The organism is Winogradskyella endarachnes, assembly GCF_009741275.1.
GTDB lineage: Bacteria > Bacteroidota > Bacteroidia > Flavobacteriales > Flavobacteriaceae > Winogradskyella > Winogradskyella endarachnes.
On the sequence record NZ_WOWS01000002.1, the window covers coordinates 576,716 to 634,386 of the forward strand.

Annotated in this window: 58 protein-coding genes and 1 riboswitch (1 of these 59 cut by a window edge); of the genes, 28 read left to right on the top strand and 30 right to left on the bottom strand. The window is 31.1% G+C overall.

The window, feature by feature from the left end; genetic code table 11:
- The 10 genes from GN138_RS07190 to GN138_RS07235 form a co-directional block, all read left to right on the top strand.
- Positions 1 to 71, top strand: partial view of a hypothetical protein gene (locus tag GN138_RS07190; protein WP_157363116.1) — the 3' end only. 679 nt of this gene lie to the left of the window's left edge; the window shows 71 of its 750 coding nt (coding positions 680–750); its start codon lies beyond the left edge, outside the window; it ends in the stop codon at positions 69 to 71.
- A gap of 237 nt (positions 72 to 308) precedes the next feature.
- Positions 309 to 1,541 carry an Lcl C-terminal domain-containing protein gene (locus GN138_RS07195; RefSeq protein ID WP_157363117.1) on the top strand — a complete coding sequence of 411 codons (1,233 nt, stop codon included), beginning with the start codon at positions 309 to 311 and terminating at the stop codon, positions 1,539 to 1,541.
- A 6-nt stretch (positions 1,542 to 1,547) separates the two neighbouring features.
- Positions 1,548 to 2,816 carry an Lcl C-terminal domain-containing protein gene (locus GN138_RS07200; protein ID WP_157363118.1) on the top strand — a complete coding sequence of 423 codons (1,269 nt, stop codon included), beginning with the start codon at positions 1,548 to 1,550 and terminating at the stop codon, positions 2,814 to 2,816.
- 245 nt (positions 2,817 to 3,061) lie between these two features.
- Positions 3,062 to 4,660, top strand: a complete 1,599-nt coding sequence (locus GN138_RS07205) for a carbohydrate-binding domain-containing protein (RefSeq protein WP_157363119.1) — start codon at positions 3,062 to 3,064, stop codon at positions 4,658 to 4,660.
- Between the two features lie 17 nt (positions 4,661 to 4,677).
- Complete coding sequence (locus GN138_RS07210; RefSeq protein WP_157363120.1) at positions 4,678 to 5,208, top strand: EF-hand domain-containing protein; 531 nt, start codon at positions 4,678 to 4,680, stop codon at positions 5,206 to 5,208.
- Between the two features lie 53 nt (positions 5,209 to 5,261).
- Positions 5,262 to 6,464, top strand: coding sequence for a YHYH protein (locus GN138_RS16155; protein ID WP_157363121.1), 1,203 nt, complete (start codon positions 5,262 to 5,264; stop codon positions 6,462 to 6,464).
- A gap of 211 nt (positions 6,465 to 6,675) precedes the next feature.
- Entirely contained in the window at positions 6,676 to 7,419 is a 744-nt protein-coding gene (locus tag GN138_RS07220; protein ID WP_231743050.1) for a YHYH protein, read from the top strand.
- Positions 7,420 to 7,430: 11 nt separating this feature from the next.
- Positions 7,431 to 8,054 carry a toxin-antitoxin system YwqK family antitoxin gene (locus tag GN138_RS07225; RefSeq protein ID WP_157363123.1) on the top strand — a complete coding sequence of 208 codons (624 nt, stop codon included), beginning with the start codon at positions 7,431 to 7,433 and terminating at the stop codon, positions 8,052 to 8,054.
- Entirely contained in the window at positions 8,023 to 8,730 is a 708-nt protein-coding gene (locus GN138_RS07230; protein ID WP_157363124.1) for an SCO family protein, read from the top strand. The genes GN138_RS07225 and GN138_RS07230 overlap by 32 nt, the downstream gene beginning before the upstream one ends.
- 81 nt (positions 8,731 to 8,811) lie before the next feature.
- Positions 8,812 to 9,888, top strand: coding sequence for a WD40/YVTN/BNR-like repeat-containing protein (locus GN138_RS07235; protein WP_157363125.1), 1,077 nt, complete (start codon positions 8,812 to 8,814; stop codon positions 9,886 to 9,888).
- A gap of 30 nt (positions 9,889 to 9,918) precedes the next feature.
- Here GN138_RS07235 and GN138_RS07240 read toward each other — a convergent pair whose 3' ends face one another.
- The 7 genes from GN138_RS07240 to GN138_RS07270 all read right to left on the bottom strand — a co-directional run bounded on the left by GN138_RS07240 (position 9,919) and on the right by GN138_RS07270 (position 17,039).
- On the bottom strand, positions 9,919 to 10,368 hold the full coding sequence (locus tag GN138_RS07240; RefSeq protein WP_157363126.1) for a hypothetical protein: 450 nt from the start codon (positions 10,366 to 10,368) through the stop codon (positions 9,919 to 9,921).
- Positions 10,369 to 10,424: 56 nt separating this feature from the next.
- Entirely contained in the window at positions 10,425 to 10,928 is a 504-nt protein-coding gene (locus GN138_RS07245) for a hypothetical protein (protein WP_157363127.1), read from the bottom strand.
- Positions 10,929 to 10,997: 69 nt separating this feature from the next.
- Positions 10,998 to 11,540: an RNA polymerase sigma factor gene (locus tag GN138_RS07250; protein WP_157363128.1), complete on the bottom strand. Its 543-nt coding sequence runs from the start codon at positions 11,538 to 11,540 to the stop codon at positions 10,998 to 11,000.
- 321 nt (positions 11,541 to 11,861) lie between these two features.
- Positions 11,862 to 13,688 (bottom strand): ABC transporter ATP-binding protein, encoded by a 1,827-nt coding sequence (locus tag GN138_RS07255; RefSeq protein ID WP_157363129.1) that lies wholly within the window; start codon positions 13,686 to 13,688, stop codon positions 11,862 to 11,864.
- 3 nt (positions 13,689 to 13,691) lie between these two features.
- Positions 13,692 to 15,419, bottom strand: a complete 1,728-nt coding sequence (locus GN138_RS07260; protein ID WP_157363130.1) for a phospho-sugar mutase — start codon at positions 15,417 to 15,419, stop codon at positions 13,692 to 13,694.
- 94 nt (positions 15,420 to 15,513) lie between these two features.
- The gene (locus GN138_RS07265; RefSeq protein WP_157363131.1) at positions 15,514 to 16,464 is read right to left on the bottom strand and encodes a glycosyltransferase family 2 protein; all 951 of its coding nucleotides are present in this window, start codon (positions 16,462 to 16,464) and stop codon (positions 15,514 to 15,516) included.
- A gap of 44 nt (positions 16,465 to 16,508) precedes the next feature.
- A complete protein-coding gene (locus GN138_RS07270; RefSeq protein ID WP_157363132.1) occupies positions 16,509 to 17,039 on the bottom strand; it encodes a DUF4199 domain-containing protein in 531 nt (176 codons plus the stop codon).
- A 158-nt stretch (positions 17,040 to 17,197) separates the two neighbouring features.
- Between GN138_RS07270 and GN138_RS07275 the strand changes: the two genes are divergently transcribed.
- The 3 genes from GN138_RS07275 to GN138_RS07285 all read left to right on the top strand — a co-directional run bounded on the left by GN138_RS07275 (position 17,198) and on the right by GN138_RS07285 (position 19,688).
- Complete coding sequence (locus GN138_RS07275; protein WP_157363133.1) at positions 17,198 to 17,449, top strand: type B 50S ribosomal protein L31; 252 nt, start codon at positions 17,198 to 17,200, stop codon at positions 17,447 to 17,449.
- Between the two features lie 141 nt (positions 17,450 to 17,590).
- A complete protein-coding gene (locus tag GN138_RS07280) occupies positions 17,591 to 18,766 on the top strand; it encodes a GlmU family protein (protein ID WP_157363134.1) in 1,176 nt (391 codons plus the stop codon).
- Positions 18,735 to 19,688 carry a TolB family protein gene (locus GN138_RS07285; RefSeq protein ID WP_197429325.1) on the top strand — a complete coding sequence of 318 codons (954 nt, stop codon included), beginning with the start codon at positions 18,735 to 18,737 and terminating at the stop codon, positions 19,686 to 19,688. The genes GN138_RS07280 and GN138_RS07285 overlap by 32 nt, the downstream gene beginning before the upstream one ends.
- A gap of 10 nt (positions 19,689 to 19,698) precedes the next feature.
- On the opposite strand, the gene GN138_RS07290 is transcribed toward GN138_RS07285, so the two are convergent.
- From GN138_RS07290 to GN138_RS07300, 3 genes are read right to left on the bottom strand one after another with little or no spacing between them, the layout of a single operon-like run.
- Positions 19,699 to 21,273 (bottom strand): ABC transporter substrate-binding protein, encoded by a 1,575-nt coding sequence (locus tag GN138_RS07290; RefSeq protein WP_231743051.1) that lies wholly within the window; start codon positions 21,271 to 21,273, stop codon positions 19,699 to 19,701.
- 59 nt (positions 21,274 to 21,332) lie between these two features.
- On the bottom strand, positions 21,333 to 23,132 hold the full coding sequence (locus GN138_RS07295; protein ID WP_157363137.1) for a hypothetical protein: 1,800 nt from the start codon (positions 23,130 to 23,132) through the stop codon (positions 21,333 to 21,335).
- A gap of 12 nt (positions 23,133 to 23,144) precedes the next feature.
- Positions 23,145 to 24,296, bottom strand: a complete 1,152-nt coding sequence (locus tag GN138_RS07300; RefSeq protein ID WP_157363138.1) for an ATP-binding cassette domain-containing protein — start codon at positions 24,294 to 24,296, stop codon at positions 23,145 to 23,147.
- 144 nt (positions 24,297 to 24,440) lie between these two features.
- Between GN138_RS07300 and mtaB the strand changes: the two genes are divergently transcribed.
- Positions 24,441 to 25,769: a tRNA (N(6)-L-threonylcarbamoyladenosine(37)-C(2))-methylthiotransferase MtaB gene (mtaB, locus tag GN138_RS07305; RefSeq protein WP_157363139.1), complete on the top strand. Its 1,329-nt coding sequence runs from the start codon at positions 24,441 to 24,443 to the stop codon at positions 25,767 to 25,769.
- Between the two features lie 63 nt (positions 25,770 to 25,832).
- On the opposite strand, the gene GN138_RS07310 is transcribed toward mtaB, so the two are convergent.
- The gene (locus tag GN138_RS07310) at positions 25,833 to 26,129 is read right to left on the bottom strand and encodes an N-acetyltransferase (protein WP_157363140.1); all 297 of its coding nucleotides are present in this window, start codon (positions 26,127 to 26,129) and stop codon (positions 25,833 to 25,835) included.
- A gap of 159 nt (positions 26,130 to 26,288) precedes the next feature.
- On the opposite strand from GN138_RS07310, the gene GN138_RS07315 reads away from it, so the two are divergent.
- Genes GN138_RS07315 through cls form a run of 3 tightly spaced genes read left to right on the top strand, consistent with a single transcriptional unit; the run spans position 26,289 to position 29,415 of the window.
- Complete coding sequence (locus tag GN138_RS07315) at positions 26,289 to 26,951, top strand: alpha/beta hydrolase (RefSeq protein ID WP_157363141.1); 663 nt, start codon at positions 26,289 to 26,291, stop codon at positions 26,949 to 26,951.
- Between the two features lie 58 nt (positions 26,952 to 27,009).
- Positions 27,010 to 27,963: a lytic transglycosylase domain-containing protein gene (locus tag GN138_RS07320; RefSeq protein WP_157363142.1), complete on the top strand. Its 954-nt coding sequence runs from the start codon at positions 27,010 to 27,012 to the stop codon at positions 27,961 to 27,963.
- A gap of 3 nt (positions 27,964 to 27,966) precedes the next feature.
- Positions 27,967 to 29,415, top strand: a complete 1,449-nt coding sequence (gene cls, locus GN138_RS07325; protein ID WP_317162713.1) for a cardiolipin synthase — start codon at positions 27,967 to 27,969, stop codon at positions 29,413 to 29,415.
- Between the two features lie 114 nt (positions 29,416 to 29,529).
- Here the strand turns inward: cls and GN138_RS07330 are convergent, their stop codons facing one another.
- A complete protein-coding gene (locus GN138_RS07330) occupies positions 29,530 to 30,108 on the bottom strand; it encodes a DUF2892 domain-containing protein (RefSeq protein ID WP_157363143.1) in 579 nt (192 codons plus the stop codon).
- A 175-nt stretch (positions 30,109 to 30,283) separates the two neighbouring features.
- Between GN138_RS07330 and rpmH the strand changes: the two genes are divergently transcribed.
- The 3 genes from rpmH to GN138_RS07345 all read left to right on the top strand — a co-directional run bounded on the left by rpmH (position 30,284) and on the right by GN138_RS07345 (position 33,899).
- Positions 30,284 to 30,445 carry a 50S ribosomal protein L34 gene (gene rpmH, locus GN138_RS07335; protein ID WP_115818167.1) on the top strand — a complete coding sequence of 54 codons (162 nt, stop codon included), beginning with the start codon at positions 30,284 to 30,286 and terminating at the stop codon, positions 30,443 to 30,445.
- 126 nt (positions 30,446 to 30,571) lie between these two features.
- Positions 30,572 to 33,427 carry a carbamoyl-phosphate synthase large subunit gene (gene carB / locus GN138_RS07340; protein ID WP_157363144.1) on the top strand — a complete coding sequence of 952 codons (2,856 nt, stop codon included), beginning with the start codon at positions 30,572 to 30,574 and terminating at the stop codon, positions 33,425 to 33,427.
- A gap of 94 nt (positions 33,428 to 33,521) precedes the next feature.
- Positions 33,522 to 33,899, top strand: a complete 378-nt coding sequence (locus GN138_RS07345) for a T9SS type A sorting domain-containing protein (RefSeq protein WP_157363145.1) — start codon at positions 33,522 to 33,524, stop codon at positions 33,897 to 33,899.
- A gap of 147 nt (positions 33,900 to 34,046) precedes the next feature.
- On the opposite strand, the gene GN138_RS07350 is transcribed toward GN138_RS07345, so the two are convergent.
- The 8 genes from GN138_RS07350 to GN138_RS07385 form a co-directional block, all read right to left on the bottom strand.
- Entirely contained in the window at positions 34,047 to 34,592 is a 546-nt protein-coding gene (locus GN138_RS07350; RefSeq protein WP_157363146.1) for an acyl-CoA thioesterase, read from the bottom strand.
- 199 nt (positions 34,593 to 34,791) lie between these two features.
- Positions 34,792 to 35,139 (bottom strand): 6-phosphogluconate dehydrogenase, encoded by a 348-nt coding sequence (locus GN138_RS07355; protein ID WP_157363147.1) that lies wholly within the window; start codon positions 35,137 to 35,139, stop codon positions 34,792 to 34,794.
- Between the two features lie 59 nt (positions 35,140 to 35,198).
- The gene (gene rmuC, locus GN138_RS07360) at positions 35,199 to 36,590 is read right to left on the bottom strand and encodes a DNA recombination protein RmuC (RefSeq protein WP_157363148.1); all 1,392 of its coding nucleotides are present in this window, start codon (positions 36,588 to 36,590) and stop codon (positions 35,199 to 35,201) included.
- A 107-nt stretch (positions 36,591 to 36,697) separates the two neighbouring features.
- Positions 36,698 to 37,492, bottom strand: coding sequence for an ABC transporter ATP-binding protein (locus GN138_RS07365; RefSeq protein WP_317162714.1), 795 nt, complete (start codon positions 37,490 to 37,492; stop codon positions 36,698 to 36,700).
- Positions 37,492 to 38,124, bottom strand: a complete 633-nt coding sequence (locus GN138_RS07370; protein WP_157363149.1) for a hypothetical protein — start codon at positions 38,122 to 38,124, stop codon at positions 37,492 to 37,494. The genes GN138_RS07365 and GN138_RS07370 overlap by 1 nt, the downstream gene beginning before the upstream one ends.
- Positions 38,125 to 38,593: 469 nt before the next feature.
- Positions 38,594 to 39,202: a hypothetical protein gene (locus GN138_RS07375; RefSeq protein ID WP_157363150.1), complete on the bottom strand. Its 609-nt coding sequence runs from the start codon at positions 39,200 to 39,202 to the stop codon at positions 38,594 to 38,596.
- A 3-nt stretch (positions 39,203 to 39,205) separates the two neighbouring features.
- Positions 39,206 to 40,228 (bottom strand): FecCD family ABC transporter permease, encoded by a 1,023-nt coding sequence (locus tag GN138_RS07380; RefSeq protein WP_157363151.1) that lies wholly within the window; start codon positions 40,226 to 40,228, stop codon positions 39,206 to 39,208.
- Positions 40,229 to 40,323: 95 nt separating this feature from the next.
- Positions 40,324 to 41,466 (bottom strand): ABC transporter substrate-binding protein, encoded by a 1,143-nt coding sequence (locus tag GN138_RS07385; protein WP_157363152.1) that lies wholly within the window; start codon positions 41,464 to 41,466, stop codon positions 40,324 to 40,326.
- Positions 41,467 to 41,667: 201 nt separating this feature from the next.
- Positions 41,668 to 41,902: riboswitch (cobalamin riboswitch) on the top strand.
- 28 nt (positions 41,903 to 41,930) lie between these two features.
- On the opposite strand from GN138_RS07385, the gene GN138_RS07390 reads away from it, so the two are divergent.
- Positions 41,931 to 43,766, top strand: a complete 1,836-nt coding sequence (locus GN138_RS07390) for a TonB-dependent receptor plug domain-containing protein (protein WP_157363153.1) — start codon at positions 41,931 to 41,933, stop codon at positions 43,764 to 43,766.
- Between the two features lie 6 nt (positions 43,767 to 43,772).
- Positions 43,773 to 44,798, top strand: coding sequence for a YncE family protein (locus tag GN138_RS07395; protein WP_157363154.1), 1,026 nt, complete (start codon positions 43,773 to 43,775; stop codon positions 44,796 to 44,798).
- A 75-nt stretch (positions 44,799 to 44,873) separates the two neighbouring features.
- Here GN138_RS07395 and GN138_RS07400 read toward each other — a convergent pair whose 3' ends face one another.
- Positions 44,874 to 46,304, bottom strand: coding sequence for a S41 family peptidase (locus GN138_RS07400; RefSeq protein WP_157363155.1), 1,431 nt, complete (start codon positions 46,302 to 46,304; stop codon positions 44,874 to 44,876).
- Between the two features lie 167 nt (positions 46,305 to 46,471).
- On the opposite strand from GN138_RS07400, the gene GN138_RS07405 reads away from it, so the two are divergent.
- From GN138_RS07405 to GN138_RS07420, 4 genes are all read left to right on the top strand, one after another.
- Positions 46,472 to 46,981, top strand: a complete 510-nt coding sequence (locus GN138_RS07405) for an RNA polymerase sigma factor (protein WP_157363156.1) — start codon at positions 46,472 to 46,474, stop codon at positions 46,979 to 46,981.
- Entirely contained in the window at positions 46,962 to 47,462 is a 501-nt protein-coding gene (locus GN138_RS07410) for a hypothetical protein (RefSeq protein ID WP_197429326.1), read from the top strand. The genes GN138_RS07405 and GN138_RS07410 overlap by 20 nt, the downstream gene beginning before the upstream one ends.
- A gap of 67 nt (positions 47,463 to 47,529) precedes the next feature.
- Positions 47,530 to 48,105 (top strand): DUF4252 domain-containing protein, encoded by a 576-nt coding sequence (locus GN138_RS07415; protein ID WP_157363157.1) that lies wholly within the window; start codon positions 47,530 to 47,532, stop codon positions 48,103 to 48,105.
- A gap of 4 nt (positions 48,106 to 48,109) precedes the next feature.
- Positions 48,110 to 48,655, top strand: coding sequence for a DUF4252 domain-containing protein (locus GN138_RS07420; RefSeq protein WP_157363158.1), 546 nt, complete (start codon positions 48,110 to 48,112; stop codon positions 48,653 to 48,655).
- A gap of 19 nt (positions 48,656 to 48,674) precedes the next feature.
- On the opposite strand, the gene GN138_RS07425 is transcribed toward GN138_RS07420, so the two are convergent.
- The 3 genes from GN138_RS07425 to GN138_RS07435 all read right to left on the bottom strand — a co-directional run bounded on the left by GN138_RS07425 (position 48,675) and on the right by GN138_RS07435 (position 50,941).
- Positions 48,675 to 48,905 carry a hypothetical protein gene (locus GN138_RS07425; protein WP_157363159.1) on the bottom strand — a complete coding sequence of 77 codons (231 nt, stop codon included), beginning with the start codon at positions 48,903 to 48,905 and terminating at the stop codon, positions 48,675 to 48,677.
- An 11-nt stretch (positions 48,906 to 48,916) separates the two neighbouring features.
- Positions 48,917 to 50,260, bottom strand: a complete 1,344-nt coding sequence (purB, locus tag GN138_RS07430; RefSeq protein ID WP_157363160.1) for an adenylosuccinate lyase — start codon at positions 50,258 to 50,260, stop codon at positions 48,917 to 48,919.
- Positions 50,261 to 50,377: 117 nt separating this feature from the next.
- Entirely contained in the window at positions 50,378 to 50,941 is a 564-nt protein-coding gene (locus GN138_RS07435; RefSeq protein ID WP_157363161.1) for an adenylosuccinate lyase, read from the bottom strand.
- Between the two features lie 39 nt (positions 50,942 to 50,980).
- Here GN138_RS07435 and GN138_RS07440 point away from each other — a divergent pair, with 39 nt between their 5' ends.
- Complete coding sequence (locus GN138_RS07440; RefSeq protein WP_157363162.1) at positions 50,981 to 51,454, top strand: heme-binding domain-containing protein; 474 nt, start codon at positions 50,981 to 50,983, stop codon at positions 51,452 to 51,454.
- Between the two features lie 70 nt (positions 51,455 to 51,524).
- On the top strand, positions 51,525 to 52,757 hold the full coding sequence (locus GN138_RS07445; protein WP_157363163.1) for a glycosyltransferase: 1,233 nt from the start codon (positions 51,525 to 51,527) through the stop codon (positions 52,755 to 52,757).
- 155 nt (positions 52,758 to 52,912) lie between these two features.
- Here GN138_RS07445 and GN138_RS07450 read toward each other — a convergent pair whose 3' ends face one another.
- The 6 genes from GN138_RS07450 to GN138_RS07475 all read right to left on the bottom strand — a co-directional run bounded on the left by GN138_RS07450 (position 52,913) and on the right by GN138_RS07475 (position 57,574).
- Positions 52,913 to 53,353, bottom strand: coding sequence for a hypothetical protein (locus tag GN138_RS07450; protein WP_157363164.1), 441 nt, complete (start codon positions 53,351 to 53,353; stop codon positions 52,913 to 52,915).
- A gap of 83 nt (positions 53,354 to 53,436) precedes the next feature.
- The gene (locus GN138_RS07455; protein ID WP_317162715.1) at positions 53,437 to 54,093 is read right to left on the bottom strand and encodes an RluA family pseudouridine synthase; all 657 of its coding nucleotides are present in this window, start codon (positions 54,091 to 54,093) and stop codon (positions 53,437 to 53,439) included.
- A 401-nt stretch (positions 54,094 to 54,494) separates the two neighbouring features.
- Positions 54,495 to 55,343 (bottom strand): DUF6503 family protein, encoded by an 849-nt coding sequence (locus GN138_RS07460; RefSeq protein WP_197429327.1) that lies wholly within the window; start codon positions 55,341 to 55,343, stop codon positions 54,495 to 54,497.
- 34 nt (positions 55,344 to 55,377) lie between these two features.
- Positions 55,378 to 56,115 (bottom strand): SDR family oxidoreductase, encoded by a 738-nt coding sequence (locus GN138_RS07465; RefSeq protein ID WP_157363165.1) that lies wholly within the window; start codon positions 56,113 to 56,115, stop codon positions 55,378 to 55,380.
- A gap of 4 nt (positions 56,116 to 56,119) precedes the next feature.
- On the bottom strand, positions 56,120 to 56,920 hold the full coding sequence (locus GN138_RS07470) for a haloacid dehalogenase type II (RefSeq protein ID WP_157363166.1): 801 nt from the start codon (positions 56,918 to 56,920) through the stop codon (positions 56,120 to 56,122).
- A 51-nt stretch (positions 56,921 to 56,971) separates the two neighbouring features.
- On the bottom strand, positions 56,972 to 57,574 hold the full coding sequence (locus GN138_RS07475) for a TetR/AcrR family transcriptional regulator (protein ID WP_157363167.1): 603 nt from the start codon (positions 57,572 to 57,574) through the stop codon (positions 56,972 to 56,974).
- Positions 57,575 to 57,671 lie beyond the last annotated feature (97 nt).

Consider the following 57,671-nt stretch of genomic DNA (forward strand, 5'->3'; position numbering starts at 1 on the left):
AAAATGCTATAAGTTTAAGAGAAAAAACCCAAACAATAGCTTATAATTTACATAAAGAATTAGAGAATTAATGATGTCAGTTTTTGCTTTTAAATCTACTTATGTAAGTACACTTATAAATCTAAAAAAATGGTTTTTGAACATAAAATAAGCAAACCCATTATTGTGATTTTTTAGCAGTTGAAGCAACAAGTTTTTTATCTAAAAGTCATCTAAAACTACATAACTAAATTATAAACTCAAGAACCAGGTTAATTATTGCATTTTAATATTTTACAAGTTGGTTGGATTGAAAAAAATCGTTTAACATGAATATTTGGAATAGAAAATTTAACGCATTAGTCATAGTATTAATTTTTAGTGCTTCAACAGTAACCTTCAATGCATGCAGTGATGATGATGACAATATATCATCAGATTCTGATGAATCTACATCAGGTAATACCATAAGTTTCACCTTAACAGATACTGGTCAAGATGTTTTCTACTACGCAGATGGAAATGAAATTTCTGCACCTAGCGAATCTGATGATTTCTACGGACAAGATGCACAATTTACAGGGATTTCATCCTCGTTTACAGATAATGGAGATGGCACTGTGACGGACAATAATACAGGGTTAATGTGGCAGCAAACACCAGATTATAGTCGTTATAATTACTATGATGCTTTTGATTATGTAGATGAATTAGAAATTGGTGGATATACAGATTGGAGATTACCTACAATCAAAGAGTTATATTCATTATTGAATTCTAATGGTGAATTAGATGCTACAAATACAAGCAATTCTCAACCTTATCTTTACGATGAGTATTTCGATTTTGAATACGATGCCAATATACCTTATGCAGGAGCCTATTGGTCGAGTACCAAATATGTAAAAGGTGGTCTTCAAACGGAGGGAATTGAAGGTGCTTTTGGTTTTAACTTTGCTGATGGACATATAAAATCATACGAAACAGGATTGTATTTTGATGGTTCATTTGGAGTTAACGATCCAGGAAGTTTTATTAGAGCCGTTCGTGGACAAGAAAATGTATATGGAATAAATGACTTTACGGATAATGGCGACGAAACAGTTACTGACAACGCTACAGGATTAATGTGGCAACAAGTTGATGATGGTAATGCATACAATTGGACAGATGCTTTAGCTTATGCTAAAAATAGTCAATTGGCTGGTTATTCAGATTGGCGTTTACCAAATACAAAAGAACTGCAAAGTATTGTGGATTATGAAAAAACTACAATTCCGGCTATAGACGAAACGTATTTTACCTGTACAGATAGCGACAGTTGGTTTTGGACAAGTACTACACAAGGTGATTTTAAATATACAGCATGTTACATTGCTTTTGGGTATGCCTATAGTAGAGAGAATAGTTCTGCAACAGAATATTACGATTGGCATGGTGCAGGAGCACAACGTTCTGATCCTAAAACTGGAGATCCTGAAGATTATCTTCTAGAATCTGATAATGCTGATGATTTAATAAGAATAGAAAACTATGTACGATTAGTAAGAGATGTAAATTAAGAGATTATGATAACTATTAAAAGTATAATATTTAAAGGATTTAGTTTATTATTAATATTAGTTTTTAGCGCGTGCAGTTCGGATCATAATACTTCAACCGAAGAATCAATAGATAACTTACCTGATGTTACAGGTTATCCAATAGTAGATACAAATCAATCATTATTTTTTGATGAGATTTCTACTATAATAGAACCATTATTAGGTAGTGATTATTACGGACAAGATGCTCAATATATGGGTAATCAACCAAACTATACAGATAATGGAGATGGCACATTGACAGATAATGTTACAGGTTTAATGTGGCAAAATTCATTTGATCACAACGAAGATGGAAGTGTTGATTACGACGATAAATTAGCATACGATGAAATATTAGCGTTAGTTGAAAATGGATTTACTTACGCAGAACATTCAGATTGGCGAGTTCCAACTATTAAAGAACTATATTCTTTAATCATGTTTAATGGAAAAGATATTAGTGGTTATGAGGGAACATCAACCGATGGATTAACACCTTTCATTAATACAAACTTTTTCAATTATGCCTATGGAGATTTAGATGCAGGAGAACGTTTAATTGATGTGCAATGTGCAACTACTAATTTGTATGTAGGAAGCACTTTTGAAGAAATGGTTTTTGGAGTCAATTTTGCCGATGGACGAATTAAAGGGTATGGAACCTCATTATTGGGAGAAGATAAAGCATTTAATTATTTATTGGTTAGAGGGAATTCCACTTACGGTGAAAACGATTTTACCGATAATAATGATGGTACTATTACAGATAATGCAACCGGTTTAATGTGGATGAAAAACGATAATGGAGAAGGCGTGATTTGGAAAGACGCTTTAAGTTACGCAGAAAGTTCAGAATATGCAGGTTATAACGATTGGAGGTTACCAAACGCTAAAGAACTACAGAGTATAGTAGATTATACAAGATCACCACAATCAACAAATTCACCAGCAATAGATGCATTGTTTAATGCAACTCAAATTATTAGTGAAACTGGTCAAGATGATTATCCTTGGTATTGGAGTGGAACCACGCACCAAACTTGGGTAGATGAAAACGATGGTGCTTGGGGAGTTTACGTTTGTTTTGGTAGAGCAACAGGAAATATGGATGGTTGGGTAGATGTTCATGGAGCAGGATCTCAACGAAGTGACCCTAAAACTGGTGATCCAAGTGTTTACGAAGAAGGACATGGGCCACAAGGTGATGGTGTTAGAATATACAATTATGTAAGATTAGTAAGGGATTTTTAAAAATTGCAAGAATTTAATAACTAGTTGATATAGATGGTTAGTATTAAATAATCTAACTATCTCAAAAAGTCCAAGGTCAATATAGTTCTTGGACTTTTGTTATAGTAAACATTTAATAGAACTTATATGGGTTAATTGATCACTGCAGAGCGTTTTTTTTATGCTTTTTTTAACACCATTATACGCAAGTTAAAAATACGCACAGCATCTAAAAATATATAACTTAATCATTAAGACCTTATAATATGAAAACAATAAAAATTAACCTTAAATTGTTATTTGCGGCACTTATTTTTAGTGTTTCAATACTAACGTTCAGCGCATGTAGCGATGATGATGGTGACTCAGACTCTGCATTATCTATTTCAGATGATATCACTATAACAGATACTAATACTTCAAGCACAGCAGAAGGAGACACGGATAACACAGGTTACGACGAAGATGACCTAGTAGAAAATGCAACCTTTGATTATACTATACAAATTGTATTCTCAAATACATCAGCAACAATTACAAATCCAGTTCCAGATGATGTGGTTATTACACAAGATGGTGCAGATGTTACAGTAGATTCCTCTATTTCAAAAGTAGCTTATGAGATATCAGGTACAACAACTGACGGCATGTTAAAAATTTATAGCGACAAAAAGTTTAAGCTAACTTTAAGCGATTTAAATATTACAAATGCAGACGGTCCTGCTATAAATATTCAATCGTCAAAAACCAGTTTCGTAATATTAGAAGGTACTACCAATTTAGCAGATGCTTATACGTATAGTAATATTCCAGATGACGAAGATGCTAAAGCTACTTTTTTTAGCGAAGGCCAATTAGTGTTTAGTGGTACAGGAGAATTGGTGGTTACCGGTAACTATAAACACGGTATTACAAGTGATGACTATGTTAGAGTTGTGAGCGGAACAATAACAGTAAGTGATGCAGCCTCAGATGCCATACATACCAATGATTATATTATTGTAGATGGAGGTACGCTTATTTTATCTGCAAATAGTGATGGAATGGATTGTGAAGAAGGATATATTATTATAAATGATGGTTCATTTAATATTAATACCGTTGATGACGGTATTGTAGCATCTTACGATATAGACGATGAAGAAGAACCAGATGATTCTATTTTACCTAATGTTACTATAAATGGTGGTGATTTTATTATAAATACATCCGAAGGAGAAGGTATTGAAGCAAAAGGTATACTTACTATTAACGATGGTACAATTAATATAAGCGCATATGATGATGGCCTTAATACAGGTGGAAATTTATATATAAATGGTGGAAATAATTATGTATACAGTACGTTGAATGATGCTATTGATAGTAATTCAGAAATAATAGTTACAGGCGGAACAACCATTGCAATAGCTGTAAGAGTTGATGAACCAGATGGTAGTTTTGACTGTGATGATAGTTTATTTAAAGTTACAGGTGGAACCATTTTAGGTTTAGCATTAAATACGTCTTTTCCAACAGTGAGTGAAAGCACTCAAAATTCTGTGATTTTTGATGGCGTTAATGCCAATCAATTATTAAATATTCAGTCAGAAGATGGCACAGAAGCACTTACTTATCTTGTACCTTATAGTGTTAATACTATTATTTATTCAAACGCAAAACTAGAAACCGGAGAAACTTACAGAATATATACAGGAGGTAGTGTAAGTAGCGGAACAGAAGTTAACGGATTATATACATCTGGGACTTATAGTGGAGGCACAGATACAGGCGATTCATTTTCTATTAATAGTACGGTAACACAAATAGGAGGCGATTTAGGACCAACAGGAGAGCCTAATACAGGAGGTCCTGGAGGAAATTAAATATTTAAAACACAGTTATGAAAGTCAAATCAAACAAAGTAATATCTACAATTTTAGTTCTATTAATTAGTATCACTGCTTTTGCGCAAGGACCTCCTGGAGGACAAGGAGGAAGAGGAGGTAGACAAGGTGGACCTCCAAATGGTGATAAGCCAGATGCTTCAGAAATTTTAAAATTATTAGATACCAATAATGATAATCTAATTGATAAAGATGAAGCGTCTAAAGATGAAAGAGGAAAAATCGCTGAAGATTTCGATATTATAGATGCCAATGAAGATGGATTTATAGATTTAGAAGAGTTAGAATTGGCATTAGATAGTACAAAACCAAAAAAAGTTTCTGTAAAAAAGTTGTTAAAGGAAGTCGATCAAAATGAAGATGGTTTTTTAAATGAATTAGAAGTTGCGGCAAAGGATAAACGCGATTTAATGGAAAGTTTTTCTATAATAGATGAGAATAAAAATGGGCAACTAGATAAGGATGAACTTAAATCGTTTTATACTCTTAAAGAAGATGATAACAAGAAAAGAAAACAGAAGAATTAAAGAGGAGTTTATAAGTTTTTTGTAAATTATAGAACTACAACAAATCAAATGCAATGAAATACTCATTTTTTTCTAAGTTAACGTTCTTTTCATTAATAATTGCTGCCCTGTTAATAAGTTGTAAGCAAGCTGTTAAAACAGAGAATGACATCCCAAATAATCGCTCTCAAGACGGGCGACCAAATGTTTCTGAATTAATATCTGAAATGGACGCCAATAAAGACGGTAAACTTTCAAAATCTGAAGTTCATGGACCATTGTCTAATGATTTTTCTAAGATTGACTCAGATAATGATGGTTTTCTAACTAAAAACGAATTAGAAAATGCACCTAAGCCAGAAAGAAGAGAACCAAGACAAACGGATAACTCCAATAATATTCAAAAGGATTTAGAGGTAACTGTAAATGTAGACCCTTCATTATTTATAAAAGAGAGCTTATTAAAAGATATCACTGCGGAAGAACGTACACTTGCAGAAGGTACCAAAGCACTTTGCTATATTATAACAACGGCTTCTCAACCACAAGAACATAATATGGGACCATGGTGTCCTACACATATTAATGATGGTAAAGATAAAGGTGGTTTGTGGTTTAAAGATGAAAAAGTGTATGATGTAGATGGTCATTTTATTGCTAATCTTAAAGATTTTTATAACGATGAAGAATGGGCACTATTTAGAGAAGATGGTTCTATTAAAGTAACTGATAGTAAAGATGAATGTGAAGCAGCTGCAAGACCAGATGTAGATGAAAAATATCATAATTATTGTGTACAATGTATGCCAGATTATTATAAAGAGAAAGTGTCTACTTATGTCATTCCTGTAAAACCTATGTATTTAGAAAACTCAAATCCATTAGGCGGCAACGGAATTGGTATTGCTTTCAATGGTGTTAATTTTGATGCCTCAGCACCTACACACGCTATTCTCGCAGCACATACATTAGCACCTTTAGATGATGCAGGCGGACACGTAAATCCACATTCAGGATATCATTACCATGCGGTAACTGGTTCTACTAAAGAAGTGGTACAAAAAGATGTACATGCACCAATGATTGGTTATGCCTTAGACGGTTTTGGGATATATGCACATACAGATAGTAATGGGCATTCAGATAACGATTTAGATGACTGCAACGGTCATTATGATGAGGTTAGAGGTTATCATTATCATGCAGGTTCTGCAGGAAGTAATAAAATTCTCGGCTGTTTACATGGTATTAGCGGCTCATTAAGTGTTTCAAATTAATTAGTAAAAACAGACTAAAATATTTAATCAGGTCTAAAAGGATGTGACTGTTTTAGATATTACCTTTTACGGTACTTAAGAAATATTTAATTTTTTACGCAAGTTTTTTATTCAAAGTACATCTAAAGAAATATAAACTTAAAACAAGACACTAGCTATGAAAAATATATTTAAATTAATATTTCTCACAATTACAGTTTTTTCGTTAAACTTGGGATGCTCATCAGATGATGAATCCTCAAGCAGTATTGCAGATGATGTGGATGATACAGATGATGTTGTGGTAACAGAACTTCATGCTGCCTTTGCTGAGTTTAATTCAGATGCGGTTACTGTTATGTTGTCAGACGATGGAACAGAAATTTATATAGAAACTACTGGTTTTCCAGATCACACTTCTATTTATTGGCACCCAGACAATGCACTTTATATAGATGAATCTACACAAGGAGTAGTGAAAACAACACAAGACACTTACATTGGAGGTGGTACAGGAGAGGCTTCTAGCTTTACCGTTGATGCTTCACCAGATTTAAATGGTTCAACTATCTCTACTGAGTTAGGTACCATAGGTATTTCAGTTAGTGGTGCAGCTATATTTAATGATCAAGAAGGCGCTGGAGATTTAGATGAGGCAGCCAAAAGTTTAGATTATAATGGTGGGCACAAAGGACCTGGTGTTTATCATTATCACTTAGAACCAAAATCAATTACTAATGATGATGATGCGTTAGTTGGTATTTTACTTGATGGTGTCTTTTTGTATGGAAGAAAAGATTACCCATCAAATGAATATCCATCAGATTTAGATGCTTCAGGAGGACATTTTGGGCCAACACCTCACAATGAAGATGGTGAATATCACTATCATATAATAAACGAAGAATACAATGCACCTTTATATGCCTATGATGAAGCTATTATTCTGTTTGCAGGCCCATTTCAAGGTTATTAAAGATAATATTTATGAAGTCAATTCTGTGCTTTATCCTTATTATATTTTCAATATTTGGTTGTGAAAAATCCACTTCTATAAAGACGAGTAGTAATGATAATGCACAAGTTGATACCATTGTTATCAAGGATGTTGAGGTCTTAAAAGAAGATTTAGTTTTAGATGGTAATAAAGGTAGGTGGTATTATAAAGAAGAACCATTTAACGGTTATTCTTTAAAGTATTACCCAAATGGAAATATAGAAGAGAAATGGGGTTTTTATAATGGCAAAAGAGAAGGTGTTGCAAAACGTTGGACAAGAAACGGCAAGCTTCAGGTAGAATCTTATTATAAAAATAATCGTTTACATGGAGAATATAAAAGTTGGTGGGAAAATGATACACTAGCAAGTTTAGCTATATACAAAGAGGGTTTGTTGCAAGGTTTGGAGAAAAAATGGTATTCTAATGGTCAATTGGCTAAATTAAGAAACCTTGTTGATGGCAAAGAAGAAGGTTTTCAAAAAGCTTGGTTAGTCAATGGTACATTATACGTCAATTATGAAGCCAAAAATGGACGAATTTTTGGTATGAGAAGAGCAAATTCATGTTATAGATTAGAAGATGAAGAGATTATTAGAAGGAATAAAAAATAGAATTATATTAATGGTTTTAGTTGCAATTATTTGGAGCTGTAAAGAGAATACTAAAAAAGAAAAAAAAGAAGTTGTAGAAACAAGTAGAGTAGAGTATTTACCATTTTATAAAGACGATACATTTACACCACATTGGTTAACTCCAGGAACAATAGAGGAAAAAGAATTTCATAAAATCCCAGATTTTAAATTAGTAAATCAATTAGGTGATACAATTTCTCAAAAGACATTTAAAAATAAAATATATATAACTGATTTCTTTTTTACTACTTGTCCTGGTATTTGTCCTAAAATGACCAATAATATGGCTAAAATTCAAGAAGAGTTCATTGATGATAACGACGTTTTAATATTATCGCATTCAGTAATGCCAAATACAGATACAGTTTCTGTTTTAAAAGCCTATGCAGATGCTAATAGTGTTATTGATAATAAATGGCACCTTGTTACAGGAGATAGAGGCGAGATATACAATTTAGGAAGAGAGCACTATTTTGTAGAAAATGATTTAGGAGAAGAAAAGAGTATACAGGATTTTTTACATACAGAAAACTTTCTACTTATAGATAAAAACAAACATATAAGAGGTATTTACAATGGTTTAAATAGAGCGTCAATAGCTCAACTAATTGTAGATATAAATGCTCTAAAAACGGAAACTAATGTGATGAATTAGTTTATATTTGATTGATTGATAATTTGAAAAGCTTTGTGATTATTCACAAGGCTTTTCTATTTTTAGAGAAAATTGGGTATCATGAAAAAAATAGTATTAATAATTACACTTATAATAGTATATGCTAGTAGTTGTAGTTTGAGAAAGAACAATAATAACGGTCATGACTTCCATTCCAAAAATAAAACGGTAAGTATTGAAACGCTAATACAAGATTCTACATTAAATGTAAGGGCATTAGAAATTGATGATAATGGAGTAGGTTCCTTTGCTTTGTCTAATGGTAAAATTGGAGGTGTTTCTAAAAATAATAATGGTAATTACAGCGCTGGATTATCTTTTCAAATAAAACATGATACAGTTTTACCAAATTTTAGAGCTCTTGCGCTTACTGAATCATCTGGTTTTGTAATAAGTATTGGTGCTCCAACATTATTATATAAGGTTAGTGATTCATTAAAACTAGTTTACCAAGAAAACCATAAAAAAGCCTTCTATGATTCTATGGATTTCTGGAATGACAAAGAAGGTATTGCTATTGGAGACCCAACTGAAGATTGTATGAGTATTATTATCACCAGAGATGGTGGTGACACTTGGGAGAAACTATCATGTAACGATTTGCCAAAAGCAAAAGAAGGTGAAGCTGCTTTTGCGGCTAGTGATACTAATATTGCAATAATTGGTGACCATACTTGGGTAGCAACAGGTGGGAGAGCTAGTAGAATACTATATTCTCCAGATAAGGGAAAAACTTGGGATGTATATAATACACCGATATTTCAAGGAAAGGAAACAACAGGTATTTACTCTATAGATTTTTATGATGAAAATAATGGTTTTGCTATTGGAGGTGACTATACCAAACCAAACGATACCTTAAATAATAAAATTAGAACCAATGATGGTGGCAAAACATGGCAAGTGGTGGCAAACGGAAAAGGACCAGGTTACAGAAGTTGTGTCCAATACATTCCTAATTCAGATGGAAAAGAATTAGTAGTTATTGGTTTTAAAGGAATAGATTATAGCAATAACGCTGGTGAAAGTTGGCAACACCTTAGTGATGAGGGATTTTACACCATTAGGTTTGTAAACGATACTGTGGCTTACGCAGCAGGAAAAGGAAGAATTAGTAAATTGACGTTTAGAGAATAAAAAAAGGAAGCAAATGTGCTTCCTTTTTTATTACTTTTTATCACTTTTTTTATTGCTGTGGCGTTTTTTATATTCATCAAACATTTTTTGTTTAAAAGAATGCTCTGCTTGGTACAGTTTTATAATTTTTTTTGCTGGAAGAATTTTAAATAATTGATTCAATAATTTAGATTCTAATTCTACTTTTTGTTTTTCAAACTTTTCCATATCCAACAGAAGAACTTTAGCTTCAGCTTCGGTTAAATCATCAGCATCCTTTTCTTTACGTCTATTAGATGATGTTTTTCTTAATTTATTTTTTGCCTCTTCATGTGCATTGTAAACTGGCCAAAACTTTTGTGCTTCAGTTTCTGTAAGGTCTAATTGTTCTGTAATATGCGCAATTTTTAATGCCTTAATTTTTTCTCTATCTGGTCGTTGCGCAAAAACACTTATAGATACAAACAATGTTAAGAGTACGGTAAATAGTGATCTTCTCATAGTGGCTCTTTTTTTAATGTTAATATTTTGATTATGTTTAAAAGTCATATCTTTTATTAATCTGAAATAAAATCTTCGGTATCTAAACTCTCAAAATAATCATATAAAGTTTCATCAGATATAGTAACATCTATAAAATCTGATTCTGAAATATCATCGGTATTAAATAATGACGCTAATTCTTCATTACTATACTCTTCTTGGTATAAATAATTCTCTATACTGGTAGTTTCAATAGAATTAATAGTTATTTCTTTATTATTAAAGACTAAACTAAATAATAAAATAAAACTAGCTGCAATACCCGCAAAGTAATAAAATGTACTTTTAGGTTTTAGTTGTATCACAGGTTTTTCTGCTTTGGTATTAATTGTTTCTAAGACAGCGCTTTCAAAATTGTCAAAATAATTTTTAGGAACAGTAAATCCAGGAGTTTCTATAGCATCAAGACCTGTATCATTATTAATACGCTTTTGCAGTTGTGCTTCAAACGTATCAAAATAATGTTCTGGTGTTTTAAATCCAGTTGCAGTGATGTTATGTAGTTTCTCTTTTTTCATTTGTTGTTCTCACTTAAGTGAAAATCTATTTAATGTTCTATATCTATGACTCCAAATTCTTTAAATGGTTTAATCTGAAGTTAAAAAGGCTTCTATTTTCTTTACAGCGATATGATATGAAGACTTTAAAGCACCTTCACTTGTATCTAAAATTTCTGCCATGTCTTTATATTTTAAATCTTCAAAATAACGCATGTTAAATACTATTTGCTGTTTTTGTGGTAATGTAGCAATGGCTTTTTGTAATTTTAATTGAATAGCATCACCTTCAAAATAAACATCTGATGATAAGTTATTTATAGCATTTGTTTGGTAGTCTTGGTCTGTAATTTGTAAGCGTTTGGCGTTTTTATTAATAAGTGTAATAGATTCGTTGGTTGCTATGCGATATAACCAGGAGAATAATTTACTATCCCCTTTAAATTTATCGATACTTCGGTACACTTTTATAAATGTATTTTGAAGTACATCATCTGCATCATCATGGCTTAGTACAATTTTTCTTATATGCCAATACAAGCGCTCTTTGTAGAGGTTTAATAATTCTCTAAAAGCGGCTTCCTTAGTAGAAGGATTTTTTAAGCGTGCAATAAATTCAGATTCGTCAATCAAGCGATATACTTTGGTTATTAGACTGTTTAAATTTATAAAAGTTTAATTGAAAATAAATATGAATTAATAGTGATTTTGTTTTTATTGATAATCAGTTAGTTACATTAAATTATTTCGATTAAATACAAAAAAATACGATAAAATGCATTTTTTTCTTGGTTGGTACCTTTATTTCTTTTATGTTTGTACCAGCTTAACCTATTAATCGTTATCAGTCCCCCAAATCTGATAACAACAGAGAAGGATGTATTTTATTATACATCCTTTTTTTGTGTTTTTTAGTAATGTATTTGCTTTGTGAGTTGACTTTAAAATACGGTTTTAATCAAAGCTTTGCATGTCTACCAATTTTCTGTAAACACCATTTTTAGAAATAAGTTCAGCATGTGTGCCTTGTTCTGCAATTTCACCTTTTTGCATTACTATAATTTGGTCTGCGTTTTGAATTGTAGATAATCTATGTGCTATAACAATAGACGTTCTGTTTTTCATCATATTCTCTAGTGCATCTTGTACTAAGCGCTCACTTTCTGTGTCTAATGCAGAGGTAGCTTCGTCGAGAATCATTATTGGTGGATTCTTTAAAACAGCTCTGGCTATACTTAAGCGTTGTTTTTGCCCGCCAGAGAGTTTATTACCAGAATCTCCAATATTAGTATGTATACCTTGAGGTAAGTCTTTTACAAATTCCCAAGCATTGGCGATCTTTAAAGCATCGATAATTTCATCGTCAGTAGCATCTTCTTTTCCTAACAATACGTTATTTTTAATGGTGTCATTAAATAATATTGAATCTTGTGTAACCAATCCCATTAAGTTACGTAGCGACTGTTTTGTAAGGTCTTTTATGTTGTCTCCATCTATAGAAATACTCCCGTCGTTAACATCGTAAAAACGAGTTACCAGATTGGCTATTGTACTTTTACCACTACCAGACTGACCAACCAATGCAACACTTTTTCCTTTTGGAACTTCTAATGTGAAGTTTTTAAGTACTAAATCATCTTCGTATTTAAATGAAATATTATTTAGTTTTAATTCTGAAGTGAAGTCTGGTTTTATTTTAGCATTAGGCTTGTCTTCTAGTAATGAAGGCGTTTCAATTATTTCTAAAACACGGTCTGCTGCGGCATTACCAGCTTTTACTTTATAGCTTGCTTTACTAATTGCTTTTGCGGGCGTAAGTATTTGGTACGCTAAAGCCATGTACGTAATAAATGCGCCTCCTGAAAGGCTGTTTTCTATTAAAACCATACTACCGCCATACCACAATAAAGCAGCTATGGTTGCAATACCTAAAAATTCACTTGCAGGCGAAGCTAAATTTTGGCGGTTTAATAATGTATTTGAATAATTATAAAAACGGTTTGTAGAATCTTGAAACTTATCATTAAAACGTTTTTCTGAATTAAACCCTTTTATAACCTTAAGTCCACTTAGTGTTTCTTCTAAAGTTGAAAGAAAAACGCCTTGTTCCGTCTGTACACGATTAGATTTTTTCTTTAAGCTTTTTCCGATTCTAGAAATAATAAAGCCAGCTACAGGAATAAATAGAAATACAAAAATGGTTAATTTCATAGAAATTGTAAACATAGTTACAATTGCAAAAACAATAGTTAATGGTTCTTTTACAATAAGTTCTAATACAGCTAATAATGAGTTTTTAACTTCATTAACATCACCAGAAATTCTGGCGATAATATCTCCTTTTTTCTTTTCAGAATAATAAGATATTGGTAAAGTAAGTACTTTATTATATATAGAATCTCTTAAATCTTTTAATACTCCATTTCTTAAAAAAGTAATGAAAAACAAGGCTAAGTAATTAAAAATATTCTTCAATAAAAACAGACTTATGATTAAAATAATCATATAAAGCAATGTTTGTTGAGGTCCATCACTTTCGTTAGTAGTTGTAACAAAATAGTTTAAATAATCTTCGCCAAAAGATTTTAACTCACTAATGCCTTTATAAGTTGGTTTTTTATATAATTTTTTGGTTTCACCAAACAATACATTAATCATTGGCATCAATGATACCATAGCTAACGTGCTAAATAAAGCATATAGTACGTTAAAAAAAATGTTGAGGTAACCATATCGTTTATAAGGAGCGATAAACCTAGATAACTTCTTTATATAATCCATGTATTACAAATTCATATCCTTGAGGATAGCATCAATTCTGTTATCCAACAATTGCTCCGTTTTTTCAAAGTCTGACGAATTGTCAAGATCAGTATTTACGCTTATATAGAATTTGATTTTAGGTTCAGTTCCACTTGGTCTCAATGCAATTTTACTACCATCTTCTGTATAATATATTAATACATTAGACTTAGGAATATCTATAGTTGTTTCTTCATTAGTTTGAAGGTTTTTAGAGATAGATAATTGGTAATCTTCAATTAACACTACTTTTTCTCCATTAATTTCTGTTAAAGGATTTTCTCTAGCATCAATCATCATTTGTTTAATTTCTGCGGCGCCTTCAATTCCTTTTTTAGTTAAAGAGATTAAACGCTCTTTAAAGAAGCCGTGTTCAACATATAGATCTATTAATTCTTGATACATGGTTTTGCCATTTTCTTTGGCTTGTGCAGCAATTTCAATAGCCAAAAGGGTAGAGGTTACAGCATCTTTATCTCTTACAAAATCGCCAACCATAAAACCAAAACTTTCTTCGCCACCACCAATAAAATCCATGGTTGGGAAGTCTTGAATCATTTTAGCAATCCATTTAAAACCTGTAAGTCCAATTTTACATTCTATATTATAAGCATTAGCTAAAACAGACATCATTGGTGTAGACACAATTGTAGATCCAACAAATTGATTACCATTAATTTTTCCGTCTTTTTTCCATTGTTTTAATAAGAAATTAGTCATTAAAATCATGGTTTGGTTGCCGTTAAGAATTACCAATTCGTTTTTTAGGTTTCTAACAACTACCCCTAAGCGGTCACAGTCTGGATCTGTACCAATAACAATGTCACCATCTACTTTTTGTGCTAATTCCATAGCCATTTTTAATGCTTCTGGCTCTTCTGGATTTGGCGAAACAACGGTTGGGAAATCACCATTAGGAACACGTTGCTCTTCAACTATATTAACGTTTGTATAACCAGCACGTTTAAGGGTTTCTGGTATTGCAGTAATTGATGTACCATGTAAAGATGTAAAAACTATGTTTAAAGCATGTTTAGCAGCAACTGAGGTTTCATAACTTCCGTTTTTTATAGAGGCATCAATAAATACATCATCAACGTCTTTACCTATATATTGAATTAAATCAGGATTAGATTCAAACTTAATTTCAGAATAATCTAATTTATTAATTTCACTAATTACACCAGCATCTTCTGGTGGTACTAATTGTCCGCCATCTTGCCAGTATACTTTATAGCCATTGTATTCTGGTGGATTGTGAGATGCTGTTAAAACAATACCACAATGGCAACCTAAATACTTTAGAGCAAATGATAACTCTGGTGTTGGTCTTAAATCTTCAAATAAATAAACTTTAATACCATTGGCAGAAAATACATCTGCAACCAATTTACCAAACGTGTTACTATTGTGTCTACAATCGTAAGCAATAGCCACTTTTATAGCTTCATTAGGAAACGATTGTTTTAAAAAATTACTTAAACCTTGCGTGTTTTTTCCTAATGTGTATTTGTTAATTCTATTGGTACCTAAACCCATTATACCTCGCATTCCACCAGTGCCAAATTCTAGATTTTTATAAAAACTTTCTTCTAATTCTTTTGGGTTAGAAGCCATCATATCTTTTATTTGCTGTTGCGATTCATCGTCAAAAGTTGGTGTTAACCAAGCGTTTATGCGTTCTAAAATTTCTGGTTTAATGTGAATCATGGATATATTGATTAAAGTTTAATATGTAGTTTGTATAACAAAAATAAACAATTCGTTATTTTAAATCGAGTAAGAAGACTATAAATTCTATAGCTTAATTTAGATTTAAACGTTCTTTAATAAAATAGCGTTGTTGCTGACGGTTAGAGCGTAAAACAAGTTCGCCTAAAAAGCCAGCAATGAAAAATTGCGATCCAATTATCATTGTAGATAAAGCGATATAAAATTGTGGGCGTTGTGTAATAAGTCTTCCTGTTGGGTTAAGAAATAATTTATCTATACCTAAATAAAAAGCAAACCCAAAGCCAATAATAAACATTATAACACCTAATGCACCAAATAAATGCATAGGACGTTTACCAAAGCGAGAGACAAACCATATGGTAATGAGGTCTAAAAATCCGTTTATAAAGCGATTCATCCCAAATTTAGTATGGCCATATTTACGTGCTTGGTGTTGTACAACCTTTTCCCCAATATTTGTAAATCCGGCATTTTTTGCAAGCACAGGTATATAACGATGCATCTCACCGTAAACATCAATATGTTTTACAACCGTATTGCTATATGCTTTAAGGCCACAATTAAAATCATTAAGTATAACACCAGATGTGCGTCTTGCAGCCCAATTAAATAATTTAGAAGGTAAATTTTTAGAAAAATAAGAATCGTAGCGTTTCTTTTTCCAGCCAGAAACCAGGTCAAAACCATCTGTGGTAATCATTTTGAAGAGTTCTGGTATTTCTTCGGGATTATCTTGTAAATCGGCATCCATTGTAATGACCACATCACCTGTTGCTTTTGCAAAACCAGCATGTAAGGCTTGCGATTTTCCAAAGTTTTTAAGGAATTTAATGCCTTTTACAAAGGGATTTATTTCACCTAATTCAGAAATAATTTGCCAAGATTTATCAGTACTGCCATCATCTATAAATAAGATTTCGTAAGAAAACTGATTGGATTGCATCACAGATACAATCCAATTATGTAATTCTTTTATAGATTCTTCTTCGTTAAGTAGTGGTATTACTACTGATATATTCATAAAGCTTTAATCTAATTTCTAGACTTCAAAAATAGAGAAATATTTTAAGCTGCATTAGGATCTGTTCGTTTTACTACAGCAGCAACAATTAATCCTATAACAGAAAGAATTAATAATCTAATGACATAAGCTTGCAATTGTGCCGCAATAGAAAAATTATTTTGTTCTTTCATATTAGCAATAGTTTCATCTATAGCACTTTGAGGCGTTCCCCATTTTTCCATTGTTTCTGCAGTCATAGTAATTATTTTTTCGTTAATATAACTTGCAGCCTCTGGATCAACAAAATTAAAAATAACAATTCCAACAATTGTACTAATTAATGTGCCAATTACAATGGTAATAAAGTACGAGGTAAAGGCATCTTTAAATGAAATAAATCCTCCTAAAGATTTTCTAGAAGCTATCGCGGCATATGTACCATAACCAATAGTTAAAAGAATAAGAAGTATACCTAGCCACCATGCGGTGAATAGGTCAATCATTACAGCATAAACTATAATTGAAATTGCAGTTAAAATTAGACCTAAATATACACCATAATTTATAGATAGTGATTTCAAATTTTTTTCCATGATTGGTTGTTTTAAGAGTTAATTTTCTAGTTAGTACTCAAAGATAGCCAAATGTTACATACTTTTGTAAAATAAAATTTAGCAAAAACATTGTACAATTATAAAATTTGCTTAAATTTGCACCTCGAAAAAATCGAATTTATTTAAAGCATTTAGTGATGAAAGCAGGAATACATCCAGAAAATTATAGAATAGTAGCTTTTAAAGACATGTCTAACGATGACGTTTTTTTAACTAAGTCTACTGCAGATACAAATGAAACTATTGAAGTAGACGGTGTTGAATATCCATTAGTTAAGTTGGAAATTTCTAGAACATCTCATCCATATTACACTGGTAAATCTAAGTTAGTAGATACAGCTGGTCGTATTGACAAGTTCAAAAACAAATACGCGAAGTTTAAAAAATAAGCATCGCTTACCGATAAACGTAAAAAGCCTTTCTGTTAGCAGGAAGGCTTTTTTGTTTTAATCATTTAAATTACATTTGGTATAACAAAATAGTGTAATGAGGAAATCATTTTTTTTCTAACTATTTAACTTCAAATTATTATGAATTACATTCTTTTTGATGGGCCTTACAGAAATAATTTACTACCATTTACCTTTACAAGACCTGTTGCAGATATTAGGGTGGGTATATTAACAATTCGACAAAAATGGGAATCATACTTAGAATATACCACCACAACAATTACAGAGGATTATTTATCAGATAAATTTCCGATGGTAGAAATGGAAGAAAACATAATGATTAATGCGTCATTTCTTCCAAATTTTGAAGTTATAGAAATTGTAAAAAATTTAAAACATAATCAAGCTTTATTTAAAGACGAAGATGTTATAGCATTTTATGCCAAAGAAGGCGAAGAACATAATGATTTTTCAGATTTTGAAGCCATAGAATTAGAAGGCGATATTTTAAAGATTGAACATACATGGGATATTTTTTCTAAAAATGGAGCTGCAATTACTGAAGATTTTAAACTTATAACAAAAGATAGAAAGTCAGAACCTATTCCAGATTCAATTCAAACTATAAACAAAGAAAATATTTTTATAGAAAAAGGAGCTACCTTAAATTTTGCTACCTTAAATGCTAGTGCTGGCCCAATTTATATTGGTAGAGATACTGAAATTATGGAAGGTTCTATGGTAAGAGGCCCTTTAGCATTGTGCAACAATGCGACTTTAAAACTGGGAACTAAAATTTATGGTCCTACCACTGTAGGACCTCATAGTAAGGTAGGAGGAGAAGTAAATAACTCTGTGATTTTTGGGTATTCTAATAAAGGACATGATGGTTTTTTAGGAAACTCCGTATTAGGTGAGTGGTGCAATTTAGGTGCAGACACCAATAATAGTAATTTAAAAAATAATTATGCAGAAGTAAGACTCTGGGATTATAATACCGAAGGGTTTGCTAAAACCGGATTGCAATTTTGTGGTTTAATGATGGGAGACCATAGTAAATGCGGAATTAATACCATGTTTAATACTGGCACAGTAGTTGGTGTAAGTTCTAATATATTTGGAAGTGGTTTTCCTCGTAATTTTGTTCCAAGTTTTTCTTGGGGCGGAAAAAGTGGTTTTGTAACGTATAAAACTAATAAAGTTTTTGAAGTTGCAGAAGTTGTAATGTCTCGAAGAGGAATTCCTTTTACAGAACAAGACAAGGCTATCTTACAGCATGTATATGAAGAAACAAAACAATATAGAAGAGAATAATATGAATTTAAGACCCAAATTAACCCTACTTTTTTTATTTATTATAACTTTTGGTTTTGCCCAAGATGTTGAAGTTAAAAAGCTTAAAATAAATAACAAACTCGACCATTTTGCAGCTAGAGTTGTCAACGATAAAGTTTTTTTTAGTTCTAACCTTACTAGAAAAAATGGTCGTATAATATTAGATAAATATTCTCAAACACTTTATGGTATTTACGAGGGTGTTCTTGGTGAAGACGGAGAAATTGAAGATGCAGAATTAGTTAGAAGAAAAGAGGTTGGTATGCATAATATGACGGCTTCTACGTATTCTAAAGATGGCAAATTTATGTATTTTACCTCTAACCAAACAGAAGCAGGAGAAAACAAATTACAAAATAAAAACACCTTTAATTTACTAATTCAACGTGCAGAATATGTAGAAGGAAAAGGTTGGACAAATTTTACAACATTACCTTTCTGTGACCCTAATTTTAATTATTTACATCCAGCATTAAGTCCAGATGGTAATACCTTATATTTTGTGTCTACTGTAAAAGGAACAAAAGGAAAATCAGATTTATATAAAGTGTCTGTCACTGATCATGAAACTTATGGAGAAGTTACAAGGTTAAGTGATGATGTTAACTCATCTCGTAAGGAAATATTCCCTTTTGTAAGTGCTGATAATAAACTTTATTTCTCGTCAGATAGACGCGGAGGAATAGGTGGTTTAGATATTTACTGCTATGATTTAAATTCTTCTAATTTAATGAAACCTGTATTGCATTTAGAAGAACCTATAAATAGTAAAGGTGATGATTTTTCTTTCTTTTTAAACGACGATTTAACTACAGGTTATATTTCTTCTAGACGATTAAAAGGAGATGGAGGAGACGATTTATACTACTTTAAAGATTTTAAAGTTGAGGATGGTGAATAGTTATTAGTAATTAACGTTTTGTTTTTTTTACAGATTTTAATTCTAATAGGTTAGTAGCATTTATGCCTAAACCGTTAACGTTTTTTCGAGTAAATCGTACAACTTCATCATAGAATAAAGGGACTATGGGAGCAGAAGCCATAATTAAAGAATCCATCTTAGTATAGAGTTTAGCTCTTAAGTTAGGGTCGGTTTCTACAAATGCTGTTTCATACAATTGGTCGAATTCATTATTTTTAAAATGCGTGTAATTAGGTCCATTAGGTGCAAAATTTTCACTGTAATACAGCGATAAGTAGTTTTCAGCATCAGGATAATCAGCTATCCAACTGGCTCTAAAAAAATCGAGTTTACCATTAGCTTTAGCATCTTTTAGGCTTGAAGGCGGAATAACATCTACATTAACCAATAAGCCTGTTTTTTGAAGCTCACGTTGTATAAACTCACAAAAACTTAAATAATTGCTAGTTGTAGTTAATGTAATTTCTGGGTTTTCAATTCTAGTTTCAGATTTAAACTCAGCAACTAATTGTTTTGCTAATTCTGGTTGGTAAGAGAAACCAATAGAATTATCAAATCCTGGTAAGCCTTTTGGAATAAAACCACCATTTGCAGGTATGCCAATTCCATTTCTTAAGTAGGTCATCATTTTATTTCTATCAAAACCTATGTTAATTGCCTTACGGAGTTTTATAGATTGAATAGTGTTGACTTCACTTTCCATAAAAAACGCTAAATATTCCGTGTTAAGATAAGGACCTCTTATCATGTTTACATCTTCAGCGTAATTAGTTCTTAATTGTCCTTTAGCGGTTAGTATTTCATCTTTATAAGAACCATCTAAACCAGAAACAAAGTCAATATTGCCTTGTGCAAATTGTAAAAACTCACTCTGTTTGTCAGGTAAAAATGTTATAGAAATAGCCTCTAGATATGGTAATTGTTGTCCTTGTTCATCAGTTTCGAAATACTGGTAGTTTTTTCTAAAAACGAGTTTTAAATTTTCTTCCCATCGTTTAAATTTAAATGGTCCTGTGCCAATTGGGTGTGATCTAAAATCATTACCATAATGTTCTACAATTTCTTTAGGTACAACTGAGCAATACTTCATGGTTAATAAGCCTAGAAACGCAGGAAATGGTTGTTTTAATTTAATTTGAAAAGTAGAATCATTAATGGCAGAAAAATCATCTACTTTATTTAAAACCCAACTACCTGGAGATGCGATTTTTTTATCTCGTAATCGGTTGAAACTGTATTTAAAATCTAAAGCATTAACGGTTCTTGTAGAATCTTTCCCAAATATTTTGTGTTTATGAAAAAATACATCGTCACGAAGTAAGAAGGTGTAAGTTTTTGCACTATCTGTAATTGTCCATTTTTTTGCAATACAAGGTTTTACATGGAGTTGGTCGTTCATTTGTACCAATCCATTAAACAATTGATGAGTTGCCCAAATGTCTGCCAAGTCCTTTGAGAATGCTGGGTCTAGAGAGCCAATATTTTTATGTTCATTGTATTTAAAAACAAGATAGTCGTTCTCGGTTTTAGGTTTGCCATTACATGCCATAGCAAGTAGAACCATTGTAAAGCAAATTAATTTGAGGTTCAACGAATAGAAAAAGTTATAAGGTAGATTCATAATTATCCTTCAGGTAGAGATTTCCATTTTTTAATTGCTTTGGTAAAAAAGAATAAAAATACTAAAGCTGCAATGAAATACACAAAACTCCAATTAAAACCTAGCCAATCAAATAAAGTATCACAATGATAACCAGATTCGTAATAATCTGCACGATCTCTACACGCATCTTCTTGATGTGTTGTAATTAATCCGGTAATCAGCAAAAGATATAATGGAAAACCTATTATAGACAAGTTAACACAAACACCAGCAATTGTTTTATGCACCTTATCAGAATATACTATTGATATTAACATGATTATTGCTCCTAACATCAATAAGAAATACATAATAAAGTAGCCTATGATATCACCATTTGATACAATTATAAACGATAAAAACGTTCCTAATAATGCTACTGTTAATGCTAAAACACCTGTGGAAATTATAGAGAATAGTAAGGGTTTTAATCCAGTAGTTCTAAACATAAAAATGATACTTGCAATGAAGAATGCAAACCATATAAAGAAATGAATGCTGTCTAAAAATGGTGTTGAAGCTTTTATATCTTCAATATTTTCAAATACATTTTCTAATGCGTTATTATCATAGTAAAAGTCTGTAATCCGTTCAAAATAAAATTGCTCAAATTTTGTTCGTTCTTCTGAGATAGCGGTATTTTCAAAAACAAAGTCATCTATAGGTTCCGTTCTTATAAAGTGTTTGACTTCAAAATTTCCTGGGTGATAAACTAAATCTACCCATTCTTTTGCAGATATATTATGTGGAATTTTATAGGTTTTAGAGAATTTTATAAAGTCCTCAAAAAGTACATTAAATTCTGCTTTGTCTTTTCGGTTTAAAAGTTCAGTATTTCTTTTATTTCTGTAAAAATCTCTAATTGAAAATTGTTCATTATTATAATAACCATTGTCATATTCATTATATGTATATGAATTGTTTATTTTATTCTGAAAAATACTATCGTCTAGTGTATCGTTTTTAGAAATAAAGAATGTTGAAGAGGCATTGTAAAAACTTGGTTTTATAGTCTTTATATGTGGTTTAATATTTACTACAGAGTCTTTAAAATACAATATAGTGCTAGTATCTTTTACTTTAGAAAAAACAGGAATTACAAGTGTGGTATCCTCATCATATTCGTTAGGCACATATTTATGTCTGTCAATAGTTTGAATTATCATTGTATCTAACGTATAAAATTGGTAAGAAACACCTGAGAATTTTTCATATGGTAAGTTTTGGTCAATAAACTCGTCCGTAGTTTCACAATACAAATCAAAAAATAGCTGTGGGTATTTACGATTATCAATAGTGAAATCATTGACGCTTTCTGAAAAGAACATGGCAACATCATTAGCAATTTCAATTTCTTTATTGACTTGTTTATCTGGATAGGTTACGGAAATGTAAGTCTTAATCCCGTAATTATAAGAAAGAAAGAATGTGCTACAACTATAAATAATAAGAATATAGCTAATAAATTGCCCAAATAATTTTGAATTTGATGTTGGATAAAAATTCTTAAATCCATTGTTTTTAAACATGTAAATTAACCAACCTACCAATAGTAAAATAGAAACCATTGTGGTAAAATACACAGCGCCATTTTTAAAAAAAATGTCTTTTGTATTATACTCATGCAATAATTCCGGATTAGTTAAAGACAGAAACCCAACCACAAAAAATAGTAAATGGAGTAACAGTGCACTAAGTAACATCCAAACTAAGCGCGTATTCCAAATGGTTGGATAGCGTTCTAGTAAATATTGATTGGTTTTATATATAAATTTTTTCATTGAAAATTGTGATTAAGATACAAAAAAGCGTCTCGTTGAAGCGGTAATATTTCTAGTATAGGTAACCTCGATTTTATGTTTTCCTAATGTTTCTAATACAGCTGAAAAGTTGGTGCTATTTTGAAAATATGCGATATAGATTCCTCCATTGTATATTAGTTTGACTAAGTGTAAATCTATAAAAACAGAAAGTAATTTTTCGCGTTCTTCGTTGCAATCAATTTCAACAATTAATTGATTTTCTTCAACTTTGTTTTCCGTTTTATTGTCTTTGTATTTTCCGTCTTTAAGATAAATAACTTTATCAGAAATTTTTTCTACTTCGTAGAGTTGTTGAGAACTTAGAATTAATGCAATTGGGTTATTAATAGAGTTACACATAGATTTTAAGTCTTCTAAAATCACTTGTTGCGCCAAAACATCTAAATTTGCTAATGGTTCATCTAATAACAAAAGTTCGGGTTGTCTTAGTAATGTTCTTGCAAGTTCAAAACGCATTTTATAACCAGATGATAATTCATTCCATTTTAAATGTTTGTAGTTCCATAAGCCAAAACGAGCAATCATCATTAAAACTCTAGTTTCGTTTTCTTCTGGTGATATTCCATAGCTTGATAGCACAAATTTTAAATTATCCTTTAAGCTACCATACCATTTTTGTGTACGTTGCGGAATGTATACTAGATTAGTCCGTAAGTCGTAATTTGTGTTATAGTTATTATCAAATTTAAATTCTAAATTACCTTCATTATATTTTAACTCTTTAGCTAAGATTCTGAGTAAAGTTGTTTTTCCGTTTCCATTTTCGCCAACCAAACCATAAACCTGACTTTTATTAATTTCAACCGAAATTGGCCCTAATTGAAAACGATTAATACCGTAACTTTTAGTTAATCCACTACCAATAACTACAGGATTATTTGTGTTATACTCTGTAATTGGAATTTTTGAAACCAGTTCTAAAATAGCTAGAGATTTTTCAATAAATTCAGTCTCGTTTTTGGGATGTTTTTCTTTCCAGTCGGTTAAATCAATTATTTGTCTATAAAGATTTAGGTCTTGTGTATCTATAACACAATCCATTAATTTACGATAGCCAAGTACAGTATCTTTATTTTTATAAAAAGAAATGACCTCTTCTATTCTAGCTTCAGCTTTAGACATTTTATACAGTTTATTAATTTTAACGTTAGAGAACTTCAATAGATTGCAAGACCACTAACAATTACGTAAATTTGCGCACTCTAATATAGTATTAAGTAAATATAATTTATTAAAAACCCTGAACCAAGTTTGAAATAATAAAACATGGAACAAAAAAAAGTCGCATTTTATACATTAGGTTGTAAACTTAATTTTTCTGAAACTTCTACTATAGCCAGAGGTTTTACAGAAGAAGGTTTTAGTCGTGTAGACTTTAAGGAAAAAGCAGACATTTATGTTATAAATACATGTTCTGTTACCGAGAATGCGGATAAACGGTTTAAGAGTATAGTTAAACAAGCACAAAAAAATAATCCAGAGGCTTTTGTTGCAGCAATTGGTTGTTATGCGCAATTAAAGCCAGAAGAATTAGCCGATGTTAATGGTGTAGATTTGGTTTTAGGTGCTACAGAGAAATTTAAAATTACAGATTATTTAAATGATTTGTCTAAAAACGATTTTGGCGAAGTACACTCTTGCGAAATAGAAGAAGCCGATTTTTATGTTGGTAGCTATTCTATAGGAGACAGAACAAGAGCGTTTTTAAAAGTACAAGATGGATGCGATTATAAATGTACCTACTGCACCATACCTTTAGCCAGAGGTATTTCTCGCAGTGATACTATGACTAATGTTTTAAAGAATGCTGCTGAAATTTCAGAGCAAGGCATTAAAGAAATTGTGCTCACTGGTGTAAATATTGGTGATTACGGCAAAGGAGAATTTGGAAATAAAAAGCATGAACATACGTTTTTAGATTTAGTAACTGAACTCGATAAAGTAGAAGGTATAGAACGTCTTAGAATTTCTTCAATTGAACCCAATTTACTAAAAAATGAAACAATTGATTTAGTCTCTAAATCGAGAGCCTTTGTACCTCATTTTCATGTGCCATTACAAAGCGGAAGTAACGATATCTTAAAAAAGATGAAACGTCGTTACATGAAAGAATTATATGTAGACCGTGTTGCTAAAATTAAAGAAGTAATGCCACACGCTTGCATTGGTGTAGACGTTATTGTTGGGTTTCCTGGTGAAACAGACGAGTTGTTTTTAGAGACTTATAATTTTTTGAGTGAATTAGATATTTCTTATTTACATGTGTTTACCTATTCTGAGCGCGACAATACTGAAGCTGCAGACATGGAAGGTGCTGTTTATAAAAATGTAAGAGCAAAACGTAGTAAAATGCTTAGAGGATTATCTGCTAAAAAACGAAGAGCTTTTTATGAAACACAATTGAACACAAATAGAACTGTTTTGTTTGAAGGTGAAAATAAAGAAGGCTACATACACGGATTTACAGAGAATTATGTAAAAGTAAAAACACCGTGGAATCCAGAATTAGTGAATACACTTCACCGTGTAAATCTTACAGAAATTGATGAAGATGGTATGGTAAGATTTAACTTTTTAGAAACAGTGACGGTTTAAATAAAAACAAAAAAAATCCGAAACTTAATAAGCTTCGCATTTTTTAATTCAATCTTTTTCTAGTTATATACGAATTCCAACTGGTAGCATTCGTTTATATTTTCTGTTTCGTCTTACAAATTTTGCAATTTCAGGACTCGTTGGTACAACACTGATATTACGGTCCTTTATGTTGCTAAAGACCAAATCTATAAAGTCTTTTTCAAAGGCTTCAGTTCGTATAGCTTCAGGAATAATCATTTTAGTTAAGAATATTTTTCGTTCTTGTAAAGAATATTCTATAATCGCCATTTCTTTTTCAACATTTAATTCAAATTGTCTTAGAAATTCATTGTCAATTAACTCATCTGTTTTTGTCATAATTTCTTAAATTTTAAATTAGAGGTTGGTGTAGTGGAGACTATATCGCTATAGTTTTGCGATGCAAAGGTACAAAAATTCACAGAATTTTGCATTTATTGATGTTAAAACCTTAAATTGTAAAGCATTAATGCGTCCCATTTAAATAGTTTTTAACCTATGAAAAACCAATTAACTCATGTTTATTTAATGCCAGGAATGGCGGCTAATCCCTCTATCTTTGAGTATATTAAGTTGCCTGAGGATTCTTATAAAATACATTGGTTAGAGTGGCAAATTCCTAATAAAAACGAAACATTATTAGAGTATGCTCAACGTATGTGTAATTTTATTAAATATAGTAATGTTGTGCTTTTAGGTGTGTCTTTTGGAGGTATTTTAGTACAAGAAATGAGTAAACTTATAAAGGTTAAGAAACTCATTGTAGTATCAAGTGTAAAATCTCATAACGAGTTGCCTAAACGTTTAAAATTATTAAAAGTTACCAAAGCCTATAATATTCTGCCTACGCAAATAGTTAGTAATATAGACGTATTAGCTAAATATGCTTTTGGAGAAACTATAAAGAAACGTGTAGATTTGTATAAAAAGTACCTTTCAGTGAACGATAAAACTTATTTAGATTGGGCCATTAAACAAGTGGTGTGTTGGGATCAAGAAGAGGCACATCCAGATGCGGTTTATATCCATGGAGATAATGATGCTGTTTTTCCACATTCGTGCGTTGGTAATTGTATTGTTATTAAAGGTGGAACACACATTATGATTATTAATAAATATAAATGGTTTAACGAAAATTTACCAAAACTTATTGAATTGTGATTTTAATCTTGTTTAGAGATTGATTACATTTATAATATTAGAAAAAAAGAAAAAGAATATGAAATTTATAAAGAATAGTTTAGCGTTAGTAGGAGTGGTCTGTGTATCTGGCATTTTAATTTTCTCAATGCAAAAATCACCAGACCAAAAAATTCCATCGGACTATAATATTGGTAAAGAAGACCCAATTGTAAACGATTATAATGTCTATGCTTTAGAGATGCCAGAAGACTTAAACTTTGCAGGAGAACCTGTGCCAGTAGAAAATCCAGATATTTTTGAGCGTATGGATCGCGAGTTACTGGTTAATACCTACTGGCAATCTAATGGTCTATTAATGTTTAAACGAGCACAAAAATATTTTCCTATAATTGAACCTATTTTAGCTGAAAACGGTGTGCCAGATGATTTTAAATATTTAGCAGTAATAGAGAGTGGCTTGGTACAAACGGCAAAATCTCCAGCAGGTGCAACAGGTGTTTGGCAAATAATGTCTACTACCGGACGCGAAAATGGATTAGAGGTCAATAAAAATGTAGACGAACGCTATAATATAGAAAAAGCAACCCAGGTTGCCTGTGATTATTTAAAAAAAGCAAAAGCCAGTTTAGGAACTTGGACCAAGGCTGCAGCGGCATATAATGCTGGCAATTATGGTATTGCCAAACGTTTAAAAGAACAAGGAGTAACTGGTTACTATGATTTGCTTTTAGGAGAAGAAACCGGTCGTTATGTGTTTAGAATAGTTGCTTTAAAGGAAATTCTTTCGCATCCAGATAAATATGGATTTAATTTTAATTCATCTCATTTGTATAAAAAAGTACCAACTTATAAGGTAGAGGTAGATACCGCTGTCGCAGATTTTTCTCAATTTGCAAAACGATTTGGTATTAATTATAAAATTTTAAAATTGCACAATCCTTGGTTGAGAGAGCCACATCTTAATAATAAATCGCGTAAATCTTATTTTATAGAAATCCCAAAAGAAGGGTTTTATAGTGTTAAGCCCTAATTAGTGGATTATGTAAGAAACCATATCTGGCAAATTCTTATACTGCTTAATTATATTATAGCATTATCTGCAGTTGTAACTATTTTATTAAAAAAAGTAAACCCAACTAAAGCACTCAGTTATATTATAGGTTTACTAGCTTTACCTTTTATTGGTTTAATTGTGTATTATTTATTTGGTCAAGAATATAGAAAGACAAAAATCTTTAGTAGAAAAAATGTTTTAAATCAATCGGTTGTAAAAAAGATACAAGAAAAGTTAGAATTAGACCATAAGACTATAGATAAGGTAGATGATTTACTAGATCAAAAATCCAAACTAATTCCTCTGCTTTATAATAACGAAAAATCCAAACTAACTATAAATAATGACGTAAAACTCATAAAAAATGGAGATGAAAAGTTTAAGCTTCTTTTTAAGGATATTAAGGAAGCAAAACATCATATTCATTTAGAATATTTTGTAATTAAAGATGATAAAATAGGTTCAGAATTACTTAATCTATTGTGCGAAAAATCTATAGACGGCTTAGAAATTAGAATCTCCATAGATGATGTAGGGAGCTCTATTTCCTCTAAAATGAAACGCCAAATTAAGGAAGCAGGTATAGAAATGAATTCTTTTATGCCAGTATTGTTTGGCAAGTTTACAGGTCAGATGAATTACAGAGATCACAGAAAAATTGTAGTTATAGATGGTAAGATAGGTTATGTAGGTGGTATTAATATTTCAGATAATTATGTAAATGCCAATAATACACGTTATTGGAGAGATACACATATAAGAGTTGTAGGAGAGACTGTAAAACAATTACAAATTCTATTTTTTACTACTTGGGATTTTGTTAGTAAGGGACAAACTGAAATCTCAAATGCTTATTTTCCAGAGCATAATTGTGTGGAGAATGTACCCTTACAATTAGCAGCAAGTGGCCCAGATACAGATTGGTCTAATATAATGGAAGCTATTTTTGTTGCTATTACTAATGCAGAAGATCACATATACATAACAACACCATATTTTATACCTAATGGTGAAATCGTAACTGCACTTCAAGTTGCATCTAGAAGTAATATTACCGTAAAAATTATTATACCTAAAAAATCAGATTCTTGGATTGCTGAGTATGCTACCAATTCATATTTACAATTATTATTAGAAGCAGGTGTAGAGGTTTACCAATATACCAAAGGGTTTATTCACGCTAAAACTATGGTCGTAGATGGTGTATTTAGTACTATTGGCACTACCAATATGGACTACAGAAGTTTCAATATTAATTTTGAAGTGAATGCTTTAGTGTATAATAAAAAAATTAGCAGTGAGTTAACTCAGTTTTTTAATGATGATTTAAAAGACTGTTGTCAGCTCCATTTGGAGTCCTGGCAAAACCGTGCTAAACGTACAAAATTAATAGAAGCATTGGCACGTTTAATGGCTCCTTTACTTTAAATTTAAGTGTTAAATGTAATATAAAGGGAGCATGATCTGTGTAGTTACAATGGAATAAAAAAAAAGGCTTAATCAAAATAATGCTTAAGCCTTTTTATATATTCAATAATAAAATTATCTTCTACTTCTACGATTTTGTCTCGCAGAAGTGGGTTGCCCATAATGTTGTTTAGGTATAACTGCCTTTTTCATTTGTTGCTTCATCATTTTTATTTGATCGGCAAGCATATCTCTTTTATCTAACTTTTCAGCTTCTGCTAATAGTTTTTTTGCTTCGTTTTTTCTACGTTTAGAAAAAGCAATACCTGCTAAATTTAATTTTGCCATAGCTAAATCGTGATCCATAGATAAACCAAGATTAATAGCTTTTTTAAAGTAGCCTTCAGCTTCGTTCATGTTAGTTTGAGATACCATAATACCATTAAGGTAGTTCAAATATCCTTGTTGTTTCTTTACTAAAGCGCCTTCCGGATTTTTAATTTTATCTAACCATTTTTTGGCGCCAACAAAATCTTGCTTTCTTAGTTTTAAGAATGCTAAGAGAATCATTTCATTTTTAAAATAAAGGAAAATAAAAATAGTAGACAATAATATATACATAATACCATTGCCAATATATCCTTCTGTAAATTGATAGATGCCAAAACCAATGATTAAAGCAGCAATAACAAGTTTTATATTTTTATTGAACATGTTTAATTGTATTTTTTAAGGACTGCAAAGGTAATAAAAACGATGAAGTTAAAATCTCATAAAATATTTTTATTTAGTCACTTGCTAAAATAAAAAGTTGTTGTATATTTGCACCCAGTTTTTGAGATAGCTCTCATATTAAATAAAGATAAATTAGTTTTTAAAAATATAAGTCATGCCGAAAAGAACATTTCAACCGTCTAAAAGAAAGAGAAGAAACAAACATGGTTTTAGAGAAAGAATGGCTTCTGTTAACGGAAGAAAAGTTTTAGCACGTAGAAGAGCTAAAGGAAGAAAGAAATTGTCTGTTTCAACTGAATCAAGACATAAAAAATAATGATTAACAATTGTTAATATATTAGGGCGTTACTTAGGTGTAACGCCTTTTTTTGTATCTAATTGATACTTATTTTTGCAACGCTAAATAATTTAAATTTTATCATATCACAAAACATATTTTCTCATGCCAAAAAATAAAAACATAAAATCTATACTACTTATTGGTTCTGGTCCTATTGTTATAGGTCAAGCTTGTGAATTTGATTACTCTGGTTCTCAGGCATTACGGTCATTAAGAGAAGATGGAATTGAAACTATTCTTATCAATTCTAATCCTGCTACAATTATGACAGACCCAACAATGGCAGATCACGTTTATTTATTGCCATTAACTACAAAATCCTTAATACAAATTTTAAAAGAACATCCACAAATTGATGCAGTATTGCCAACAATGGGTGGACAAACGGCATTAAATCTTTGTATTGAAGCTGATGAAAAAGGTATTTGGGAAGATTTTGACGTAGATATTATAGGAGTAGATATTGATGCTATTAATATTACAGAAGATAGAGAGAAATTTAGAGAATTAATGTTGAAAATTGGTGTTGGCATGGCACCACAAGCCACAGCAACATCCTATTTAAAAGGTAAAGAAATTGCTCAAGAGTTTGGCTTTCCTTTAGTTATTAGAGCATCTTATACTTTAGGTGGAGCAGGTGCATCATTTGTTTTTAAAGAAGATGATTTTGATAAAAAATTAACCCATGGTTTAGAAGTGTCTCCTATACATGAGGTAATGATTGATAAAGCCTTAATAGGTTGGAAAGAATACGAGCTGGAGTTATTAAGAGATAAAAACGATAACGTTGTTATTATCTGTACTATAGAAAATATGGATCCAATGGGAATTCATACAGGTGATTCCATAACATTAGCTCCAGCCATGACATTGTCTGATAAAACATATCAGAAAATGAGAGATATGGCCATTCACATGATGCGCAGTATTGGTGATTTTGCTGGTGGATGTAACGTGCAATTCGCTGTAAGTCCAGATAATGAAGAAGAAATTATTGCTATTGAAATTAACCCAAGAGTATCGCGCTCATCGGCATTAGCAAGTAAAGCAACAGGTTATCCTATTGCAAAAATTGCTGCCAAATTAGCCATTGGTTATACCTTAGATGAATTAGATAACCAAATTACAAAATCTACATCTGCTTTATTTGAGCCTACTTTAGATTACGTTGTGGTTAAAATTCCACGTTGGAATTTCGATAAATTTGAAGGTTCAGACAGAACTTTAGGGCTACAAATGAAGGCTGTAGGAGAGGTAATGTCTATTGGTCGTTCTTTCCAAGAAGCACTTCATAAAGCCACACAATCATTAGAAATTAAACGTAACGGTTTAGGTGCAGACGGCAAAGGTTATAAAGATTACGATACTATTATAGAGAAACTAACCTATGCAAGTTGGGATAGAGTGTTTGTTATTTATGATGCTATTGCTATTGGAATTCCGTTAAGTCGTATTCACGAAATCACAAAAATTGACATGTGGTTTTTAAAACAGTATGAAGAGTTATTTCAACTTCAAAAAGAAATTTCAACATTTACAATTGATACTATTGAGCGCGACCTATTACTAGAAGCCAAGCAAAAAGGTTATGGTGATAGACAAATTGCTCATATGCTAGGTTGTTTAGAAAGTCAGGTACATAAAAAACGTATGGACTTAAATATTAACCGTGTATTTAAATTGGTTGATACCTGTGCTGCGGAATTTAAAGCCCAAACACCATATTATTATTCTACGTTTGAAAGTGAAGTAGAAACCGCAGATGGTGATGTGTATGTGCAAAACGAAAGTATTGTTTCAGATAAAAAGAAAATCATTGTATTAGGTTCTGGTCCAAACAGAATTGGTCAAGGTATTGAGTTTGATTACTGTTGTGTGCACGGTGTATTAGCTGCTGCAGAATGTGGTTATGAGACCATTATGATTAACTGTAATCCAGAAACGGTTTCTACAGATTTTGATATTGCAGATAAATTATATTTTGAACCAGTTTTTTGGGAACATATCTACGATATTATTCAGCATGAAAAACCAGAAGGCGTTATTGTGCAATTAGGAGGGCAAACTGCTTTAAAGCTTGCTGAGAAGTTAGAAAAATGGGGTGTTAAGATAATGGGAACGAGCTTTAAATCTTTAGATTTAGCTGAGGATAGAGGAAGTTTTTCAAATATTTTAAAAGAAAATAACATTCCTTATCCAAAATTTGATGTGGCAGAATCTGCAGATGAAGCTTTAGCAATTGCAGATGTTTTAGATTTTCCAATTTTAGTAAGACCTTCTTATGTATTAGGTGGTCAAGGAATGAAAATTGTGATTAACAAACAAGAATTAGAATCTCATGTTATTGATTTACTAAAATCCATTCCTGGTAATAAATTATTATTAGATCATTATTTAGATGGTGCCATTGAGGCAGAAGCAGATGCCATTTGTGATGCAGAAGGTAATGTTTATATCATTGGTATTATGGAGCATATAGAACCTTGCGGAATTCATTCTGGTGATAGTAATGCAACTTTACCGCCTTTTAATTTAGGAGAATTGGTGATGCAACAAATAAAAGATCATACGTATAAAATTGCAAGAGCATTGAATACCGTAGGTTTAATTAATATTCAGTTTGCGATTAAAGATGAAGTGGTATACATTATAGAAGCCAATCCTAGAGCATCGAGAACGGTACCATTTATTGCAAAAGCATATAAAGAACCATATGTAAATTATGCGACTAAAGTTATGTTAGGAGATAAAAAGGTAACTGATTTTGACTTTAACCCTCAATTAGAAGGTTATGCTATAAAACAACCAGTTTTCTCTTTCAATAAATTCCCTAATGTTAATAAGCAATTAGGACCAGAAATGAAAAGTACAGGAGAAAGTATCTTATTTATAGATAGTTTAAAGGACGATGAGTTTTATGATCTTTACGCAAGAAGAAAAATGTATTTGAGTAAATAAATAGATTTTAACATATAATTGGCACAGTTTTCGATGAATATTAAGTGTTATTACCTAATATTTACTAACTTAGCTATAAGAATACCCAAATTATATGAAAAAACTATTACTCGGACTTATTTCTATATTCACTTTTGGTATCATGTTTGCAAACGCAACATTAGATACTATTAGTAGAATAGATTTACAAAATAACATAGAAACTTTCTCTAAAAATGATGGAGATTTGTTCCAAGATGGTCGTTTTATAATTACGCCTAATCCATCTAAGGATAAATTAAACATTAGGTTACCAAAGACGTCTCAAAATATGACGCTAGAAGTATATGATGTTTTAGGAAAGCGTATTCATAAAAGTACTATTACACAATTAACGGCATCTGTTGATGTATCTCGTTGGAAAACTGGTGTTTATTTGGTAAAAGTATCTAGTGATAAAGACACACAAACCAAACGTTTTGTAAAGCAATAAACGTTTAAAGCTTATAAAGAAAAGCTGTTTCAGTTCTGATAAAAATCAGGTGAAACAGCTTTTTTATTTGAAGCCATTGATAAATATTTATTTTCAGATGGCTTAAATTTTGTAAAGGAAGTTTTAAAAATTAAATGCACTAAAAATTTAAGATTCAAATAATTCAATCATAGCATTCTGTGATTGAATTAATTCAATATGATCTTCTAATTTAAAATCAGAAGAATTAAAACGAGACGATCTTTTTCTAGATTGTTCTTGTCTTGCAATACTTCTAGCAAAACGTCTAACCCCTTGTTTAGAGTTTATAATTAAACCAGGAACTTTAGCATTTTTTCCATCTTCTCCTTTAGCAACCATTGTAAAATATGAAGAGTTACAATGCTTCACTTCACCAGTTTGTACATTTTCAGACTCAACACGTAACCCAATTACCATTGAGGTGTTACCAGTATAATTAACAGATGCTTTTAATGTAACTAATTCGCCTACTTCAATTGGGTTTAAAAAATCGACCTTATTTACAGAAGCCGTAACACAATAATTTCTACAGTGTTTTGATGCGCATGCAAAAGCAATTTGATCCATTAAATTTAAAATATGACCACCATGTATTTTACCACTAAAATTAGAATGCGATGGTAACATTAATTGGGTTATAGTAATTTGTGAGTCTTTTGCGTATTTATACATGAGTTATATTTTAGTTTTAGCCAGGTCAGATATTGATTGTACTAAATTAGGGATTTATTTTTCGTATTCTTAATCTGAGCTCTATTTTTAGTAAGTTCTAAGATATTCTAATTTAAAAAAAGATTTTAATAATTATAAATATTAGAATACTAAAAATTACTATTGAGTATTTTAAAACAATTGATAACGTAAATATGTGTTATTCGTTTTCTTCCTCAACTTTAGTAATAAAATATTTAGTGTCACCGAGCCAAAACATTGTTTTATAGCGTTCAAAGTAATAAAGTTTTACAAATTTGCCCTGTAATCTATTGAGGTCTTTAATGGCTTGCTCTTCGCCATCTTCAACAGAGAAAGTAAATGTCTGCGCATCAGAAACCCCTTGACTTATTTCGCCTTCCCAAGTTTTAAATATAACTCCTTTGTTACTAAATTTTACTAGTTTTCCTGCGCGCACACCTTCACTGTAGTGAACAAAATACATAAAACTGAATATACCAGCAGCTAATATTAAAAGGACAATAATTGATTTGATTAAAAATTTCATGAGATTATAGTTTGTATAGTATTACGCTTTCAATTTTATTTGTTTTATACTTTAATTTATTAATTGTCTTCTTCTTCGGCACGTTTTAAAATGGCTTCCGGAAGTGCTTTTTTAGCCTTAGCACCCATTTTTTTCAGTTTTTCTACACTAGTTATTAAATTACCTCGTCCATCAACTAACTTGTTCATAGCCGATGAATAATCGGATTTTGCGGCATCAATCTTCTTGCCAACACCTGTTAAATCTTTAACTAAACCTTCAAACTTATCATAAAGCGCACCAGCTTGTCTAGCAATTTCAATAGCGTTTTGTTGTTGTTTTTCATTATTCCACATACTATCAATAGTACGTAATGTGGCTAAAAGGGTAGAAGGTGTTACAATAACAATATTTTTTTCAAATGCTTTGTTGTAAATTGAATTATCCTCATTAACAACTATGGCAAAAGCAGGTTCTATTGGTATAAATAGAAGTACAAAATCTGGCGATTCTATATCGTATAAATCTTGATAGTTCTTATCAGAGAGTTGGTCAACATGTCTTTTAATAGAATTAACATGTGCTTTAAGGTACGTTGCTTTATCTTGCTCATCATCTGCATTAACCAAACGTTCGTAATCGGTTAAAGATACCTTAGAATCTATAATCATTTTCTTATTACCTGGTAAGTTTAAAACAACATCTGGTAAAACCCTAGAGCCATCATCTAAAGTAAAACTTTGCTGTACAAAATATTCCCTGTCCTTTTCTAAACCCGATTTTTCTAAAACACGTTCTAAGACTAATTCGCCCCAATTCCCTTGCATTTTACTATCGCCTTTTAAGGCTCTTGTGAGATTTGTAGCTTCTTTAGTCATTTGTTGATTAAGGTCTTTTAAACCTAACAATTGCTCTTTTAATGCAGAATGCATACTGATACTTTCCTTTTGTGTATCATCTACTTTTTTCTCAAAGGTTTTTATTTTTTCTTCAAGTGGATTGAGAATACTTTTTATGTTTTCTTTATTTTGAAGTGTGAATTTCTCTGATTTTTCTTCAAGAATTTTAGATGCCATTAATTCAAAATCTTTCCTTAGTTGAATTTGTTGTTGCTCTAATTCTGCATCACGTTTTAGGTTTTGCTGTTGTAAATTTTCTAATTCAGTATTCCGTCTAGATAATTCGGTACTTAAAAAATCTTTCTCTTTCCTAATGTTTTCGCGTTCGGACTCTGTTTTAGTAATGTTTTCTTTTAATGCTTGTAACTGCTGATTAAAATATTGGTCTTGCTTTTTATTTTCGGCTTCAGACAATTGTTTGAATTCGTTGAATTGTTGCTGTAAATTAGCATTGCGTTCTTCAAGTGTACTTTTATCACTTTTGCTTTTTAGCTGCGCAAATTTTAAGCCAATTAAAGCACCAATTGCACCAGAAATAATAATAGCTATAAATAGTATGAGTGTGTCGTTCATGATTAAAAAAAGAAATTTAATCAAAGGTAATTGTTTTGTGGGTTAGTGCGAAGAGAAGCATCTATAATTGTCTATAGTTTCTTATGTTGTAACTTTTAAATTAATTGTTATTTTGAAACTTTAAAACTTCCTGTTAAATTATCAAAAGCGATTAAATCTTTTGGAAAAAGAGTTTCAAAAACACCATTTTTAATTAAATTACAAGGTTGGTCATAAACTACATGGCCTTTTTGCATAACAATCATAGTGTCGCATAGTTGTATAGCTAAATCAATCTCATGAGATGAAAATAGAATGGTTTTACCCGTTTCTTTGGTAAGCTTTTGTAGTAATTTTAAAATGTATGCTTTATGATACATATCTAAATGTGAGGTTGGTTCATCTAAAATTATTATTGCCGTATCTTGTGCTAATGCACGTGCAATCATAACTTTTTGCAATTGCCCATCACTGAGTTGGTAACACTTTTTGTCTTTTAAATCTGAAATATTAATTAAATCGATGGCATTATTAATTACAGAAAGGTCTTTATCAGATAAGTTGCCTACCCAATTGGTGTAAGGATGTCTTCCTAAGGCAATTAATTCAAAAACTGATAAATTTTTAGACAACAAAGGCTCCGTTAAAACAATGCTTAGTTGTTTGGCTAGTTCTAAATTAGAAGTGAAATTTAAGTCTTTATTATTGAGCAGAATCTTACCAGATAAGCTAGGTTGAACCTTTATAAGTGTTCTTAATAAGGTAGATTTACCTATGCCGTTAGCACCAACTAAACCAATGAGTTGTCCACTTTGCAACTGTAAATTTATATTTGAAGCAATAGTTGTTTCAACCTTTTTGGTTCGGTAACCAACGGAAAGTTGATGGGTTTGTAAAATTAAATTGCTATTTGTTTTAGTCACTAATTTAGTGCGTTGCTTGTTATATTGTTGTCATGGCAAATACTAATATAATGAATTGCTAATACAATTTGAATGTTAGTATTAGATAAATCAAAATCTAGTGTATCATCGTTTAAGTAGTTGAGCATTGAAAAATGACTAAAGTTGCCAGATTTAATGACTTTATTGTAATAATCTTTAATTCTGGAATTGTGTTTTGTGTTTTTTGCTAAAAACTGCAAATATTTGCCACTTTCATTAGGTACTAAATATTCATAAGATACAGAGTTTGGTCTACTAGGTACATGAGTTTTAGGTTTCCAAATTTCATTAAATGTTTCTTTAGGCATAGAATTAAATAAGTTTTCTATTTTTTTTGGTTCTACTGTAGAAAACCCATTGGCTTCTAATTTGCGCATTTCAGACCTAAATTTAGAATGAAAGTTGTCATCATTTAGTTGCATAATATCCTCTATAAAAAAGGAGCGCATAGTTTCTAATTCTTTGAGTTCTTCTTCTATGAAGACAGACTGAAGTTCAGTGGTGGTTTTGTAAGAGGACTTGCATCCCATTAACATGGTTAATGTTAATCCGATAATTAAGGGTTTAACAGTGCCAATCTTACAAAAACTTAGGGGAGTTTTTGTATTCATGTTTTACATAATAAAAACATTATTTTCTAACGTTTTATAAGTTGCTATATTACTAAAAGAGTTTTAATCGCAGACGTTAAGGCTTTAATTTTATGGGTGTTGTTACTTATAGTAAATGCAGCAATATTGTTGTAAACGACATTACTGTAGCGTATATAAAATACAGAAGGCAATAATATTTTAGGGTTTAAGGGTTTAACTATTAGCTACGTTAATTACAGAATTGCAATACAGATAAATGCTATAGGGTGAGCATAAATGGTTTCAATTACTGCTATTAAACGCGTAGCGAATATAATGATGAAAGTACTTGATAACAAAGATAATGCTAGGTTTTTTAAGAGGTTACAGTCTAACTTTTAGACATTCAGTGTTTTAAGATTAATAAAAGGTGTGAGACTAAAATCTAGCTAACAGTAAAGAAAATGAAGAACTTTTTTTATATAGATTACTGTCTACGTATCTTTGATTATCTACCATCATACAATGATGTTGTTCCTAAATTATTATCTCGACAAATTGAAATAAAATGAATTGCAAATACCATAAGGATATCGGGATTATGCAAATCAAATTCAATGGTTTCACTATTAATATAATTTAGCATTGCTGTATGGCTAAAGTCACCAGAATGAGTAGTTTCGTTATAATATTTATTAATTTGGGAATTAAATTTTGTGTTTTTTTCTAAAAAGCGCAAGTACTTTCCGCCTTTCTTTGGTGCAAGATATTCATAGATGCCTAAACTATTTCTAATTCGAGCTTCACTCTTATAATCCCAAATCTGATTAAAAGTAGCTGGTGATATGGAATTAAGACGTTCATTGACAAGGTCTCTTTTTATTGTAGTATAGCCTATAGAATCTAATTTTAAAATTCTCGATTTAAATTCGTAATGAAAGTTTTTTTCATTAAGTTCTAAAATATCATCAAGGAAAAAATCCTTAAGGACTTGGAGGTCTTCTTGCTCTTGTTCATTAAAAACAAATTTAAGTTTTGGTGTTGATTCTATGGATTTACAGCCCAAAAATAAGAAGGTACAAATAATTAATAATTTGATGGTAGTATTGAAATTCATATTTTAAAACAACATTTTACCTTTTTTAACTAATAACCAAATAACTATAGGAGCACCAATTAGGGCTGTAATAGCATTTATTGGTAATGTGTAGTCATTGTTTGGTACTTGTGCAACGCTATCACAGATTAACATAATTATAGCTCCAAATAAAAATACAGCAGGTAATAAAACTTTATGATTTGAGGTTTTAAATATTTGCCGAGTTAAATGCGGAATTGCCAAACCTATAAATGCAATTGGACCTGCAAAAGCGGTAATGGTTCCTGCGATTAAACTGGTCGCAAAAATAATAATAAATCTGTTTTGTAAAAGGTTTATTCCCAAGCTTTTCGCGTAATTATCACCTAATAAAAAAGCATTAAGACCTTTAATAGATAAAATGCTTAGAATAATACCTAAACTGTATATACCAGTGAAGATAAAAAGTTCTTCCCAAGATAGATTGCTTAAACTACCAAATCCCCAAAAAATGTATTGTTGCAGTTGTTCGGCAGAACTAAAATAAGATAATACACTTACAACTGCTGCTGTTATACTGCCAAACATTAAGCCTATAATTAGTATAGCCATAGTATCTCTTACCTTAGTAGAAACTGCCAAAACAGCCATTAAAACAAGAAAACTTCCTAAACTTGCTGCTATTATAATGCTCCATTTACTAATTAAAACAGTTGCAAATAAACCACCAAATAAGCTAGAACCCAAAATAACAATGGCAACACCTAAACTTGCTCCAGAACTAATACCTAATACAAATGGTCCTGCTAATGCGTTTCTAAATAAGGTCTGCATCAATAAGCCTGCAATACCCAAACCAGAACCTACTAAAATAGCTGTAATAGCCTTAGGTAATCTAAATTCTGTAATAATTATTTGGTAAGTTTCATTTTGCGAGCTACTGAAAACACTACTAATAACCTCAGAAAAAGGTATGTTAATAGAACCCAAACTAATATTTAGTATAAAACAGAATATTAAAACCACTGTTAAGGTTATAAATGAATATGTATAGTTGGTTTTCATTTTTTTTATATTGTTATTTAAACCGACATAAAGAACCTAATGTTATAAAATAAATGGGCTAACTATAAAAATTATTTGTGGCATTTTAAATAACATTATTTTAATTGCTCAAAAAAATAAGGTTTGTAATCTAATAACAATTCTGGGTGTGCTATTTTAATTAAATCTTTTAATACTAAATCTGGTCTTGCGGTTCCTAATTCGTAATATAAAACGCCACCTGTTGTGCCTGTTTTATTACTGAATGAATAAATAGATTTATTTTTAAATGCATCAAAATTAGTATACAATTTGCTTGCTGTTTCTAATTGCTCTAAACTTCTGTAATAGGAAGGGCTTAACCATATGTCTGCAGCTTTTGCCTTATTTAAAACCACTTCAAAACTAAGAGCTAAACTTCCGTTACCAGTTGTTGCGCTCCATAAATAGTTGGCATTAGCATCTTTTAAAAATTGTGCTTCAGGACTAGAACCATTAGGTAAATACCAAACGTCTTTTTCCATAGCACCACTTAAAATTGTGGGTTGAGATTTGGCTTTTTTAGCAATTTCTTTTGCTGCTAAATATTCGGTTTCTATAGTACTAAAAATAGAATCAGCTACTTTTTCTTTATTAAAGAGTGCACCAAATAACTTTATCCATTCTGCTTTTGCTAAAGCCGAAGCTTCTGCCCAATCACCATTGTAAATAACCGGAATGTTAGCTTTTTTTATAGTTTCAAAAGTTTTGTTAACGCCATCAACGCCAAACCCAATAACCACATCTGGATTTAATTCTAATAATACTTCTGTGTTAATGCCTTCATTTTTACCGAGCTCTCTAACCGATTTATTGTCTATTAATGCTCTCGTTTTTTCTGAAGACACATAATCCGTCCCTGGGAAACCTACAAGTGTTTTTTCTACTCCTAATAATTCTAATGCAGGTATATGTGTCGTAGAAGTCACTACACTTTTTTGAATAGGTGTAATGATAACACCATCGTAATCTGCTTTGTTATATGTTGATTTTGCAGCTTGTTCTTTAGATAATAATAAATAGGTGAATTTTTTTTCTGCTTTTGGCCATGCTTTCGTTATTTCAATAATTTTATTACTGTTAGACGTTTTAATGGCAAACCCTTCAGCATATTTTAATGTCAACGAATTGGTGGTTTCTAACTCTGGAGTATTAACTTTTGCTTCATTTTTACATGAACAAAACAATATAAGGATGAATAAGATTCTAAAGTAAGACATAGGTAACATTTGTAACTTATAAATTAAAAAGTTCTCATTAATTTTGGTAAAAATTAGACTATGAGAGACGATTCAAATTTAACACTATATATCGTTGCAGGAATAATCATTGCACATTTTTTAATTGGCTTCATTTATCTTATTTACAAGATGAATAAAAAAAAATGACAAAAATCAGGTTTGAAATGTAATTAAAAGTCTAGTTTTGCTGCAGAATTAGGTTCGACTATAATAAAATAAAAGTCGATTAAAAGGGAATCTGGTGAGATAATTATAATCAAGTCCAGAACTGTTCCCGCAACTGTAAGTTTTATACTGAATTTATTTCAGTATCTTTTTTAAGAGTTATTATTTACTTCAAATACCACTGGCATTAGCTGGGAAGGTGAAATAATAAAAAACGAGTCAGGAGACCTGCCTATTTTAAACTAAAATTAAACTTTCGGGATAAAAGTTAAGGCAGTATGATACGTATAGTATTCTTTTTTTTATTGCTATGTTATTATAGCGTTGCTAATGCACAAAAGTCCACTGATTCTATTCAGAAATTGGACGAGGTTGTGTTGAGCGATGTAAAACTTAAACATTACAACGAAGGTTACAAGCTTACCGTTTTAAGTGATTCTATTCTTAGAAAAAATGGAAACTCATTAACCGATGTTTTACGTTTTAATTCTAATATTTACTTTAAAGAGAATGGTTATGGCATGGTGTCTTCGGCTTCTTTTAGAGGAACCAATGCATCACAAACTGCCGTGATTTGGAATGGTATTAATATTAATTCGCAATTAAACGGACAGGTAGATTTTAATACCATATCTACAGCTAATTACAATTCTATAAGTATAAGAAGTGGAGGCGGAAGTGTGCAATATGGAAGTGGAGCTATTGGCGGAAGTGTACATTTATCTAACGATTCAGATTTTACAAAGCACATAAATCATAGACTGCAATTGGGTTATGGCAGTTATGAAACTGAGAATGCCAGTTATAATTTATCCTTTGGTAACAACAAATGGTCTGGTAGTGCAGGTGTATCTTATGTGAATACTGAAAATGATTATAGAATTATTGGTACAGATGAGAAAAATGAAAATGGTGCTTTTAATAATTTAGATCTTAATCTCAATTTAGGTTATATTTTATCTCAAAAGGATGTTTTAAAAGTATACCATCAAAATTTTAGAAGTGATAGAGCATTTTCTTCAACCTTATTAGCACCTTCTAATAGTAAGTACGAAACTGAAGACTATCGTAGCATGTTAGAATGGGCTCATGTTAGTGAAAATTTTACATCGAGTTTAAAAGCGGTGCATTTATTAGAACAATTTAAATATTTTGAAAATAAAGATTTAAATAATTATTCTAAAGGCCAGGCAAAAACATGGCTCATTAAGCATAGTTATAAGCGTAATGTATCTAAAAACATGGCTTTGAGTGTTATTACAGATTACAGTTATATTACAGCTGAAGGAAATAGTTATATAGATCCAAAACGAAATGCTTTTTCTGCTACTGCCATCTTAAATCATCAATTTTCAACAAAATTTAAGTATAATCTAAATGTTAGAAAAGATGTGATTTCAGATTTTAAAAGCCCATTAGTTTTTGCAGGAGATTTAAGTTATAAAGTTGCAGAAGCTTATGTGTTAAAGTTTAATGCTTCTAAAAACTTTAGAGTACCAACATTTAATGATTTGTATTGGAATCCTGGTGGAAATTTAGACTTAGAACCAGAAGAGTCTTTTCAATTTGATTTAGGTCATCAACTTGAAATATTAAAATCGTTACAATTAAAACTGAACACCTTTTACATTGAAACTTCAGACCTAATTCAATGGCGACCAAACACTGAAACTAATTATTGGAATCCTGTAAATATTGCTAATGCTAAGCATTATGGTTTAGAAGTAGAACTTGGTTATACAAAACAAATTAATGCACATCACTTTAATTTAGTAACAGCTTACTCTTATACAGAAACGGAAGATGTAGAAAAAAATCAGCCGTTATATTATGTGCCGCTTCATAAAGGCAATACAGCTTTATCATATAATTTTAAATCATTTACGGCTTATTATCAACACTTATTTACAGGTGAAGTAGATGTTATTGGTGGCTCATTAGATGGTTATGATGTTGGTAATATAGGCTGTTCTTATGAGTTGAATACAGCCGGAAAATTAAATTATATCCTAGATTTAAAAATAAATAACATTTATAACACTTATTACGAAAACGTAGCATTGCGACCAATGCCAAACAGAAATTTCAATATTAAACTAACACTTAAATTTTAAAACAATATGATTTCAAAAAAAATTACTTTACTCTTTTTAGCAGTAGCTTTATTATTTACATCTTGTAATAGTGATGATGATAATACACCAGAAGCTTCAGGAGATTATGTAGATGGTCTTTTAATTTCACACGAAGGTAATTTTGGCCAAGGAAATGCCTCTGTTTCTTTTGTGTCTTATGATTTTGCCACTGTTGAAAACAATATTTTTGAGGCTGTAAATTCTAGCCCATTAGGAGATACTGCACAAAGCATAACCTTTGATGGAGATTTCGCATATATTGTGATGAATGTTTCAAACTCTATACAGGTTGTCAATAGATACACCTTTGAGTCAATAGCAACAATTGATTCAGGTTTAAATAATCCAAGATATATGGCAATATCTAATGGTAAAGGTTATGTAACTAATTGGGCTGATTTTTCGGTAACAGATGATGATTTTGTAGCAGTGATAGATTTGTCATTAAATTTAGTTACAGATGCTATAAGTTCTAGTTATTTACCAGAAGAAATTATTGCTCTTGGAGATAAAATTTATGTCGCTACAGGTATTTATGGTTATGGAAATTTAGTAGATGTCATTAACTCAGACACTGATGAATTAGAAGAAAGCATTGTTGTTGGAAATTCTCCAAACTCATTACAGTTAGATTCTAATAGTAATTTATGGGTTTTATCTTCGGAAAACTTAATAGAGATAGATACTGACACAAATGATATTGCGCAAACAATTAGCTTAGGAGATGGATTTTCTTTTCCATCTAACTTAATATACGACAATAGTAGTTTTTATTTTTATGATAGTGGATCAGTTTATAAAATGGATGAATCTGCAAATGTATTGCCTACAACGGCTGAATTTTCTAATGTTAATTTCTACGATATGAATGTTAGTAATGGTATTTTATATGGTGTTGATGCAGGAGATTTTACATCTAATGGAGAATTAAAAGTTTATGACTTAAATTCAAATACCGAAACACAATCTATAACATTAAATATTATACCTGGAGGTGTTTATTTTAATTAAATACTAAACTTTAAGATATAAAAAAAGCCGCTTTCTAAACTTAGACAGCGGCTTTTTCAATTGCGTAGAAATCGTTTAATCAATAAACATATCTTGTTCTAAAGGCGCAACAATTTGTTTTACTTCTTTTAGCTTAGTAGCCTTATTGGCTTTACCAAAAGAACGGTCAGCAGCCGTAATATTTTGAATTGCTTCAGCTAAAAGCGGCTCATTTATATCTCCTAATATTCCTAAATTACTTGGTGATTCACTTAAATCAATATCTGGAGTTAAACCTTCAGTTGGTACTAATTCATCATTAACATTGGTAGAGTTTGCAATTAATGGTTGCATAGCGTAAGTATGCCCAAGGTTTATACCTTCTGTTGTAAATAAACCAGGTGAGTCATAAACGGTTTGAGAAGCTTGTGTTTTACCAACAGTGTTTTCTCCAATAACAATAACGTCTATATATGGACTAAGACTATTAATAACCAATTCACTAGCAGAAGCGGTTCTGCGGTTTGTGGTTAAAACATATACTCTTGACAGGTTGAGACTATTTATAGAACCACCACCCGAAATTGAATTAGTAAACAAAAAATCTACATCATTACTACTCAAATTCTCATTGTAAAATAATTTAGAGTATATAGATCCTGTAAATTGACCAGTAACCATACTACCTAAATAAGCTGCTGTTTGCACAGAACCACCTCCATTATATCTTAAATCTAATACCAATTCTGTAACACCTGCTGCGCTAAATTCAGCAAAGGCATCATTTAATTCAGAATTATATTCGCTGTTAAATGCGTTGTACATGAGGTAACCAATGCTTGTACCATTAACTTCTAATACTTCCGTTTTATGAATAGGGTTCTCGGTATAAGTTACCTTAGATAAACTTACACTGTTAGCATTTAGTGTTACCGTGTCATCTGCAGTTTCATCTGTTCCATTAGTATCATAATCTGCAAAATTCAAAGTAAAATCATTTGTTGTTAATAATTCGAGGTAATTAGAATTATTTAAATTTTCTCCATTAACAGCTCTAAATATTTGGCCACGTACCAAACCTAAATCTGAAGCCATACTATTATTAAGTACCAAAGTGATAGCACCAAAAATTTCAGAATCACTACCAGGTACATAGTATAAATTATATTCTATGCCATTACTTAATGATACGCCATCTAATATATCCTGTAGCTCGTTATAATTACTATAGATTCTACTAAATCTATCTATTGTATCTGGTAAATATTTTAGAGATTCAAATAATGTTTCTGGTGAAGCATAATCATTTAAGTATTCATTGTATTCAACACTTGTAGTAAATCTATCATCTACTAAATCTGGAATTTCAGGTTTATATAAATAAACAGCGTTCATGGCTTTCCAAACAAAATCATTAATTTCTACAGTAGTAGCATACACAATATCGTCATCTAAGTCGTCAAAGCAACTAGTTACTGAAAAAAGTACAATACAATTAAGCAGTAAAATTTTAAGTTTTTTTGTCATCTCTTTTACTTTTATTAAATAGCAATTCTTTTCTTATAGTAGTATAAACTCTAAATTTACTTACAATATTATAAAAAACGTAAAATCTTTGTAACAAAAAATAAAGTGACTCGTCGTAACATTGAAAGCTACTAAAAATGCTTTTGCCAACCAACCAATAAAAAGTAATGAAACAGGCAGATTTTGTAAATATCGTTATGCCATTTAAAGATAAAGTATTTCGTTTAGCAAAGCGACTACTAGTTTCTAGAGAGGAAGCAGAAGATGCTACGCAAGAAATTCTGTTGAAGTTATGGAAGAATAATAAAAAAATTGAAGACTATAAAAATGTAGAAGCGTTTTCAATGACCATGACCAAGAATTTTTGTTTAGACCGTTTAAAATCTAAACAAGCACAAAATTTAAAAATTGTTCATAATAATTATACGGATGGTAATACATCTTTACAAAAACAAGTTGAAGCAAAAGATAGTGTGGATTGGGTTTCTAAAATTATGGAAGACCTACCAGAGCAGCAAAAAATAATAGTGCAACTACGAGATATTGAAGAATACGATTTTGCAGAAATAGCTAAAATGCTAGACATGAATGAAACTGCAATACGCGTTAACTTATCTAGAGCACGTAAAACAATAAGAGAAAAATTAACTAATACACATGGCTATGGTATTAAATAATATAGAAAAACTAATAGAAAAGTATAACAATGCCGAGACTACACTTAAAGAAGAGGCACAACTAAAAGCCTATTTTTTAAGCGATGATGTAGCGCCACATTTAGAACATTACAAACCAATGTTTCAATATTTTTCTCATTCAAAACAAGAGCGGTACACCAAAGACGTTCCATTAAAAACTAAGAAAACAAAATTGTATCAATGGATTTCTGTCGCAGCAGTGGCTGTTTTAATGCTTGGTTTAATTGTCCCTAAAGTTTTAGGTCCTTCAGAACAAGAATTAAGAGATCAAGAAATAGCAATGGCTACTTATGAGCAAACTATGGAAGCTTTTAATTTAATCTCTTTAGGTCTAAATAAAGGAAAAACACAATTAACCAATTTAGCTTTAGTTAGCGAAAACATTGAAGAAGGTGTTGGGCAAGCAAATAGGCTAGGAGAATTTAATACAATTACAAACAAAATTTTAAAAAACAAGTAAACCTTAACAATTAGAAATTATGAAAAATTTGAAAAATTTTCACGAATACTTAAATAATAGAATAGTCATGAGTAAAAAATTAATAATAATTACAGCGCTTTTATTATCACCAATCTTAACTTTTGGCCAAGGCGTTTTCGATAAGTTTGAAGAATTAGAAGATGTATCTTCTTTTGTAATCAATCAGAAAATGTTTAGAATGTTAGCTTCTATAGATATTGATTTAGATGATAAAGAAGATCAAGAATTCTTAGAGATGGCTAAGAAAATTACAGGTCTTAAAGTTTTTACAACAGGAGATGAAAAGATTTCAACCGATATGAAGTTAACCGTAGATAAATACTTAAAGTCATCTCAACTAGAAGAATTAATGCGTTTTAAAGATGGAGGACAAACTATTAAGTTTTACGTTAAAGAAGGTAAAGATGAAAACCATGTAAAAGAACTTTTAATGTTTATGACTGGTCTTAAAGAATTAACGGATGGCCAAGACATTGAAATTAACGGTAAAAAACGTGTGTTTGAAACCTTAATACTGTCCTTAACAGGAGATATAGACTTAAGACAAATATCTAAAATCACTAGTAAAATGGATGTTCCTGCTGGAGAGCATTTAAATAAAGCTGGAGAGAATAAAGAATAAAGTTATGATTCAATCAATCAAAAAATCAATACTAGTGTTGTTTCTGATTACAGTTTTTACAAGCTGTAATCAAGAGCCAACATTGCAAACCTATTACGTAGATAATGAACTAAAACCAGGATTTGTATCTGCTGATATTCCGTTAAGTATGCTTAATGTAGAGCATATAGAAATGACAGCAGACCAAAAGGAAGCTTACGATTCTGTAGACAAATTAAATGTATTAACCTACATGAAAGAAGATACAGATGCTACAGACTATAAATTAGAATTAGAAAAAGTAAAAACGATTTTAAAAAATCCGGATTACGAAGAGTTAATGCGTGGCGGAAACTCAACAGATGGAAAATTTGTAGTTAAGTTTTTAGGTGAAGTTGATCGTATTGACGAACTCATCATATTTGGAAATGCTACAGATAAAGGCTTTTTAATTGCCAGAATTTTAGGTGATGATATGAGTGCAGCAAAATTAATGTCTCTTAGGTCTGTTTTAGAAAAAGCAGATATCGATGAGAGTCAATTAGGAACTATCACAGATTTTTTTAAATAAACTGACTTTTATTTAAATGTTAATGCAAATCGTCTTGAAGCTTGTCTTTAGGACGATTTTCTTTTTTCTCATTCTGAATAGCAAAATTTAAGCCAAGGCCTAATAAAACGGCTAAGCACAGAAATAAAAGTACTTGTACTATAATGTAGTTGAGTATATCAAAAATACCTGCAAAAAAGAATCCTACAGCCGTAACCGTTACAATTATTAAAGCTATACTATCTTTAGTTATAGTTGTTTTAAATCTCACTGTTTTAAATTTTAAATACCAGTGTAATTGCTCGGTGTTATAGCTTTTAATTCAGATTTAATAGCCTCAGAAACCTCTAAAGTGTCAATAAAATTTGAAATAGAACTCTGCGTAATAGCTTCGTTAGTTCTAGTTAAACCTTTTAAAGCTTCGTAAGGATTTGGGTAGCTTTCACGTCTTAAAATCGTTTGAATTGCTTCTGCAACCACAGCCCAATTATTTTCTAAGTCTTGCGCAAATTTAGCTTCATTTAGTAATAACTTGCCTAAACCTTTCATTGTAGATTTAAAACCAATAATAGTATGGCTAAACGGAACACCAACATTTCTCAAAACAGTACTATCTGTTAGATCACGTTGTAACCTAGAGATTGGTAATTTAGCAGAAAGATGCTCAAAAATTGCATTTGCTATACCTAAATTACCCTCACTATTTTCAAAATCTATAGGATTTACTTTATGTGGCATTGCAGAACTTCCTACTTCACCAGCTTTAATTTTTTGTTTAAAATAATCCATAGATACATACGTCCATATATCTCTATCTAAATCTATAATAATTGTATTAATACGTTTTAATGCATCAAATAATGCGGCTGCATGATCGTAATGTTCTATTTGTGTGGTTGGGAAAGAATGTTGTAAGCCCAATTTTTCTTGTACAAACTTGGTTCCAAAGGCTTTCCAGTTAATAGAAGGATAAGCCACTTTATGTGCATTAAAATTTCCTGTTGCACCACCAAACTTTGCAGCACTTGGTACGTCGTTTAATAAATTAAATTGCTCTTTAAGTCTAACTGCAAATACGTCTATTTCTTTCCCTAAACGCGTTGGTGAAGCTGGCTGACCATGTGTTCTGGCTAACATTGGTACAGCATTCCATTCTTTGGCTAAACTTTCAATTTTTTCTAAAAGTAATAAATACTCAGGGACATACACATCGTTCATAGCATCCTTAATACTTAAAGGTATGGCTGTGTTGTTGATGTCTTGAGAGGTTAACCCAAAGTGAATAAACTCTTTGTAGGCAGATAATTCTAATGCGTCAAATTTCTCTTTAATAAAATATTCAACAGCCTTTACATCATGGTTGGTTACTTTTTCTATGTCTTTAATTGCCGTAGCGTCTTCTGCTGTAAAGTTTTTATAAATGTTTCTTAACGCTTCAAATAGTGATTGGTCCACAGACTCTAGTTGAGGTAATGGTAATTCGCAAAGCGCAATAAAGTATTCTATTTCAACTAAAACACGATATTTAATTAGTGCTTCTTCAGAAAAATAATCTTTTAATTTTTCTACTTTAGATCTATATCTTCCATCGATTGGAGAAATTGCATTAAGAGGTGAAAGTGCCATTTTTAGTTGATTTTTTAGAAGCATCAAATATAATAAAGTTAGTTGGAAGAATGAATTATTCTTTAACCTTTAGCGCTTATCTTTTTGTTTCAAATTCTATATTCTATAAAGTAGAAATTATTTTTTAATTTTCTTTAAAATTTGTCTTGCTCTGGCTTTAAATGCAGCACTTTGTAACTGAAAATCGCGTTCTAAGATGAGGCTTAATTCTGGGTAAATCCAATCATATTCTTGTCCAAATAAATAAAGGCTGACCATGCTGTAGGCTTTGGGTGCTACTTTTTCGTCATTAATCATCCAATCAAAACAAGTTTCTATAATTTTTTCTTTGTGTTTTTCGTTGAGATGAGTTTTTAATAAATGGTCTTCTTTACCGTAGTAGGCTTTTGTAATATACTCACACACTTTAGCAATTGGCCTTACGGCAGAATCTAAATGAACTTTGTGCATATTATCAGTAAAGGTATCTAAAAACGGAATAATAGCTTCTAGTTTTTCACCGCACATAAACTCAAAAACCCAAGCTGCTCTGCAAGATATTTTGTCATCTACGTTAAATAGAATTTCTAAAAGAGGAGCAACCAATTTAGGGTTGTCAATAACAAGATTAGCGTATTTTAATCGTTTCTCTCGCGAATGATTTACATAATTTAATTCTTGGTAGAGTTCTGCTTTAGTCAAAAGAAAATGATTATTTTAGAGCTCTAAAATTAATGAAAAATGAAGATTTTTAAGAAAATAGTACTCTTACTTTTAGTAGTGTTTATAATTGCTCAGTTTTTTGGGCCAGATAAAAATGAAGGTGATTTTACCTCTGTAGAAGCTTTTTATGCAGATACTAATCCGCCAGAAGACGTTAAAATTATTTTAGAAAACGCTTGTAATGATTGCCATAGCGATAGCACAAAATACCCTTGGTATAGTAATATTACACCTGTTAATTATTGGTTAGCAGACCATATTGAGCATGGTGTTAAGCACTTTAATGTTTCTAAATGGAACGATTACAGCGACAAGAAAAAAGACCATAAACTAGATGAGTTAATTGAAATGGTCGAAGAAAAAGAAATGCCTTTAGAAAGTTATACTTGGGCACATAGCGAGGCTAAATTATCCCAGGATCAAATTGATGCGGTTATTAATTGGGCCAAAACCGTTAGATTAAAATATACCTTTTTAGAAGAAGCGCAATAAGCTTACAAATACTTAAATTTATTTTGAATGCTATTGTAAACACTACAGTAGCATTCTTTTTTAAAATAATATGAAACAAAAATTACTGGTTATTGGTTTTGTTTGGCCAGAACCCAAAAGTTCTGCAGCTGGTAGCAGAATGTTGCAATTAATTACCCAATTTCAGCAACAAGGATATGAGGTAACTTTTGCATCTGCGGCAAAGACATCTGCTAATACATTCAATTTAGATAGCATTAATGTATTAACCCAATTTATTGTTTTAAACGATGCTTCTTTTGATGCTTTTATAAAAAACTTGAATCCTAATGTGGTGTTGTTTGATCGTTTTATGACCGAAGAACAATACGGTTGGCGCGTCGCAGAACATTGCGCTGATGCATTACGAGTTTTAGATACCGAAGATTTTCATGGATTGAGGAAGGCTAGGGAAGTAGCGTTAAAACAAAATGAAACTGTTTCTATTTCACATTTACAAAATGAGATTACCAAACGCGAAATTGCTAGTATTTACCGATGCGATTTAAGTTTAATGATTTCTGAAGCCGAAATTGAAATTTTAACGGAACACTTTAAAATAGATAGAAGCTTACTGTATTATCTACCATTTTTATTAGAACCAATTCAACCAGAACCCATTAATCTATTGCCAAAGTTTGAAGCAAGACAACATTTTGTAACCATTGGTAATTTTTTACATGCACCTAATTATGATGCTGTTTTGTATTTAAAACAAACAATTTGGCCCTTAATTAGAAAACAATTACCAAAAACCGAATTACATATTTATGGTGCTTATGAAGCTCAAAAAGTTACGCAACTCAATAATAAAAAAGAAGGTTTTATAATAAAAGGATTTGCGGAAGATGTAAATGTGGTGATGCAAAACGCTAAAGTATGTTTAGCAGCTTTACGCTTTGGAGCAGGACTTAAAGGAAAATTGGTAGATGCCATGCAGAATGGAACACCTTGCGTTATGACAGCAATTGCAGCAGAAGGCATGTTTGGTGATTTAGAACCAAATGGATGTATTAAAGACTCACCAGAAACTTTTGCAAAACAAGCTATTGAACTTTATAAAATTGAAGAATTTTGGCAACAGAAACAACAAAATGGTTTTGAAGTTTTGAAACAACGATTTAATCGCTTAGATTTTGAAACTGATTTTACTGCGCATATAAATGGACTTTCTTCAAACTTAAAATCTCATCGCGAACAGAATTTTATTGGTCAATTGTTGATGCATCAAAGTATGCAAAGTACTAAGTATATGAGTAAGTGGATAGAGGCTAAGAATGGGTGATTTTTTTTAATTGTGTCTAATAGTCTTGTATAACCGCCAGTTACGGGTTAATTTGTAATTGTTTTCGGTTTGGCACAAGCCGTAGTAATTCCTTTTGAATTAGGACGTAGTAGAATCCGTCGTAATTGCGGTTGTACATTGTAGTAAGTAGTTTTTTATTCAGATTCAGTTTGGTTAATTAATTCCATTTGATTTTTAATATGTTCAGATAAAAATTCTTTTTCTTTAGTATTTAAGTTTTCTAAAATTCCAACTCGTCCATAAAAGCTAACATTTTCGTCGTCCTTATGTACTAATACTATTAGAGGAAATCCAGTTTTCGCCTCAAACATTTCCAAGTCATTTTCCATTCCAGATATCGGATTTTCACGGTCTAAGAAATATTTAAATCTAATATTTTTTTCAGTAGGACTATCAAAAGGGTCGCTTGTTAGACTTGCTGATTCTATGAAACCTTGCACTTCATAAAAGTCAGACTCATTATAATCAGAATATCGTTTTTCGGACTTGCAAGATGAAAGTCCGAAACTTAATGCTATCAATATAGTTAACGTTTTTCTCAAATTTCCGTTAATGGTTAGATGATATAAAAGCATTTCAATGTTTTATATCATACGTTAAACGAAGTTAGGCTTTTAAATGTACAATGTCAAGCACAAAATTTCTTACTAATAGTAAATTAATTGGAGTAAAATATCTTCTCGAACCTTTTTGGTAATTCGCTTTTAAGATTTATATTTTCCTTAGTAAAGGGATGAGTAAATTCTAATGCACATGCATGTAAATACATGCCTTTTCCATGCAATATTAAATCTTTTATGCCATAATCTTTATCCCCTAAAATAGGATTTCCAAGTTGAGATAAATGAATTCTTAATTGATGTCTTCGACCTGTTTGTGGTTCTAATTTAACCAGATTAAGTTTGGCGAATCTTGGAGAAGAAACAGTTTTAATGACTTTGTATTGAGATGTTGCTGATTTCCCGTCTATGCTAGAAGTAATGATGTCTTCTGTATTTGGCATATTTCCTATGGTTACAGCAAAATATGTTTTTCTAATTTGTTTAGTTTCAAACAATTTATTTAATGTTCTTATGCTAGTGCTTGTTTTTCCTGTGAGTAAAATTCCTGTAGTAGCATAATCTAAACGATGTACAGGTTGAGGTTTTGTAGCATCTGGTAAAGAGCTGGGTTCTAAATTTTGAATTAACGCATTCGCAATTGTTTTAAAATGATTACCGCTTACCAAAATACCAGCTGGTTTATGTATAACGGCTAAATAATCATCTTCAAATATAACATTGAGTTTAAAATTGAATTTTTTATGAGAACTCACTTGTTTTGGTAAAGTTAATACAATGGTTTCTCCACCAGATATATAAGTTGCAGTAGATGCAATTTTACCGTTAACGGTAATATAATTTTTTTTTAGAGCTTTCTTTAATGCAGATTTTGTTGGGAAAGCATCAAAAATGCCAACACCATAGTCTTGAAGACGAGTAGGTGTGCTTTGTTCGGGAACAATATGTGTTATGATCTGTGTAATAGATTGTAGAAATTAAAATAGTCTAGCACGAATTTAATTTAAAATAAAAAAAGCCATTAAGAAATTTAATGACTTTTTTCGAAACAAAAACAAACTATTAATCAACTATTCTTTTAGATACAACTGTTTCACTTAAATGAATTTAGTTAACATTTGTATCTGGCATGCGTATTCTAATTTTCCTTTTTCAATTATTTTTTAAAAATCGCTTCTTTTAAACCATTATTAAACTTTATGTTTGTCCAGTTTACGGAAATCCAAGGTTGGTCAGTTACTTCAGCTTCCCAATTAGAAGATTTGTATTTTCGTTTGGTTGGTATTAAAATTCCTTCAATGTCTTCGTATTCTACTTTCATAAGAAACGGAACTTCCATTTTGCCAAAATCTGCTACTGTAAATAAAAATTGGTCAACTAAACCTGTGTTTTTATTAATGTATAATTGGTAAATATCAGTAGGTTTATTATCTGTAGATGTAAATGATACTTTTACAATATCGTAAACAATACTATCTATTGTTTTATCACCTAAATACTCGTAAATGACACCTGGATCTAACAATTTTGGCATCATTGCAAACCAATAAAAATTTGTTGGTCTATTAAAAGCTACACGTTTTAAGGCTGCTTCATCTTCTATAATAGTTCCGTTGTTTTTAAGCCAGAATTCAGAACCATCATAACCTTGTTCTATTAAACCTTCTAGTTGAGGAAGTGTTCTTTGGTGTTGGCTATAAGCGCCATAGGATAATTCGCCATTAAAAATATATTTTTCGGTAGAGATATCTATTTCACCTTTTGGTGTTTTATAAGTATAGGTGTAAACAACATCTTTTTTATTAAGAAGGGTTTGGTAGTTTCCTGTTTTTTGTGTGAGGTTGTAAACCAGCTCATGACCTTTATTTTTAAAAGTCATAGGCTCTGTTTTAACAGCTTCAGTGTTATCTACTTCTTTTGTGGTTTTGTCAGTAGGTGTTTTTTTAGTCTCATTACAAGACATTAAAATAATACAAAGTAAGAGTGTAAAGATGTTGGCTTTCATATGTTTTTTATAAGTTGAATTTTGTTTTATTTTTTTAAATGAGTGCACCATTTGCGCCTACAACTTGACCAGAAATCCATTTAGAATCATCGCTTGCTAAAAACACAGCAATTTTGGCAATATCTATAGGTTTGGCTAAGCGGTTAAAGGCGTTCATACTGCTTAATTTATCAATAAATTCTTGTGATTTTCCGTTTAGAAACAATTCTGTTTCTGTGGCACCAGGTGCCAAGGCGTTTACTGAAATTCCTCTTCCTACTTCTTTAGAGAATACTCGTGTCATTTGCTCAACTGCAGCTTTAGAAGCAGAGTAGAGTGCATAGGTTGGAAACATTAATTTTACAGTACTCGATGAAATATTAATAATATTTCCATTATCAGATAATTTATGAAATGCTTCTTGCAACGTATTAAAAACACCTTTTACATTTACATTAAATTGATTAGTGAAATCGTCTTCAGTATTATCTTTTATGGCTTTAGATATCATTATGCCAGCATTGTTAATTAAAACATCAATGCGGCCATACGTAGAAATGGTTTTATCAAATAAATCTGTGACTTCGGTTTTGTTACTAACATCTGCTTTTATGGCTAATGCTTTACCTCCTTCGTTAATAATAGTTTCAACAGTTTCTTCTGCTTCTAACTTACTATTAGAATAATTTACAATTACCGTTGCTCCATTTTTAGCTAATTGTATAGCGATTTCTCTGCCAATACCTCGAGAAGCACCTGTAACAATAATAACTTTGTTTTCTAATGTTTTCATGAGTTTATTTAAGTGCAATTAAGCGTTCTGCAATTAGTTTTAAATTAGGTTCGGCAATTTCTGGAGTAGGTGCAAGTGGATACTGTTGTGCACCAGGTCGACTTACAAAAGCACCTCTCCAGTTTGCCCATAATGCGCCAGCGATGTCCCAACCGTGTGCAGCGACTAATAGACATTCGTTAGAATTTACTCCCATTTTCCTGGCCGCCCAATCATAGGCGTCTGTATGAGGTTTATATTTTCCTATATCTTCAATGCTTAAACGTTTGTCAAAATAATCTAACAAACCAGCATTTTTAAATTGAGTTTCTACTCCAATATTAGATGAATTTGTAAAAGATACTAAGGTGTAGCCTGCCTTTTTTAAGTCTGATAATGCTTGTTTAACTTCTGGATGTGCCGGAATTGAGCGTAATGGACCTAATATAGCTTCTCTACCTTCTTCTTCAGATAATGTTATGCCGTGATTAGCTGCTACCATCTGTAGTGCTGCCGATCCTATAATCCCAAAATCATTGTACTGTCTACCAACTGTAGATACTAGAGAATATTGTAGCATAGTGGTAAACCATAATGGTAATAAATCGCTTCGGTTTCCTAGAACTTTGCCAACACTTTCTTTCATTGCTGTTAAGTCTAACAAAGTTTCATTAACATCGAAAAATAAAACTTTAGGTCTAGTGGTTGTTTTGTTCATTTGTTTGTGGTCTTTATTGGATGTTGCAAATCCAAATTGTGGAATGGTAGCACTAGCTAAACCTAGCATTGCAGATTTTTTAATAAAATTTCTTCGGTTGTTATTCATGTTTTTTTTGTTTTTACATACTATTCGGTATGTTTTGTTTTAAAAAAAAAACTATGCTTTTAGTTGATTAATGTATAATGAGAGACCTGTAATGTATTCATTTAAAATAGTATCATCATTATATAATTTTCTTATACCTCTAACGCCTTCAAAAGCACTTATTAAATATATGGCAATTGCATTGCTTGAGAGCGATTTATTAATGGTGTTTTCTTTTTTTCCGCGTTCTAATAAATGAATTAAAGCAGCTTTCCATTCTTCAATAATTCGTTTTAAGGCAATTTGGTAGGCCTCTTCTTTATCAGCAATCTCATTAATGAAATTATTCATAGGACATCCATGTTTCTTATCAAATAAAGAGAAGGATTTTAAGCGTCTAGAAAAGGTGTTTTCTAAAATAGTTAATACATTTCCGTCTTCGTATAATGGTGTAATCATACCATCATAAACACGTTTTTGTAATTTAGAGCTAATTATTTCTAACCCTAAGGCTTTCTTGCTCTTATAGTGATGATAAAAAGCACCTTTAGTAAGGTTTGTTGCTTTCATTATTTTATCTACACTTGTAGACTCAAAACCATTTTTATAGAACAATTTGAAAGACTCGTCTAAAATTAGCTGTCTAGTAAGTTCGGATTTTTGTCTTTGTTCCATGTGTCAAATGTATTATAAAAAATACTAATTAGTATGTTTTGTATTGTTAAAATAAGCTTAAAAAAATTTTGAAAAACAATTATGTAAAGTATATTTG

What these genes read in the sequence shown, in the direction of transcription:
- GN138_RS07470 (WP_157363166.1), bottom strand. Translation starts at nt 56,920, where the DNA reads ATGAATAACAACCGAAGAAATTTTATTAAAAAATCTGCAATGCTAGGT.
- GN138_RS07225 (WP_157363123.1), top strand. Translation starts at nt 7,431, where the DNA reads ATGAAGTCAATTCTGTGCTTTATCCTTATTATATTTTCAATATTTGGT.
- GN138_RS07235 (WP_157363125.1), top strand. Translation starts at nt 8,812, where the DNA reads ATGAAAAAAATAGTATTAATAATTACACTTATAATAGTATATGCTAGT.
- carB (WP_157363144.1), top strand. Translation starts at nt 30,572, where the DNA reads ATGCCAAAAAATAAAAACATAAAATCTATACTACTTATTGGTTCTGGT.
- GN138_RS07320 (WP_157363142.1), top strand. Translation starts at nt 27,010, where the DNA reads ATGAAATTTATAAAGAATAGTTTAGCGTTAGTAGGAGTGGTCTGTGTA.
- GN138_RS07400 (WP_157363155.1), bottom strand. Translation starts at nt 46,304, where the DNA reads ATGACAAAAAAACTTAAAATTTTACTGCTTAATTGTATTGTACTTTTT.
- GN138_RS07245 (WP_157363127.1), bottom strand. Translation starts at nt 10,928, where the DNA reads ATGAAAAAAGAGAAACTACATAACATCACTGCAACTGGATTTAAAACA.
- GN138_RS07405 (WP_157363156.1), top strand. Translation starts at nt 46,472, where the DNA reads ATGAAACAGGCAGATTTTGTAAATATCGTTATGCCATTTAAAGATAAA.
- GN138_RS07300 (WP_157363138.1), bottom strand. Translation starts at nt 24,296, where the DNA reads ATGTCTAAAGCTGAAGCTAGAATAGAAGAGGTCATTTCTTTTTATAAA.
- GN138_RS07375 (WP_157363150.1), bottom strand. Translation starts at nt 39,202, where the DNA reads ATGAATTTCAATACTACCATCAAATTATTAATTATTTGTACCTTCTTA.
- purB (WP_157363160.1), bottom strand. Translation starts at nt 50,260, where the DNA reads ATGGCACTTTCACCTCTTAATGCAATTTCTCCAATCGATGGAAGATAT.
- GN138_RS07390 (WP_157363153.1), top strand. Translation starts at nt 41,931, where the DNA reads ATGATACGTATAGTATTCTTTTTTTTATTGCTATGTTATTATAGCGTT.
- GN138_RS07420 (WP_157363158.1), top strand. Translation starts at nt 48,110, where the DNA reads ATGATTCAATCAATCAAAAAATCAATACTAGTGTTGTTTCTGATTACA.
- GN138_RS07475 (WP_157363167.1), bottom strand. Translation starts at nt 57,574, where the DNA reads ATGGAACAAAGACAAAAATCCGAACTTACTAGACAGCTAATTTTAGAC.
- GN138_RS07285 (WP_197429325.1), top strand. Translation starts at nt 18,735, where the DNA reads ATGAAGAAACAAAACAATATAGAAGAGAATAATATGAATTTAAGACCC.
- GN138_RS07355 (WP_157363147.1), bottom strand. Translation starts at nt 35,139, where the DNA reads ATGAAATTTTTAATCAAATCAATTATTGTCCTTTTAATATTAGCTGCT.
- GN138_RS07350 (WP_157363146.1), bottom strand. Translation starts at nt 34,592, where the DNA reads ATGTATAAATACGCAAAAGACTCACAAATTACTATAACCCAATTAATG.
- GN138_RS07270 (WP_157363132.1), bottom strand. Translation starts at nt 17,039, where the DNA reads ATGGAAAAAAATTTGAAATCACTATCTATAAATTATGGTGTATATTTA.
- GN138_RS07465 (WP_157363165.1), bottom strand. Translation starts at nt 56,115, where the DNA reads ATGAAAACATTAGAAAACAAAGTTATTATTGTTACAGGTGCTTCTCGA.
- GN138_RS07265 (WP_157363131.1), bottom strand. Translation starts at nt 16,464, where the DNA reads ATGAATATATCAGTAGTAATACCACTACTTAACGAAGAAGAATCTATA.
- GN138_RS07450 (WP_157363164.1), bottom strand. Translation starts at nt 53,353, where the DNA reads ATGCTTTTATATCATCTAACCATTAACGGAAATTTGAGAAAAACGTTA.
- GN138_RS07330 (WP_157363143.1), bottom strand. Translation starts at nt 30,108, where the DNA reads ATGTTCAATAAAAATATAAAACTTGTTATTGCTGCTTTAATCATTGGT.
- GN138_RS07195 (WP_157363117.1), top strand. Translation starts at nt 309, where the DNA reads ATGAATATTTGGAATAGAAAATTTAACGCATTAGTCATAGTATTAATT.
- GN138_RS07440 (WP_157363162.1), top strand. Translation starts at nt 50,981, where the DNA reads ATGAAGATTTTTAAGAAAATAGTACTCTTACTTTTAGTAGTGTTTATA.
- GN138_RS07445 (WP_157363163.1), top strand. Translation starts at nt 51,525, where the DNA reads ATGAAACAAAAATTACTGGTTATTGGTTTTGTTTGGCCAGAACCCAAA.
- GN138_RS07260 (WP_157363130.1), bottom strand. Translation starts at nt 15,419, where the DNA reads ATGATTCACATTAAACCAGAAATTTTAGAACGCATAAACGCTTGGTTA.
- GN138_RS07415 (WP_157363157.1), top strand. Translation starts at nt 47,530, where the DNA reads ATGAGTAAAAAATTAATAATAATTACAGCGCTTTTATTATCACCAATC.
- GN138_RS07200 (WP_157363118.1), top strand. Translation starts at nt 1,548, where the DNA reads ATGATAACTATTAAAAGTATAATATTTAAAGGATTTAGTTTATTATTA.
- rpmH (WP_115818167.1), top strand. Translation starts at nt 30,284, where the DNA reads ATGCCGAAAAGAACATTTCAACCGTCTAAAAGAAAGAGAAGAAACAAA.
- GN138_RS07410 (WP_197429326.1), top strand. Translation starts at nt 46,962, where the DNA reads ATGGCTATGGTATTAAATAATATAGAAAAACTAATAGAAAAGTATAAC.
- GN138_RS07315 (WP_157363141.1), top strand. Translation starts at nt 26,289, where the DNA reads ATGAAAAACCAATTAACTCATGTTTATTTAATGCCAGGAATGGCGGCT.
- GN138_RS07295 (WP_157363137.1), bottom strand. Translation starts at nt 23,132, where the DNA reads ATGAAAAAATTTATATATAAAACCAATCAATATTTACTAGAACGCTAT.
- GN138_RS07290 (WP_231743051.1), bottom strand. Translation starts at nt 21,273, where the DNA reads ATGGTTCTACTTGCTATGGCATGTAATGGCAAACCTAAAACCGAGAAC.
- GN138_RS07395 (WP_157363154.1), top strand. Translation starts at nt 43,773, where the DNA reads ATGATTTCAAAAAAAATTACTTTACTCTTTTTAGCAGTAGCTTTATTA.
- rmuC (WP_157363148.1), bottom strand. Translation starts at nt 36,590, where the DNA reads ATGAACGACACACTCATACTATTTATAGCTATTATTATTTCTGGTGCA.
- GN138_RS07385 (WP_157363152.1), bottom strand. Translation starts at nt 41,466, where the DNA reads ATGTCTTACTTTAGAATCTTATTCATCCTTATATTGTTTTGTTCATGT.
- GN138_RS16155 (WP_157363121.1), top strand. Translation starts at nt 5,262, where the DNA reads ATGAAATACTCATTTTTTTCTAAGTTAACGTTCTTTTCATTAATAATT.
- GN138_RS07275 (WP_157363133.1), top strand. Translation starts at nt 17,198, where the DNA reads ATGAAAGCAGGAATACATCCAGAAAATTATAGAATAGTAGCTTTTAAA.
- GN138_RS07205 (WP_157363119.1), top strand. Translation starts at nt 3,062, where the DNA reads ATGAAAACAATAAAAATTAACCTTAAATTGTTATTTGCGGCACTTATT.
- GN138_RS07460 (WP_197429327.1), bottom strand. Translation starts at nt 55,343, where the DNA reads ATGAAAGCCAACATCTTTACACTCTTACTTTGTATTATTTTAATGTCT.
- GN138_RS07345 (WP_157363145.1), top strand. Translation starts at nt 33,522, where the DNA reads ATGAAAAAACTATTACTCGGACTTATTTCTATATTCACTTTTGGTATC.
- GN138_RS07240 (WP_157363126.1), bottom strand. Translation starts at nt 10,368, where the DNA reads ATGAGAAGATCACTATTTACCGTACTCTTAACATTGTTTGTATCTATA.
- GN138_RS07310 (WP_157363140.1), bottom strand. Translation starts at nt 26,129, where the DNA reads ATGACAAAAACAGATGAGTTAATTGACAATGAATTTCTAAGACAATTT.
- GN138_RS07380 (WP_157363151.1), bottom strand. Translation starts at nt 40,228, where the DNA reads ATGAAAACCAACTATACATATTCATTTATAACCTTAACAGTGGTTTTA.
- mtaB (WP_157363139.1), top strand. Translation starts at nt 24,441, where the DNA reads ATGGAACAAAAAAAAGTCGCATTTTATACATTAGGTTGTAAACTTAAT.
- GN138_RS07210 (WP_157363120.1), top strand. Translation starts at nt 4,678, where the DNA reads ATGAAAGTCAAATCAAACAAAGTAATATCTACAATTTTAGTTCTATTA.
- GN138_RS07230 (WP_157363124.1), top strand. Translation starts at nt 8,023, where the DNA reads ATGAAGAGATTATTAGAAGGAATAAAAAATAGAATTATATTAATGGTT.
- GN138_RS07280 (WP_157363134.1), top strand. Translation starts at nt 17,591, where the DNA reads ATGAATTACATTCTTTTTGATGGGCCTTACAGAAATAATTTACTACCA.
- GN138_RS07255 (WP_157363129.1), bottom strand. Translation starts at nt 13,688, where the DNA reads ATGGATTATATAAAGAAGTTATCTAGGTTTATCGCTCCTTATAAACGA.
- GN138_RS07370 (WP_157363149.1), bottom strand. Translation starts at nt 38,124, where the DNA reads ATGAATACAAAAACTCCCCTAAGTTTTTGTAAGATTGGCACTGTTAAA.